Genomic DNA, 57671 nt, shown 5'->3' with positions numbered 1-57671 from the left:
CCGATCTAGTCTTACAATTATCACTTCGTCACCCCTATCTTTCTATTTTGATTATATCACACAATGATAATCATCATATATTTGCATAATCTTCATTTTTAAGCTGCATAACGCATTATAACCTAAAAAAAACTAAAAAAACATGAATGTTTCTTGAATTAATAACGATAAGCGTTAAATAATATACGTTTTTACTTGTGAAGTAGTGTACTAATCATTTGTAGGCCTATTTCATCTTGGCAAGATTTCCATCTAAATGTATGATAGATATACAAGATAATCATGGATAAAAGTCCGTGATCGATACACTGCAGGAGGAAAAAAATGGAAGGATTAGAACACTTAGAAAAAATCACGATACTAAAGCGTGATAACCAGAAAATGAAATTTAATGGTGAAAAAATTGCAATCGCAATCAAAAAAGGATTTGATTCCCTTGAATCAAATAAATATTCCAATGATGATGCAAATCACGTCTACATGGAGGTTTTGAAGCAAATTGAAGAAATCGCTACACATGAAGACTATATTTCCATTGAACATATTCAGGATTTAATTGAACGTGAACTTCTCCGTCAAAATTATACCGATGTATATGAATCTTTTTCTCAGTACCGTAATCGACGCAATGAGTCACGAAAAATTTTCATCTCAAAACAACATAAATTTCTTAAAGCGATTGAGAAGTTAAATCAAAAAGAAGCTGTTGAAGAAGATTCAAAACGTGAGAATGCGAACGTTGATGGTAACAGTCCGATGGGTATGATGCTGCAGTTTGGATCAACCGTCTCTAAAGAATTCGCAAAAGCATATCAAATGAGCGAGGACTATTACGAAGCACATGATGCAGGACAAATTCATATACATGATATGGATTTTTTACCAATGGGAACTACAACATGTAATCAAATTAATCTCGAACAATTATTTGAGAATGGATTTTCTACAGGACACGGTCATTTACGTAAGCCGAAAGATATCATTTCTTACGCTGCACTTGCAGCAATCGCAATTCAGTCGAACCAAAATGATCAACACGGAGGACAAAGTATCCCTGCATTTGATTATTATATGGCTCCCGGTGTACTTGCAACATTTAAGAAACAATTTAAACAAAAATTATATGATTTTTTAGAAGTTACTGAGCACCTCGAGGAAGTGGACTTTACTAAAATTATTAAACATATTGATCAACTCCCATCAATTACCGTTGATATTCAATCATTTGAACCTTTGATGAAGAAAGATGCTACATTAATGGGCTTGCTTGATAAAGCTTATGATAAAGCACTACGAACAACCGATCGTATTACATTTCAGGCTATGGAAGCATTTATCCACAATCTAAACACAATGCATTCTCGTGCTGGTGCGCAAGTACCTTTTAGTTCAATTAACTTCGGAACCGATATAAGTCCAGAAGGAAGAATGGTAATGGAAAACTACCTTAAAGCACTTGATAAAGGGCTGGGTAAAGGCGAAACCCCTATTTTCCCTATTTCAATTTTTAAAATTAAAGAAGGCGTTAATTATTACCCCGAAGATCCTAACTACGACCTTTTTAAACTAGCGATCAAGACATCTGCTAAGCGACTCTTCCCAAACTTCTCATTTATCGATTCACCCTTCAATAAACAATATTACAAAGATGGTCGATATGAAACAGAGATTACATACATGGGATGTCGTACACGTGTCATGGGCGATGTTACAGACCCAGAACATGAAGAAGTTACTGGACGTGGTAACCTAAGTTTTACTTCTATAAACCTTGTAAGACTCGGAATCAAGCACGGTATTCTTAATCATGAAGAACCAGACTTTGATGGGTTCTATAAAGAACTTGAGCATCTCATGGATCTTGTTAAAGATCAATTGCTTGAACGATTCGAAATTCAATGCAATAAGTCGGTATCGAATTTCAAATTTTTACTCGGTCAGGGTGTTTGGAAAAATTCAAAGGATCTTAAACCAAAAGACAACTTACGCAAAGTATTGAAACACGGTTCACTTGCTTTCGGATTTATTGGACTTGCAGAGTGTCTAAAAGCACTCACAGGTTCACACCATGGTGAGAGTGAAGAATCACAACGTATTGGACTCGAAATTGTTGGATTTATGCGAGATCTAGCCGATAAGTATACTGAAGAAGAACAGTTAAACTTCTCGCTAATCGCAACTCCTGCTGAAGGTTTATCAGGTCGTTTTGTTGGCATTGACCGATCCATATTCGGATCAATTCCTGAAGTTACCGACCGAACATACTATACTAATTCATTCCATGTTCCTGTTTATTATGATATTTCAATCAAAGATAAATTGGCTATTGAGGCACCGTACCATGCCCTTACAAACGGTGGTCATATCACCTACGTAGAACTTGATGGCGATACTACTCAAAACCTTGAAGCCTTTGAGGAAGTTGTACGTATGATGCACGATAACGAAATTGGTTATGGTGCAATTAACCACCCTGTCGATCGTGATCCACTTTGTGGATTCACCGGAATTATCAATGAAGAATGCCCTAGTTGCGGGCGTTTAGAAACTGATGGTGATTATGGGTTCGAGCGTATTCGACGTATTACTGGGTACCTTGTTGGAACCTTGGATCGATTTAATGATGCGAAACGATCTGAAGAACATGATCGTGTAAAACATCGTTATGAAGATTAGACTCGCTTCCTTTATTTCTGACTCCATAGTTGATGGTGAGGGGATACGCTCTGTGGTTTTTACACAGGGCTGTCCTCACAACTGTCCTGGATGTCATAATCAACGCTCAATTCCTTTTGACGGTGGAGAGCTTATTGAGGTTGATGAAGTTATTAATCAAATTCTAGAAGCTGATTTAAAACGAGTTACATTTTCTGGTGGTGAGCCTTTTGTACAGGCTGAGCAACTCTATTTGATTGCGAAAAGGTTAAAAAAAGAAGGATATAATTTATGGTCTTATAGTGGTTACACCTTTGAGGCACTCTTACGACATCGTGATCCTTTTGTTCAAAAATATCTATCACAACTTGATATCCTCATTGATGGTCGTTTTCTAATCAAGAAAAAAAATCTTGCTGCTCTGTTTAGAGGTTCAACAAACCAACGTATAATCGATGTCCAAGCATCGATTCAAAAAGGCGAAGCGATTATTGCCGAAAAATATCGTGATGAATTTTCAGAAGAAACAGAACGCGTCAATGATATCTTTATATAAAAAAAACACCTTAGCGAACTAGGGTGCTTTTTTTATATTAAGGGGAAAGAATTCTGTATGAATATTATTGTTGTTGTTATTCATAAGGGGATATGAATATTTTGGAGAAGAGGTTCATACAGGTAAGATTTCTTCTTACACCTAGAGTATACAAAATAATTGTGTTATGGATACTCCAAAACTATGTTAGATTATGTTATCGTTCGGTATAACGATTACGCAACGCTTCAAGTTTTTCTGAATCCAAGCCATACTCTTCTTCAAAATAAGATTCATACGTTCCGTATTTTTCAATGATTGCTGATAGGGCACTCTTCAGATATCCTGGTTTAATAATGAGTCCTGGAACTTTATAAAGTAATGTTTCTACTGTACGTCCTTCTTTAAGACGGCGTACCTCATTCTCGAAAATTGCGTCATACGCTTCCATAGAAAGCATGTAATCATAAACAATCGCATCTTCATGCATACCTAGAGCTAATTGGATCAACGCTGTCGCAACGCCTGTTCTATCTTTACCTGCAGTGCAATTATGTAAATATGGTACTGCATCATCTTCTTGTAATACTTTAAACACATTTTGATAAGCTGGGTTCGAAAACGGTAATTTTTCGTAAAACTCAATCATACTCTCAGAAGATAACACTGTATAAGGAACACTTGGGTCTTCTTCAAACCCTCCGAGATGTAACGATGCGGATATATTATGAACATTCTTTGCAAGGCCTTCCTTGCGTTCATCCTTATCCAACTCAGTTGGTTCTCTAAAATCATGTAAATTTTGAATGTTTAATGTTTTAACGTAAGCTCGGTCTTCCTCAGTCAGATCACGGTAAGAACCGGAACGATAAAAAATACCTGTTTTAATTTTTCGGCCATCTTTAGTGGGATATCCACCAAAATCTCTAAAGTTTATTAATTCACTCATAGCAATTCCTCCATTTAAGCATTGTATCATAAATCACGTTTTAACGTAAAATTAACAATGCCTTCATCATATTATAACGATTATACACTATATTATTGATTAGAGCACACGCTCATAGGATATTATCGACTCCATGATAATACTCTATCCCAGCTTAGACCACTGGGCTAAGGCACGATAAGTGCCTTTTACTTTAGATATACACATGAATTATGGTATCTTTTAAACATAGGAGGTACTACAATGAGAAATCCATACACACGAGAACTACGTACAATATTTGTTGCTGGCGGGTGTTTCTGGGGTGTCCAGGAATACTATAAGCGATTAAAAGGTATTGAGAATACGGCAGTTGGTTATGCAAACAGTAATCAAGAGAACATTTCATATCAAGAAGTTTGTTCGGGAAAGACAGGTGCTGTAGAAGCTGTAATGATTCAATATAATCATGCAGTCATCTCCCTTGATGAAATCGTTGATCACTTATTTCGAATTATAGACCCCACAAGTTTCAACAAACAAGGTAATGATATTGGGACACAGTACCGTACAGGGATCTATTATGAACACGAAAGTGATCAAGAACATCTTGAATCACTGTTAAAAACATACCAAGAACACTATTCAAAACCCCTAGCAGTTGAAGTGTTACCACTCTTAAACTTTACGAGAGCTGAAGAAGAACACCAAGATTATCTTGAAGTTCATCCTGGGGGATACTGCCATATCGATTTTTCACTCGCAAAAAGTTCTGAGTTGAAGCAATAACAATGAACCTAAGGATGTGCTACTGCATACAAATTTGTGGAAGTTTAATAATAATTTCACATATTTACTCTATAAGTGTTTAACACGATACAAATAGAAGTCGATTGTGTGTGAAATCAAACTTTTGTTGATTCACATAATAAATCCTACTATATAATATTTATGTGAATTAGATTTTGATTTAATTCAGTATGATATCATCTTTGGTAGGATGATTGATTCTAATACTCAAATCGTTTAATCTCATCTAAGTTATCGATTAAACACAACTTCCTTTTTCAACAAAAGGTTTAATTAAGGCAATTGTGCCTGTCCTTAATTAAAATATTCCCTTCAGATGTAGTTCGAATGGAATCACAAATAATAAAAAACCACCAGATTTGGTGGTTTTTTATTATTTACCTAAAAGCTTAAACATATTTTTCTTATAAACTTCAACACCGGGTTGATCAAATGGATTCACATCTAACATATATACCGACATTGCGAGTGCTTTAAAGAAGAAGTACATCGCATAACCTAAGTTCTCTTCATTTGCTTCATCAATATGAATAAGAACATTGGGTACACCACCAGTTACTTCATGTGCTTCTAAAGTTCCTTCAAATGCTTTTTCATTAATCCAGTGCAAACTCTTACCAGCCAAATAATTCATTTGGTCTAAGTCATCCGCTTCCGTTGGAACAACCATATCTGCAATAGGTTTATCAACAAGTACAACTGTTTCAAATAAAACTTTATTTCCATCTTGTACAAACTGTCCCATTGAATGAAGGTCTGTTGAGAAGTTTACACTTGCAGGTAACAATCCTTTTCCATCTTTCCCTTCAGATTCTCCAAAGAGTTGTTTCCACCATTCCGCGAGAAACACAAGATGTGATTCATAACTCACAAACATTTCCACTGATTTACCTTGCTTCTCAAGCATACGACGCACGACTGCGTATACGTATGCAGGGTTAGAAGATAAATCAGAATTATTCAATTCAAATGTTGCTTTCTTGACACCAGCCATAAACTTATCAATATCTAAGCCTGCTGCTGCCATTGGTAACAATCCCACAGGAGTAATCACTGAGAAACGACCACCAATATCATCTGGAATTACAAACGATTCATATCCCTTGGCATCTGCCTGCGGTTTTAATAATCCTCGTTCTTTATCCGTCGTAGCATAAATTCGTTTAGAAGCTTCATCGCCATATTTTTCTTCCATAAACTGACGAATCATTCTAAATGCTAATGCTGTTTCGGTTGTAGTACCGGATTTGGAAATGACATTACATGCAACTTCTTTATCTTTAATATAGTCTAAAATACGAACTACAGAAGTTGATGAAAATGTATTCCCAACATAAATAATCTCTAAATCATTTTTTGGGAAAGGGCCTTGAATCATTTCAATCGCAGCACGACTTCCCAAATAAGAACCGCCAATTCCACAAACAAGTAAAACTTCAGCTTGATCTTGAATTCGTTTTGCACATTCTTTAATACGCGCAAATTCTTCAATATCATAGCGTTCTGCCCAATCAAGCCAACCCAGGTAATCATTACCTTTACCGCTTCGTGAATGAATCATATCATGAATACGACTCACTTCGTCTTGATAACTTAATACATCTTCTTCTAATAAAGCATGTTTTAAATCTACTCTAATCATTGGATTCTCCTTTTCCGATAACCACTGAGGCATCATATCCGCAAGCGTTTCAAAGCCAATGGTATCACTTGGAACTAAGGGTCTTTTGTGATCTTTTGACTGACGATCTTTACGTGAAGAGTAATTCAATGCTTTCAACGAGAGTCGTAATTGATGCGGTCCTTCGCTCACATCAATTATTTTCGCAATGATACGTTCACCTTGGCTCACAAATTGGCGAATATCACGCACAAAATCATCTGAAATCTCAGATATGTGAATTAATCCAGTTGTATTTTCATCGATTGAGACAAAGGCTCCATAAGGTTGAATTCCTGTAATGGTCCCCTCGACAATCTGTCCGTTCATATACATTCTTTTCATAAATCTCTACCTCAATAACATTGTTATTATAACACAGTATCTAATGTATGATATAATAACTTCCGAAGAGGTGACCACATGAGCGATAATTTTTACCCCATTATTTCTGCACTTGTTGCAAATATTTTAGCTCAAGTTCTAAAACCGTTTTTCCACTATTTAAAAACAGGTGAAAAGAACTTAAGTATGATTTTTGAAAGTGGTGGCTTTCCAAGTTCCCATACCGCTCTTGTTATTGGTTTAACACTTGCGCTTGGCTACCAGTCTGGATTTTCTTCGCAATATTTCTTTATTTCTCTTGTCTTTTCGTTGACAGTGATTTATGATGCTGCGAATGTACGTTACTATGCCGGACAGAATATTAAAATTACAAAACAATTAATTCAAGATATTGAAGTCTTAACTCAAACAACATTAGAGAATCCAATTTATAGACAAAAGATAAAAGAAGTCCTCGGCCATAAATGGGTTGAGGTCGTTGGTGGATTTTTACTCGGATTTATAACTGCATCATTACTATACTTTATGAGGATACCATCATGACCCTAGAAGAACGCATTATTGAATCTCTCGATAAAATACGTCCCTACATCCAACGTGATGGTGGTGACATGGAGTTTGTCAGTGTTGATGAAAACGGTGTTGTGACCGTTAAACTCCTTGGAGCTTGCATTGGATGTGGATTAATCGATTATACTTTAAAAGGTGGCGTTGAGGCTTTACTTATGGATGAAATTCCAGAAGTAACAGGTGTTATTGCCCAAGATTACTTTGAATGAGAACTCCGGTTCTCATTTTTTTTTGGATTCTGCTAATCATAGAAAAAAGACTAGGGATTTCCCTAGTCTTCTTCAGAAAACTGACTGTTATAAAGTGTTGCATAGAATCCATTTTGAGCAAGCAGCTCATCATGGCTTCCCTTTTCAACAATATCACCTTTATCCATAACAAGGATTAAATCGGCATTTTTAATTGTTGATAGACGGTGTGCAATAATAAAACTTGTGCGTCCTTCCATTAAGACATCTAATGCTTTTTGGATTAGAACTTCTGTCCGTGTATCGACGGAACTTGTCGCTTCATCAAGAATTAAAATTTTCGGATCAGCAAGAATTGCTCGAGCGATCGTTAATAATTGTTTTTGTCCTTGAGAAATATTAGTTGTTTCTTCATTAAGTACTGTTTGATAGCCTTCTGGGAGTGTTCGAACAAAGTAATCGACTTGAGCTTTCATTGCAGCCTCATGGACTTCTTCATCCGTAGCATCCAGTTTACCATAACGAATATTTTCATTAATTGTATCGCTATACAACCAAGTATCTTGAAGAACCATACCGATTAGATTACGAAGATCTTCACGCTTAATGTCTCGAATATCATGATCATCAACCTTAATTGATCCCGAAGTTACATCATAGAATCTCATTAAGAGTTTCACGATCGTTGTTTTACCAGCTCCGGTAGGACCTACAATCGCAATTTTTTGACCCGGCTTAACATCAGCACTGAAATCATTGATAATTGTCACATCTGAATCGTATCCAAAATTAACATTCTCAAAGGATACGTGACCTTCAACCTTACTTACATCAATTACTGTGTCTGCATCTTCGACTTCTTCAGGTTCTTCTAAATAGTTAAAGACACGTTCTGCGGCAGCAAGGGATTGTTGGAATGTAGAGGATAAGTTACCCAATTGCGCAATCGGGTTCATAAAACTTCTCATATATTGAATAAAGGACTGAATATCCCCTACACTAATAATTCCACCGGATGCAAAATACCCACCGAGAATACTTACTACCACATAACCAAAGTTACCAACGAAATTCATAATTGGATGAATCATACCCGAGAAAAAACTACTCTTCCAAGCTGCATCATACAGATTATTATTATGATCATCAAATTCCGCAATTGATCGTTCCTCACCATTGTAAGCTTTCACAACAACATGGCTCCCATACATTTCTTCAATATGGCCATTTAGTGATCCAAGATATTTTTGTTGGTTTCTAAAGAACACTTGTGATTTTGACATGATGAAGAAAATGAGTCCAAAGGATAGCGGCAGTACTAATATTGCTGCTAGGGTCATTTGCCAGTTAATCGAGAACATCATGTAGAGAATCCCTACGATGGTCGTGATGGAGGTAATAACTTGAGTAATACTACTTGTTAAGTTTTGATCGATTACATCGATGTCATTTGTAACAAGTGACAGAACTTCTCCTGTTGTCGTTCCATCAAAATACTTCAAGGGTAATTTTTCGATTTTTTCATGCATACGTTTACGAAGATCGTATGTTAAGTCACGTGAAATACGTGCCATAATCCATCCTTGAATATAGCTAAAGAGTAAACTAGCAACATAGATTCCAAGAAGCCATAATACGATCCCTTTGATTTTTTCAAAATCAACCGAACCAACGCCTTGTACTTTAGCCATTAATCCCTCAAATAAAACGGTCGTTGCTTGTCCCATAACTTTTGGACCAACAATTGTAAAGATGGTTGATAATAATGCAAAGATTATAACTATAATCATTTTTACTTTAAAGGGTTTAATCAGTGCAATCATTTTTTTAAGAACTGCTTTAGAATTTTCTGGTTTCGAAGGTTTTACTGAAGCGTTATTTTGATTCATAATTTAATTCCTCCTCCGATAATTGTGATGATGCGATTTCATAGTATGTAGGACAAGATTTCAATAACTCATTATGAGTCCCTTTACCTACGATTCGTCCTTCATCTAAAACGATAATTTGGTCTGCATCCATAATTGTGTTTACACGTTGCGCAACGATTAACAGTGTTGCATGGTTTAAGTTCTCATGAATTGATTTACGTAAGAGTTGATCTGTTTTAAAGTCTAAAGCAGAAAAACTATCATCAAAAATAAAGATTGAAGCATCTTTGACAAGTGCTCTTGCGATGCTTAGACGTTGTTTTTGTCCACCTGATACGTTTGTACCACCTTGGGCAATCTCATAATCAAGACCATCTTTTTTATCAAGGATGAAATTTGCTTGCGCAATTTGAAGCGCTTTTGTGACTTCTTCGTCCGTTGCATCTTCTTTACCGTAGACAAGATTTGATTTTGCTGTTCCAGTAAGGAGTACACCTTTTTGTGGTACATAACCGATTTCTTCGCGTAAATCATGGGTTGATACATCTTTAACGTCAACGCCATTTACCTTAACCGTACCTGAAGTAACATCATAAAAGCGTGGCACTAAGTTAATTAGGGTAGATTTTCCAGAACCAGTAGATCCGATAAATGCGGTCGTCTCCCCAGGTTTTGCGACAAAGTTAATATCGTGAAGAACATATTCGTCTGCGTCACCATATTTAAAGTCTACATTTTCAAATTCGACGAGACCACGGTCTGAAGCATTAAATGCTTTTGCTTCATTTGGTTCATGAATTGTATTTTTAGTATCGAGTAATTCATTAATTCGATTCAATGATACTACTGCACGTGGTACAAAAATAAACATCATCGCGATCATTAAGAATGACATAATAATTTGCATTGAATATTGCATAAACGCCATCATATCACCAATTTGAAGAATTCCTTCTGCGATTTGATGCGAACCAAACCAGATAATCGCAAGCATTGTCGCATTCATGAGGAAGTTCATCAGTGGCATCATTAATGACATCACACGGTTAATAAAGAGTGCGAGATCAGCACGCTCTGAGTTTGCTTTATCAAAACGTTTATTCTCAAAATCTTTATTACCAAATGCACGAATAACCATAACACCGCTTAGATTTTCTCTAAATACTAAATTTAATCGGTCAACGAATTTTTGCATAACCTTAAACTTAGGTACCGCAACAAAGTAAATAACAACTAAAAATGAGAGTAATGCTGCACATGTTACGACAATAATCCATGTCATCGATGTATCACGTTGAGAAATCATAATAATTCCCCCAATTGCCATGATTGGCGCATAGAAGAACATGCGAATTCCCATAGTAATCATTTGTTGAACTTGGTTTACATCGTTAACGGTTCGAACTACCATTGACGAAGATGAAAATTTATCAAATTCTTCAGCTGAAAAACTTTGAACTTTTTCGAAGATTTCTTTACGAAGATTCTTTGAAAAACCAGATCCAATTTTAGCGGATACAAATGCAACTGCAATCGTAGCGATCATTCCAACAATCGTAATTCCGATCATTCCGCCACCTTTTTTTAGAATATACTGATTTTGCATTGTTGGAATATCTTTTCCGAGTTCTTCATAGAACATTTTTGCGAAAACGACACCTGTTTGTTGTTTCAAACTATCTTCCATGCCTGCTGCTTTTGTGTATGCCGCTTCTTTAACCGCTGGATCCATGTATTTAAACATAGGCGTTAGAGCATACATTTGTTTGATATCAAAATCATCGGTGATTTTGCCACTTAATGCGGGCATTTCTGATTCGGAACCTTCACCAAGATTCATTAAGGTCCAAACACTTTCTCCTACGAGAATATCTGTTGCTTCGCGATCAATATTTTGTTTAATAACATATCGATCTCCGCTCATCTCATACGATGATGAGAATGCTTGACCTTGTTCTTGTGGCAATATCGCTACAATTAAGTCATGACCATCTTTGCTTATTTCATCGGGACTTGCATGTTCAACACCGTTTTGTTGAATACCAACATTAACAATATGAGACATGTAGTTGGGTAACTTCAAATCCGCGAAAGCTTGGACAAACAAGAACGCAATTGAAATGAGTATTGCACCTAAGAATGGTTTTAAATTTTTTAGGACTCGTTTCATATACTAACCTCTTTCTTATCTATGCATATCTTAGCACATCAAAGTTTAGGTTATTTTTTTTAACCCTCGCATTAAAGATGTTTCAAAAATATTACATATAATTGTACATTATGGATATAATGAACAATGTTCATTTATTAGTATATTCCTATTTATTTTAATGTGCAATACATTTACTTAAAAAATGTATAAATATATATACAAATGATAATTTCATAAATTCATAAAAAATAGACGGGATATCCCGTCTATTTTAAACTTCCATCGTTCTTAAATGCATACTTTTTACCATCAATAGATTTTGAACCTGTAACCATCATTCCTGATTTATCAAGGTAGTACCATTTATTTGCTATTTTCTTCCAACCCGTTGCCATTGCGCCTGAGTTTTCAAGGTAGTACCACTTGTTCGATACTTTCTTCCATCCTGTTGCCATCGCACCTGAGTTTTCAAGGTAGTACCATTTGTTTGCTACCTTTTTCCATCCTGTAGCCATTGCGCCTGAATTTTCAAGGTAGTACCACTTGTTTGATACTCTCTTCCATCCTGTTGCCATCGCACCTGAGTTTTCAAGGTAGTACCACTTGTTTGATACTTTCTTCCATCCTGTTGCCATCGCACCTGAGTTTTCAAGGTAGTACCATTTGTTTGCTACCTTCTTCCAACCCGTAACCATAGCACCCGTATTATCGAGGTAGTACCATTTGTCTCCTACCTTCTTCCATCCTGTTGCCATTCCACCTGATTTCTCAATATAGAACCACTTATTATCTTTCTTAATCCACCCTTCTTTTGAATTCGATTCGGGTTTTGATTGATCAACTGGCTTCTTTTGATCTTTAGGTTTTTCTTTATCAACTGGTTTTTCTACTTTAACGGGACTTTCAGGCTCTACTTTAGAATCACTTTCTTCATTTTGGAATGATTTGACAAGTGATTCTAAATCTGCACGAATCGTCTTAATTTCCGAAATCGATTGAGCTCTGTAAATCATAGATAAGTATGCATCTCTATTGATGAGTGTAATTTCTTTATTTCTTATTTTCTCGCCATCCACACTATATGAATCAAAAATATCTGATTCTAAATAATCTTGAAGTTTATTTTTTTCTTCATCAACTACTGATTGATATTTTCCAATAAATCGTTGGAGTACATCTGGTTTTCGAACATCTCCACTTCTTTGGATATAAATTTCAAGAAGTTCCTGTAGTTTCTTCTCTCTTTGTTTTATATCTTTAATTGTCTTTAAGGATTCAACAACCGCATTCGCACGTTCCAAGTTTGGATATACATCTCTTACAACTTGAATTTGGCGATTTCTCCGCATAGCATAAAGTTCAAGATACAATGGATGAATTTCTTTTTCCATCATATTTTCGAGCCGGTTATAGTCAATAAACTCGCTGACCCCTAGACCCAAAGCAAAGTTGATATTATTTAGTTTGTCATTATACTCGCTTGAATCTGAAACTAAGAAATCCTCATGCGCTTCAGGTAAATAATTTACTTCTGCAGCAATTTCATTCATACTACGAATTCTATTTCTTAGAGGAACTATAAATGCTTCTAATGGAGCTCTACCTTTAACTTTATCTTCATATTTTACTAAAATACGGTGTTTCACCTCGTAATTCACGAGTAAATCAACGTATGCTTCATCAAGTTCAGGAATCGTTAATCTTTCAAAATTTTCAAGATACATAGCATCCTGCATAAAACTTCTGTAGCCGATTCTAGTTGCTAGGTTTTGGATGCTTTGTTTAAACATATGGTGAATGTTTTGAAGACTCATTCCTTCATTTTTAAGTTCACTTACAATCGAGTTAATCTCTTCATTCACTGCTTCGAAACTTTGGTACCCCTTTGGTTCATTTATAAGAAACGGCTTCACTTTTTGATTAATTAGAGATACCAAATTTTCAATATAAGCATCAGTCATTTTGTTGTATTCCTGAGCATGTATCCCTGTCCCAGGTAAAACTGGGAGCAATCCAACTTGTTCACCGATTAGTGGAATCACAGAAATATCTGTCGAATCAGCAAAAGCTGTTTGTAGTGGCATTGCAGTTAAAAGTAAGCACGACATAAGACTTACTTTCGGAAATAGGTGTTTTTTCTTTTTCATAATTTATCCCCCTCTTGATTTCCACTTGAAGAATAATATATGTTGGCATAATTTGTAAACAATTTATTTAATATACTCTTTTTAGTAGTAAAGAATGAAATGTATACATTACTTTTAAAAGAAAAACCACCTTAGTAAGATGGTTTTAGAGTTATAGATTTTTAATTTGATTCATTAAATTCTGCTCAGTTTGCGTAAGGTGCAATCTCAGTTGACTCTCGCGATAAACGGTACCAAATGCACAATTGGACACCATAACAATGGGTGGCATTTGCACGCGTTTATAAACCGCAGTATTCATCGTCTTAAGTACCCACTGAATATCTTCGACAAACGCTTCCCCTTTATCTAAACCATAAGAGGCTAAGTATTTTCCTAGATTGGATTCATAAATAGATCCATCAAGGTATGAATTGAGAACAATTCCCAAACGACCATGCATTAATTCGTCAATCAATAAATCGTGATAACCCCACTTCATTGGATCAAATTGATCTTGAGCAAGTTCAGCACTTGGCGCAAATTCCCAATCAACGCGATTTTCTAATTCAACGGGAATTAAGTTCTCCGGCACAATTTCTTGACCTTCAATTCGATTTAAAGTCCGACCAATCATTCCAACTTCCATCTTTGTAAGATCACCTAAGATAGCAAGTGCACCAATTGCATCACCATAAAGTGTTGCATAACCGAGAGCAACCTCAATTTTATTTCCATTATTCATGACAACACCATTTTCGAGGCTTGAAACGGTCATTAACGTATGCCCTCTCAGTCTTGCTTGAACATTTTCAAAAGCAAGACCAGTAACATCTGAGTAAGCACCAAATTTCATGCTTTCAACGGTTGCATCAGTCATTGCAGCAATCGGGATTTCTAAAAATTTAAAACCCAGAACTTTACTTAGATGATATGCATTGTTTTTGGTAATATCGCGGTTGAATTGACTTGGCATTGTGACACCAACAACTCGGTCTTTTCCTAATGCCTTCACAAGCAAGGCGATGGATACACTGCTATCCAATCCTCCCGAAACACCAACAATCCATTTTGGTCCATAAGATAGTGCTTCTTCATCAAAATAACGAATTGCTGAAATTAGAGCATGATACATCTTATCTTCGTAGCTAGGTTTATTTGTTACTTGGACTTTTAAATCGACGATATCGAAAGTTTGTTTAAAATTAGCGTCCAAATACGTCACAGATTCAGAAGACACAACCATGCTGCCACCATCAAATAACACAACATTCTTACCATTATTTTGCATCCCTGTCGCATTCACATAAATAAATGGAATGTCTAAGTTCTGTCTTCTAATTTCCTCAAGACGCATAGATTCCTTATGTTTATGCCATGGCGAACAGGATATATTGATCATTAGGTCTGGGCTGTGTTGCATCATTAACTCTGTCGGTTTTAGATCACTTGATTTATCCCACAGGTCTTCACAGACTTGAATACTAATTCGATCACCCTTAAAGATGAATGGCTCAAAATTGTGGTCACCTGGTTCAAAATATCTTTTATCATCAAAAATACCGTAGTTCGGAAGCAAATGCTTCATATAAACACCTGCAGACTCGTGGTTCGCTCTCTCTACCCATTCACCCTTATAGGCAAAAAAAGCAGCATTGTAGAGTCTATCGTTTTTTTGATAAATATTTCCCCAGACAATCCCAATCTCATCAGACAACAATCGAATACGATCATTATAAGCCATCAGTTCATCAATATTTGATTGGTTATTCATACGATCACCAACAAGGTAGCCTCCGACTGCAAGTTCAGGAAACACAATCAGATCAGCTTTACCCTTAGATTTTTCTACGATTTCTTGAATCATTTCAAAATTTGCTTGTGGATTATTTGCTTTAACTCTTAATTGTGCAATTGCAATTTTCATTTTTTCTCCTCCAATTGACGATAACGTTCATAGGCAAACACACTGCATGCCCCAACACTACTCAAGGATACACGAGCATCGTAATCAATTCGCACGTTGACATCACTTATATCTAATACACTTTTTGAGAGTCCACGTAAAGCACCACCCAAACAAATACATACACGATCTGGCAATTTATAAGTTAACAGAGATTCACTCTCATCACCACGATGCGCAGCAGCCATTACTACTTTTTTAGCTTTGATAGCTTTTAAATCACTACTTAAATCATCACTTTGCATCCACCATAACGATTCACTTGCACCCGCACTGGCACGAATTAACTTGGCTTCATGTTCATAGAAATCATAACTTGGAGTGATGATACCATCAAATCCGAGTGAAGCCACAGTTCGACAAATTTCTCCAAGATTAAATGGATCTGTCACTCCTTCAATACACATTAAAGAAAGTGTTTGCTTTGGTAAATAATTGAGGGGATCACTAATTCGCTTACCACATGATACGAGATAACCGCCATGCGTTTTATTTGTGGCTAATGCGTCCATTTCTTCACGGGACATTCGTTTGATCTTGAGTCCTTCCGCAATGCGCTCTACATAACGTGACTCCTTGTCATTGTGCTTATCTAAAATTGCTACAAACTCAATGTCACGTTTACGTTCTTTAAGAATTGCCTTAACACTAATTTTTCCTGATACAATCATAATTTCTCCTTGATGAGTCCTTATCTTCACGATTTCGACTTCTTACTTAATTATACAACAATCTCAATTAGATATACGAATTCTTGGCTTTGTTGGATAAAAAAACAATAAAGATTGTTTCTTTATTGTTTCTTTATTGTTTTTTTATTTCTATTAAACCTGGAAAAATGCCCATCCACAATATATGAGGAGTATATCTAAAAACGTTCCGGTAATGCCGACTGCATTGAGTAAGGTTGTAAATTCAGGAATCGATAATAGATTCAATCGATATCCAAAAATACAAATAATCACAAAAGATAGGACTACTTTTCCCACCCAACGATTGTTTTTCTTTTGTAACGGTGCTAAGAAGTATCCAATTACCAACATCAACACCATCCAAACAGTAGTCGCAATTCCTACTAAAGAAGTTGGTAAAACAGAAAATAGAAATTTATAAACAATTGCACTTGCAAGAATTACCAATAAAGCTGACCATGTTCGTTTCATTCTACAACCCCTTCCTGTTTAAGACGGATATACATTCCAATAAGCAAACCAAATGATGGGACAGCTGTAGAAACAATCCACAAAATCGAAGACCAGTGAATTCGCATTAGTTTTTCAATAAAAGTCCCCATTAATGGATTCACAAAACTATAGATCATCCAAACAACGCGACTTGACTCAAAAAACGATAGAATGTATAGACCGCTAAAAGTTATAAAGAGAATCATAAATAAAACGATAAGCGCAAAATCTACACTCTTTAAAATTCGACTTTTATTTTTAATTGCTATTACGATCAAGTAACCTGGAATTGCATATGCTACAAGACCGTATAGTGAGACAATAATTATTTGAAAAATCATGGGAAGATTTACTAAAAGTTTTGAAAGTGGGTGAAGCGAGTTATAGGCAAAAAGATGTATCGTTCCTAAGAGAACGTGAACCATGATGATAATTCCTAAAAACTTATAGTCCCCCTGCTTAAAAAATAATTTAAACCGCGTAAAACTACTCTGCTTTGTATTCATTGTTTGTTCCATAAATATCTCCTACTTAATATTACGTGCCTTCAAGAACATACTGTCTCCAAATGAGAAGAATCGGTATTTTGAATCGACAGCATGTTTATAGGCATGATCAATTTCTTCTTTACCCATAAATGCACTTACCAGCATAATTAATGTTGATTTCGGTAAGTGGAAATTTGTAATAATTGCATCAACCGCTTTCCATTCATAACCCGGATAAATAAAGATTTCACTATTACCTTGGCATTCTTTGAATGTGCCATATTTAGACATAACAGTTTCTAATGTGCGAACAGAAGTAGTTCCTACCGCAATAATTCGACGTCCTTCTCTCTTAGCAGTGTTAAGAATATCTGCTGTATCCTGAGTCATTGTATACGCTTCGCTGTGCATTTTATGTTCTAAAACATTATCAACTTTAACAGGTCTAAATGTACCCAGCCCTACGTGGAGTGTAACAGGCGCAATTGTAATACCCTTGGCTTGGATTGCATCCAGTAATTCCGGTGTGAAATGAAGTCCTGCAGTTGGTGCTGCCGCACTTCCCTCTACACGAGAATATACTGTTTGGTAACGTTCCTTATCTTCCAAACGTTCATGAATATATGGAGGTAGAGGCATTTGTCCAAGTTCATCTAAGATTTCAAGAAAAATCCCGTCAAATATTAGATCAAAATTTCTAAGTCCTTCATCACCAACGTGTGTACAAATAGCTTTTAATTGTCCATCTCCAAAACTTAATTCGGTACCAAGTTTAACAACCTTCGCATTTCCTACCAAACATTCAGCAGTTTTTCCTTCAAATTTTAGAATTAATAATTCAACATGTGCGCCTGTTTCCGGTTTCTCTCCAAATAAACGCGCTGCGATAACACGGGTATCATTTAAAACTAAAACATCACCCTCATTTAAATAATCAATAATATTGTAGAAGCGTTTATCTTCTAGGTTCATTCCATCAACAACAAGTAATCGCGATTCACTTCGCTTTTCAGCAGGAGTTTGTGCAATTAGTTCCTCTGGCAAATCAAAATCAAAATCATTTACATTCATAATTTACTCCTTGGTTTATATCGTATTACATCTTCACTATTTTACCATAAAGCCAGTGCTCTGACACGATTTTGTGTAATTCACAAAATTGCAAAAAAAAACTTGGTTCATACGAACCAAGTTTAATGTTTGATTACCATCCTGGATGGTCATCTCCTGTAATGCCATAACTCTCATAAACTTCATCACGAAGTTGAAGTAAACGATCTTCTTTAATTGCCTCACGGATGTCTTCCATGAGTTTCAATAAGAATCGAAGGTTATGAATGGATAGAAGACGCATACCAAATCCTTCATTACAACGTATTAAGTGTCGTAAATAAGATTTTGTATAGTTTTGACAGCATTCGCAGTCACAATTTTCATCAAGTGGAGAAAAATCATATTCCCACTTACGGTTTTTAATATTAACACGACCTGTAGAGGTCATTGCTGTACCATGTCGAGCAATTCGAGTAGGTAATACGCAGTCAAACATATCAACACCACGTAGTACGCCTTCGAAAATTGCATCAACACTTCCTACACCCATTAAATAACGAGGTTTATCTTCAGGTAAGAAATCAATCGTATGATCGATCATTTGCCACATAACATCTTTGGGTTCACCAACGCTTGTTCCCCCGATTGAATAACCTGGGAAATCCATTGCAACTAATTCTTTAGCGCAATGCTCACGAAGGTCAGCATACTTACCACCCTGGACAATACCGAATAACGCTTGTGTCTCAGGATTTTGATGTGCAGCTTTACCACGAGCAGCCCAACGAATTGTGCGCTCTACAGAATTTTTCATATATTCATAAGTTGCAGGATAAGGAGGACATTCATCGAAACTCATCATAATGTCTGGTCCTAATGCATTTTGAACCTGAATTGCTTTTTCAGGCGTTAAGAATAGTTTCTCACCGCTAAGGTGACTTCTAAACTCAACACCCTCTTCAGAAATTGTACGAATTTTTCCAAGTGAGAACACTTGAAATCCGCCACTGTCTGTTAAAATTGGTCCATTATAATTCATAAATTTGTGGAGTCCGCCAGCTTGACGAACTACATCTTCCCCAGGTCTTAACCATAGGTGATACGTATTACTTAAAATAACTTGGGAACCTATTTTACGTAAATCTTCTGGTGACAGAAATTTTACGCTTGCTAGCGTCCCTACCGGCATAAACATCGGTGTTTCAACAGTACCATGGTGCGTTTCAATAGTTGTAAGACGCGCCTTGGATTCATTTGATTTTTTAATTAAAGTCAACTTCAATGGTTTATTGCCTAAACTCATATTATCGATCTCCTTGATTAATCAATATCTGAACGACCTGCTCGTTTACGATCAATTGCTTTTAAATAACGTTTACGTAATCTTAGGAAGTTCGGTGTTACTTCAACAAGTTCATCATCACGAATAAACTCGAGTGCATATTCAAGTGTCAATGGAATCGGTGGTGTTAGCTTCATTGCTTCATCACGTCCTGAACTACGAACAGCAGTTGCTTTTTTATTTTTTGTTGGATTAACATCCATATCGGTATCACGTGCTGCAATACCTAAAATCATTCCTTCATAAACATCTGTTTGTGCGCCAATAAAGAATTGACCACGTTCTTGAAGGTTGAAGATTGAGTATGTCATTGATTTTCCAGTTTCAGTTGAAACCATTGAACCATTTGAACGTTGTGAAATTGCACCCTTCATTGGTTCATAACCATGGAATTGACGGATCATTGTTCCTTCACCATGAGTCATATTAATGAAGTCTCCACGGAAACCAATAAGTCCACGTGTAGGAACATTCCAGTATTGTTTAACCATTCCACGATCTTCTTCCATATTTGTAAGTTCACCTTGTCGTAAACTAATTTGGCTGATCATTGTTCCTGAGTATTTTTCTGGCACTTCAACAATTACTTCTTCAATCGGTTCACATTTACGTCCATCAATCTCCTGTGTAATAACACGAGGTTTACTGATTGCAAGCTCATAGCCTTCACGACGCATATTTTCAATTAAGATTGATAAGTGAAGTTCTCCACGACCTGAAACTTTAAATGAGTCTGCAGATTCGGTTGCTTCAACACGTAATCCAACATTAACTTCAAGTTCTTTTTCAAGACGTTCTTTAATGTTACGTGATGTAACATATTTACCATCTTTTCCAGCAAATGGAGAAGCATTAACCATAAAGTTCATGGATAGTGTTGGTTCTTCAATTACGATTGGAGGAAGTGGTTCAATATGATTTACGTCACAGAGCGTATTTCCAATAGAAATATCATCAATACCTGAAACAAGTACGATATCTCCTGCATAGGCTACATCTGTTTCAATACGTTTCAATCCATCATATGTAAAGATTTTAGAAACGTTTTGGCGTTTTGTATTTCCATCATTGTCAGCAACAACGACTGCTTGTCCACGTTTAACTTGACCCTTAGTAATACGACCAATACCTAAACGTCCAACATATTCATCATAAGCAAGTGAGGAAATTTGGAATTGTAACGGATCATTGTCATAATCTGGGTAAAGTGGTGTGTGTTCCACAATCGTATCAAACAACGGTTTGATATTTGTTCCTTCTTCTTCAAGTGTTTTTTGAACAATATATTTCTTCGCAATACCATAAAGAATTGGGAATTCTAATTGTTCGTCAGTAGCATCTAGATCCATGAATAATTCATATACTTCTTCGATTACTTCTTCAACACGGCGATCGGGTTTATCAATTTTATTAATTAATAAGATTGGTTTTAGACCGGCCTCGAGTGATTTTTTAAGTACAAAGCGTGTTTGTGGCATAGGACCTTCTGCACTATCCACAAGGAGAATAACTGTATCTACGGTTTTAATTATACGCTCTACTTCACTTGAGAAGTCGGCGTGGCCTGGTGTATCAACGATATTAATTTTGATGTCACCATAATTTACACTACAGTTTTTGGAATAGATTGTGATACCACGTTCACGTTCAATATCATCGCTGTCCATAACTTGATCTAGAACAACTTGATTTTCATGGAAAACACCAGCTGATTTAAGCATTGCATCAACTAGTGTAGATTTTCCCGCATCAACGTGCGCGATAACTGCTATATTAATAATTTTTTTCATATACATCGTCTCTTTTCCTATAACTGTATCATTATACATGAATTGGACATGAAATGACAGAAAATGCACTCTTCATGCTCATTTTTTGCGTATAAGTTCACTTAAACGCTTACAAAGAAACACCATGTTAACGATTAACATGGTGTTTGGATTTTATAAATTCGACTGTGAAACAATATCTCTCAACATTTCCGCAGATTCCTGAAGTGCTTCAACCTCATTGGAACTGTAAGGAACTTCAATAACATGCTTAACTCCAGTTCTTCCCACTACTGTAGGAACTGAAATATAAACGTCTTCGATACCGTATGCACCATCTTGAAGACTTGAGACCGTTAAAATTGAATTCTCATCTCTTAAAATCGCATTCACAATACGTGTAATTGCGAGTGCAACAGCGTAGTTTGTATAACCTTTTCTGTCAATGATTTCATAAGCTGCAGTCTTTACGTCATGTGTAACTTTTTGACGCGTTTCTTCTGTAAACTCAATACCAACATTCTCACAATACTGGTCAATTGTAAGTCCAGCAACTGTAGTTAAAGACCATGTAGCGATTTCACTATCGCCATGTTCTCCAATAATATTTGCGTGAATGTTTCGAGCGTCAACTTCAAATTTATTCGCTAACATCGATTGGAAGCGTGCTGTATCCAATACCGTTCCTGAACCGATAACACGTTCTGCTGGAAATCCAGATAGTTTATAAGTAATATGTGTCAAAATATCAACTGGGTTTGACACCACAAGTAAAATAGCATCTGGGTTATATTTTACGATATTAGGAACTAACTCTTCATAAATCTTAATATTACGATTTACAAGATCAATACGTGTTTCACCAGGTTTTTGAGCTAAACCCGCTGTAATAATTACAATATCTGATCCTTGAGTCTCGGGATAGTCACCCGCAATTATCTTAACGGGAGAAACAAATACGCGACCTTGGTCCAAGTCCATTGCCTCACCTTGTGCTTTTTCTTTGTTAATATCAACGATTACGATTTCAGATGCAATATTGCTATTCATTAACGCAAAAGCTGTTGTTGAACCGACGAATCCTGCACCGATAATTGAAACTTTATTTGTTTTCATCATATCACTCCTTTTTTATTATAATACCACACCTCTCAATTCTACTTGGCATATATAATCAAATTCGGTATGATATTTATAAAAGGAGTGTTCATTATGTACAATAAATTTTATAAAAAAACGATAACAGAACGTCGTAATGTATTAAATGATCAAAAGAATTACGATTTCGATCTTGATATTCCTCTGAGCTCAGAGATTTATGAACATATGATAGAAAATGCGGTCACTACGTATGAAATCCCAATGGGTTGTGCTCCAAATTTCTTGATAAACAATCAAGACTATGTCATTCCTATGGTAACTGAGGAACCTTCTGTAATCGCTGCCGCAAGTAATGCCGCGAAAATCATGAAGCATAATGGAGGCATCCACGCTCGTATTTATAAGCGCAATATGATCGGACAAATTGCCTTTGCGAATCCTCATAATCAAATAGCAATGATTCAGTACTTAGATGATAACCGCGATTTATTATTTAAAATTGCACATGACGCATACCCTTCTATTGTTAAACGTGGTGGTGGTCTACGTCATATTCATACTGCGTTTATCAACAAGCCCCATAAAACACCTTTTTTAATTGTTTATTGTACTATTGATACCCAAGAAGCCATGGGTGCAAACATGATGAATACAATCTTAGAAGCAATTGGAAATCATCTTGAATCAGTCTTCGATGAACATCCACTCATGGCCATATTATCGAACCTCGCAACCGAATGTTTGGCAGAAGCACGTGTTATAATTGATCCCCAAACACTTCGTTTCCCTGATGATATCGCCTTACGAATCCAACAAGCAAGTCATCTTGCGGAAGTAGACCCTTACCGTGCTGCAACACATAATAAGGGAATCATGAATGGTATCGATGCCGTTGTTATCGCAACAGGAAATGATTGGCGAGCAATCGAAGCCTCTGTGCATAGTTATGCATCGCTCACAGGCAGCTATCAACCGCTAGCCACATGGTGTATAAATTCAGACAACATGATTGAAGGTACAATTAAACTTCCGCTTCCAATTGGTACTGTCGGTGGTTCCATTGCAATCCACCCTAAGGCACAGTTGAGTCGTAAAATTTTAGGATATCAGAATGCTGAAGAACTGATGATGATTCTAGCATCTGTTGGGCTCGCACAAAACTTCGCAGCTCTTTACGCACTTACAACTGTTGGAATTCAAAATGGTCATATGAAACTTCAAGCAAAATCTCTAGCCTTAGCTGTGGGATGTCCTTCTGAAGATGTTGATCGTCTTGTAGCGAAATTACTCAAAGAACCTAAGTTAAATCAAGATGTTGCTAAAAAATTACTTCAAGAATTATAAAAAGAAGCTCACAATCGAGCTTCTTTTTATTTAGGACGTTTTAATGTAAACACCGGTTTGATTTCTGCGAATTGATTTCCTGCAAGACGAGCGATAGGACCGAATTTATTTACATCGATGTAACGATTCTCCTGGATAAAAATTGAATCATCAATGTCCAAATGAAGTACTTTAAGTAGAAACATATCTGTACATACTCCATCCTCATTTTCAATTTCTTGATGGCTAAATAGTACAGTTTCAAGTTTTATCTTTACATCTTTAAGACTTGGAGTTTCGATCATCACACTTGATTGTGTTTCGAGATTGAGTTTAGATACTTCACTTTCTCCATAAGGAAGTGTCATCGAACTCGCATTCATGGCTTCAACAAACTCATGATTCGCAATATGAATCACACATTCACGAGTTTGTAAGAGATTTTTACTTGTGTCTTTTAATTTTCCTTTATTTCGGTTAATTGCAACCGAAACAATAGGGACTTCCGTAGCAACGAGACTAAAATAACTGAAAGGCGCCAGATTTATGGATTCATCTGAGTTCCGTGTTGTTATCCAAGCAATTGGACGGGGTACTACACTTCCTGTCAAAAATTTGTAGCGATCCTTAGCACTTAAATCTTGAATTTTAAATTTCATAAAAGTCACGTGCTTGTTTAATTTCTTCAGGAATTAATTGATGACCATGCTGCGTATGAAAGTGTGTTACAAAAATCTTAGATTCTCGTAATTCTTCAACCATTACTTCAATATCTTGGACATCCATATAGGGATCACCCGCACCACTTGTTATAAATACACGGGTTTGTAGATGCTTGGGAAATGGAATGCTCGGTTGTACATGCATTGGGTGAAATAAGACTACTTGTTTAAAGAAATCTACATCCATTTTTAGTAAATTCAATGTAATATTTGCACCGTTTGAATATCCTACAACAGATACTTCTTCCATAGAACGATCATATGTTTTAAGTAATGTAAGAATTTCATTTTTTAAGATTATAGACTCGTGATTCAAACTTTCTAAATCAAATGTTTTCATGTCGATACGTTTGAAATATCGGTTCATTCCGGTTTCCACGATATTACCCCGAATCCCAATATATGTAGCGTCTGGATCAATATAATGTGCAATCTGAATCATGTCTTCTTCCGTGCCACCAGTTCCATGTAAACCAATGATTGTACGTTCAGATTTCCCTGGAATCATTTTATGGATCATACTATCCTTCCTTTCCTATTTTCTTTAAAAGATTTTGAAGTGTTACTTCTTCTTCTGACGTAAGTTTATCGAATCGCTTACGCATTTCTTCGTAATGTTTGTTATAGATGATTTCTGTATCATTTAATCCTTTAGGACTGAGCATTACATAGTTTATTCTGCGATCTTTCTCGTCTTTTAATCGAACTACAAGACCCTTTTTCTCTAACTGATCTACGACATATGTCATACTGCTTCCAGGTACAAGAACTGTATCACAAAGAGCTTGTGTTGTAAGTTTTCCTTTATGATAAAGTGCTTCAAGTGCTTGAAATTCATTAACATTAATATCAAAATCTTTAATGCTTTCTTTAACTTGTTCTAGAATATTTTGATGTGTTCGAAAAAGTATAGTGAGTGTCTTGAGATTTGTCATTAAAATACTTCTTTCTTAAATTCACGGGTACTACGAACCGTATCAAAGTTCTTAATTTGCGATTCAATATAGTCGCGCTTTGGACGAAGATGTGGTGGTAATGTCAACATCTCACCAAGAACTTCATAAGTCTCTTCATCATCTATAAACCCTGGTCCATCAGTTGCAAGTTCGAAAAGAATATTAGGAAGAATTCGGATATAGAGTGAGCCAAAATAGAAACGCTCTACATAACCTGAACTTGGGATACCCATTTCAGATAACTCTCGATACCACTTCATAAGATCTTCTTTTTCATCGACTCTAAAAGCAACGTGGTGTACACCCCCAAAGCCTTGAATTGCATTTGACTGTTCTTGATTCTCGCGTACGATAACCGATCCACCATTACCACCATCGCCCATTTCATAAAGCGTTAACTTACCCTCTGTCATCGATTTTCGCATTCCAAATACGGTTGAAAGTACTTGATGTGTTAACTCAACATTCGATACATCCATAAACATCGGACCTAAGCCGGTAATCGCGTAAGCATCCGGAATAGGACCCTTGTACCATGGTTCTCCCGAGGGAACGCCTACATTATTTTCATCAGAAACTAAAGCATAACGCTGTCCATCAAAGTCCTCAAATGTGATTGCTTTTTTCCCAAAGAACATATGATCTGATTCAAATGGAATTTCAAAGTGTGTAAATCGTTTTTCCCAGTACACAATTGCTTCATCAGAAGCTACTCGAAAACTGGTTCGAGATAATTCATTCGTACCACGCTGTGACTTTGTGATATTTGGAAAATCGAAAAACGTCATATTCGTTCCGGGATTGCCACGGTCATCTGCGAAATAAAGGTGGTAAGTATGAATGTCGTCTTGATTAATATTTTTCTTAACAAGACGCATTCCTAAAATATATGTATAAAATTTGTAAATTTCTTCTGCACTGCTCGTAATCGCAGTTACATGATGTAGTCCTTTTAACTGTTTCATAAGTACCTCCTACTTGTATTACTATAATATTTCGAATTCGAAATATTATCAATAAATATGCTCAATACAAAATAAAAAGAATCCAAAGGATTCTTTAAACTTCTTTTTTTCGATATATTTCCCGCTTAACAACAATCGAACCTGGTTTATTTAATAAATTATCAAGATAATCATAATAGGCACCGGGTGTAATAACACCACTCATTTGAAATAATTTCATACCCGTAGATTGAATGACGTAATCAGCGATTAAAACACAATTTGTAGTAAAGACATTATAGGTTTTAAACTCACCCTCTTTAAACTTATAATAATCAACTGCAGCACCTGCATCAATTAAATTCGTAAGGTGATGTTCTTTTTTTGTATCCAGTTGATACGGCCACTTAAAATAATAAGCAGACTTAAACAGCTCATCCAACCGATTTTCCACAAATTCACGTTGTTCATCCGATAATTCACAAATAAAGCGAAAGACAGTTGTATCATCGTCCACCGCATACTGAACATAATCAACTTCACTTCCCACAATCATGACACCATCTCCATAGGCCATCGATTTCGCGCGATTAAACGGATCATGAGCACCATAGGAGTAAATAACCCCATTATAACCAATATCTAAATGACCCATTCTGTTATAACCATGATCTTTCGCATAGATATAGATTGAGATATAATTTCCTTCAGTCTTTACGACCTTGTCAATCACTGCATCTGGATTACTTTGAACTAATTTTCGTGTTTCTTTAACCAGAAAATATGGATTCATTGCGGCTAAAAAGACAGGCGCTGATAAACGAACGCTCGTTTGATGACGCCACAATACGCGTGCAGACGAGATTATAGATACAATCCCAAAGAAAATCACATACGAACCAATTTGAATATTCATTAAAAATCGATTCGACACCCCACGTGTTAATAGTACGATACCCATAATTAACGAAACTACAGAAGCGAAAAGTTTAAAAAGTTTGTTTTTTTGTTTCTCATGAATTGCGACATAAAATTCAAGTCCATGTACAAGTGCATTAAATAATGCCCAAATACCAAAAAACAAAGCCATGATTTCAATATAGAGTGCTTCTTTATAAATGATTAAAGCCAGAAACACACCGGATCCAAGCGCGATCAGCGCATCCGAAATACTTCGATTTTTCACAGACCGATATAAAAACAAAAGTATTGTTGCCGCTAACATCGCAACAAACATCCAATAGATTAACGACCATAAAATTTTATCTCTAAATATAAATAAAACACCAACTATCACTGTAAAAACACCTAATAGAAGTTGGAAGATTAACGTTATCTTATCTTTTTTAGAAAGCGATTTAGTATGAGTTTCCATAATTGTCCTCTTCACATTTTTTCCCACGTTTATTATAGCATTTATTCTTGATTTCCGCCCCAATTCCGTATATCATATAAGTAACAACTTGGAAAATAATGTAAGTTGTTACTGCAATTCATTGTCTCTCTTGAAATTTACTTCATGATTTCCTTCTTAACCACTTATGGAGTAAATGATAATGAAACGCACTATCTCTCTAAGAAAAGAGCACCGAGCTCTTTTCTTTTTATTTTATCGTGTATACTATCCTTATGAACTTTACAGAACGACTCATGGGCTGGTACCACGAAAACAAACGCGTGTTACCTTTTAGGTCTCAAAAAGACCCTTACAAAATATGGGTAAGCGAAATCATGGCCCAACAAACACAAATCGCTACCATGATTCCCTATTATGATCGATGGATAAAACGATATCCCGATGTTGAAACTCTCGCCAATGCAGAAATTGACGAAGTATTAAAAATGTGGGAAGGACTCGGTTACTACCGTCGTGCACGAAACCTTCATGCGGGTGCTCAATATGTTATGGAACATTACGAAGGTACGCTTCCAGCTGACAAAAAAGAACTCATGAAAATTCCAGGTATTGGTGACTACACGTCCAGTGCAATCGCTTCAATTGCTTTCAGTCTCCCTGAAATTGCGATTGATGGAAATGTAAAGCGTGTTATGGCACGCTATCTTAATTACACTGAAAATGTTAATACACGGGCTTGCCATAAATACTTCGAAACGTTTCTTAAAAAGGAGTTATTGTTGAATGGTGCCGACCCCAGTGACTTTACACAAGCTCTTATGGAGCTGGGAGCCCTTGTATGTACACCAAGTAACACAAACTGCGAAGGTTGCCCTTTTAAAGAAATGTGCGCTTGCTATCGTGGTGAGTGTATCGGAACAATACCATTTATTCCTAAAGCAAAACCGGTACCCATTTATGAAAAATCAGTTCTGATATATCAGAAAGATGGTAGAATTCTAATTTCAGATGATCACGAGGACGGTCTGATGGAGGGACTTTTAAGATTGCCACAAATTGACGGCATTTATGCAACTGATCCAATATTAACGTTAAAACATAAATTTTCCCATTTACAGTGGAACATTTCGGTATTTGAAGTTGATACCATTCAAGACTTAAATCATAATTGGTACTTTATTCCTCGAGAAGAGTTAAAGAGACTTGCCATCATTACCGCTCATAAGAAAATACTAAAAAAACTCAACTTATTATAAATAAAAAACCGCTCAATAAAGAGTGGTTTTTTATTTATAAGGATATATTGTTATGATATTAGCTCATTGCTGTGATTACAAAGTTAAGAATAAAGAGTAACGCACTTCCATAAACAATGGGATGAACTTTTGATCCACGTTTCATTGACACTTCTACAATAATATAAGCAATGAAACCACATGCGATACCATTTGAAATACTATATGTTAGAACAGTCATGATTACTGTGAAAAATGCTGGTACAGCTTTTTCAAAATTAGTCCATTCAATATCACCAAATGAAGCACTCATCAATATACCTACAACAATAAGAGCTGGTGCTGTTGCTGCTGCAGGAATTAAACTAACAACTGGTGCTAAGATAATGCTTGCTAAGAAACATGCTGCTGTAACAACAGAAGTAAGTCCAGTGCGTCCACCGGCCCCAATTCCGGCAGAACTTTCAACAAACGTCGTAACATTTGAAGTTCCAAGAACTGCTCCTGCTGTAGTCGCAATCATATCCGCAAACAATCCACGTTCTAATTTTGACTTCATTCCACTTCCAGATTCTAAAGAATCTTGATCTTCTTGAGAGAAAATTCCTGAACGACGACCCGTACCAATAAAAGTACCGATTGTATCAAAAGTATCTGTTAATGAAAATGCAAAGATAATTGGCAAAATTTTCGTTAAATTGTAATTTGTAAAGAGACTAACAAGTCCTTCTTGACCTAGTGCTTTACCGAAAATTTCCCCAAATTCCTTAAAAATAACTGAGAATCCAACTGTTGATTGTGCTGCTCCTCCAAGTTGAACAACACCCATTGGAATTCCAATAACTGTAGTTGCTAGAATACCAATCAAAATTGCACCCTTAACTTTTTTAAGCATTAATACAATTGTAATGATAAGACCAATCACTGCTAAGACAATACTTGGATCTTTAAAGTTTGTAATTGAAGGTACAGCTCCAAACTCGATAAATTTAATATTTAACAGTCCTATATAAGCAATAAACAATCCGATACCTGCACTGATTGCTAATTGTAATGTTTCCGGTATTGCTTTAATTAGATGTTTACGAATATTTGTAACAGTCATAAACATATTCAACAATCCACAAATAAATACCATAGCAAGTGCTTCGTAAGGTGTAAACCCCCCTACTAAAACAACAGTATAAGTAAAAAATGCGTTCAATCCCATTCCTGGAGCTTGCGCATAAGGGATATTCGCAAATAACCCCATAATTAAAGTACCAATTACAGATGCAAGAATTGTTGCTATATAAACCCCATTATATGGCAACCCTGATTCAGATAATATTTGTGGATTAACAAACAGTATATATGCCATCGCAAAAAATGTTGTTACTCCTGCCAATACCTCCGTACCAACTGTTGTATTATTTTCCTTGAGCTTAAAGAATTTTTCCATTCTATCTCCTCTCCTTAGCTTTCTTCTGATTAAAAAACCAAATAAAAAAAGATCGGGAGAAAACGATCTTGCGAGTTTTCACCACGATAGTCGATGTGTTTACGGTACATCGGTAGATACTACCCAACCATATTATGGGTATTATATTTGGTTATTAATACATTGATAGTATAGGTTAGTTAAAGTGTGAATGTCAACCACGTTTGGAATCTTCTCTAAAATAAATTAGAGTATTTATAGAAAACCGATATTTAATATCACGACATCGATCTCCATAAGTGAATATATTAAAAAAGGAGAGAAATTATTCTATCTCTTCCTTTGCTTCAGTATCTTCGAGTCCACGACGTGCTTCCTTTATCGACTCTGCAGACCGCTCTGCTAATTTATCCATATTAGGAACATATTTCCCTTTGGATTTCTTGCCCTGTTCATCTGCGGAACGATAGAGTCCATACAAACTTACAATAATACCAAACCATAATAATATCTCATTATTGCCTAATCCGATTCCTAACAATAAAATTGAAATACCTGATACTTGTAATCTTAAACCATGATCTGCCATAATGCCCTCTTTTCTAGAACTTATTATACATTTTTTAGTTAATAATACAAACGTCCGCAATGTCCGTGGTACAATATTTATCATGAGGTGAAACAATGTACGAAATCATACAACTTAATGACCGTACATTAAAAGAACTTACCGATGTGGTAAACCATTCTTTTGATGACTATGCGGTTAAAATTAAACTAACTGAAAAACAACTAAAAGACAAGCTTGAAAGTGTAAATACCAACTTAACGTATTCCTTTGGTGCGCTCTATGAAGGAAGATTAGTAGGTTTCATTATCAATGCTACTGATGGAAATTTAGCTTATAATGTGATGACTGGTGTACTCCCTAAACATCGAGGAAAAGGTGTTTATTCACAAATGTTTGATGCCACATTAACTTTTTTTAGTTTATACGGTATTGATACATACCAACTTGAAGTGCTACAAACTAATGAAGAAGCCATCAGACTTTATACCCGAATGGGTTTTGAAAAAACAGCATCATATGTTTGCTTTCAAGGTTCAGCATCTAAACCAAGCCATGATGAATCAATCCATTTCCATCAAGGTTCGCTAATTGATCAACTCAATCATTTATGGCATACTGAACCGTCCTTCTCGAACAAACATTTTAATGAATTTGAGCACAAAACCTATACACTTGAAACGGATGATATAGATGCTTTCATAACCTTATCAACAGGTGGCGGTGTCCGCCATTTTGGTTACACCGCAATTTCAGATTTTGAAAGACTTATTTCTCATGTTAGTACGCATCATGATATGCTTATTATCAACAATGTCGATGCCCGTAACATAGAAATTATAGAATCCTTAATGCACCTCGGATTCGATTTATATATAAAACAATTCCAGATGGAATTATCAATCTAATAAAAAACACATAGCCTCAGGGAACTTGGTCCTCCCCGAAACTATGTGTTTTTTTATAGTAAATTTCTTCTTCGTTTTCCTTTAACGATTAGATATGCTCCTACCGAAATCAGACTTACTGAAATTTCAAGTGTATAATTTTGCTTCGATACACCTGTAGCTGGTAACTCTGGCTCTTTTGGAATTGTTGGCAACTCTGGAATCACTGGCTTGTTAGGCTCTTCTGGAATTTCAGGTATCGTTTTTAACTGATTTTTAAATCTCACCGTTCCATCCGGATTATGAACCCCCACAATCATTTCAATTGGTGTTTCATCCAACTCATAACCTTGTGGTGCCTTCACTTCTTTAAAATAGTAAGTCCCAAATTCAAGATTATTGATTTTGATAATCCCTTGATGTGCCGTTACAAATATTTGAGCATCATCGCTTGAAAGTGACCATGTATTCATTTCCGTAAGGTATTCAATACCCCCTTGTCCTTCGCGATATAGAATAAATTCTGCATCATTTAAATACTTACTGCTATTATTTGCATCTACTTTAATCAGTTCTAAGGAACCTTTTGGTTTAGCTAATTTTGTGTTCTCAATAACAATTTGTACTGGTTGGGGATCATTTCCTCCCTCCACAAGGACCTTATGAGGGGTCGCATCCAATGCATAGCCTTCTGGTGCGACGATTTCTTCAAAGAAATACGTTCCTAATTCCAAGTCATCTACGGAGATAACCCCTTCTACATCGGTTTTAAAACCACGAGCACGATTTCGATCCTTACTCCATTGATTATCCGTTGTTAGATACTCTGGATCGCTCGCATTCTTAAAGATAATAAATGAAGCGCCTTCCAATAAGTGACTTGGATCATCAGCATCTACTTTAATCAGTTTAATTGACCCTTTTACTGTTTCAATTTTTTTATTTGTAATTTCGATAAGAACCGGTTGATCGTCATTAACACTGACTTTATGGGGTTCTGAATCTAATTCATAACCAATTGGTGCCTCTGTTTCAATAAATAGATAGTCACCAAAATCGAGATTTTCGATTTCGAGCAAACCTGCTTCGTCCGTACTTAATGCGAGTGCTTCATTTTTATCATCCGACCATTTCCCTGATCCTGCATAATAAGATCGGGGTGATGTATCCGTAGCAAAATTAAAGGTTGCTCCTTCTAATAAAATTGTAGAATCCATTGAATCTGTCTTCTTCAACGCCACTTTTCCCTTTAAAACGGGGATTGATTGATTCGTAGCTACGACATTTGTTGTAGTGTTGATTGAGGAATCAAGCTTGGCTGAAATTGGTGTTGTATCCAATTCAAACCCCTCAGGGGCACGTGTTTCTTCAAAATAATAGGTTCCATCTTTCAAACCCTCTACTTTAATCATACCATCCTGACCTGTTCTCATAACTTGTGCTTCGTCTTTCGCCAAACTCCACTGAGTGGAATTGACTCTATATTCTTTAACCTGTTGATCATTGAAACGGTAGAAAATAAACTCCGCACCTTGAAGTACTGTTGATTGATTCTCTGCATCAACTTTCAATAGTGATACCGAACCCAATGAAGCGAGAAGTTTTTCATTTTCAAAGATTACTGTAGCCGTTGATACGCTACCATCTAAAACAAGCGAAACGTGTGTAGGATTTAAATCATACCCGTCAGGTGCTTTTGTTTCTAAAAACAGATATGTGCCTTTCGCAAGATTTTGTTCACTAATTTTACCTGTGCCATCCGTTACGTAAGTCTTCGCCTTGGCTTTATCCTGATGCCACGTATCACTTACAGTCCGATACTCGACCCCATTTTCGCCATTGCGATATAATATGAACTCCGCTCCCTCTAATGTAAGATTAGTATTATTTTTATCAACCTTCGTTAAACTGATTTCACCTAAGAAGGATGGTTGCTTGCTGTTTTCAAAGGTTACAGATGCTACTTTCGTTCCACTGGTAAAATCAAGCGATACTTCTTTTTCAATAACCGCCTTTTCATAACCCTCAGGCGCTTTTATTTCCCTAAAGGTATAAGTTCCTTCTTTTAGTCCATCCACCTCAACAACACCGTCTATATTCGTTATAAGGTGTTTTGCATCGGCTTCAGAAGATGACCAACTTCCTGCTGCAGTATAATATTGATTATCACGAATTAAATAAAATTCTGCACCTGATAAAACCTTGCTCTGATCATCAGCATCAACCTTGAGTAACTTAATCAATCCAAGTTCATCAACCTTCTTTTTATTTTCAAAGGAAACAGAAGTTCTTGGTGGATTCATAGCATCCGTAAGTTCAACCTTCAAACTCTCAGAGATAAGATCATATCCTTCCGGAGCTTTTGTTTCTTTAAAGTAATATGACCCGAGTTCAAGATTATGTACTTGAATGATTCCGTCTTGATCTGATTTAAAAAGAGCTGCATCATCAATATTATTTGACCAACGATTTGCACTTACATAGTACTCAGGATTTTTATCATTGCGATAGAGTTTAAACTCCGCTCCCTCTAATACTAACGACTTATTGTCTTTATCAACTTTTTTCAACTCAATCGAACCTGTTGGTTTTATTTTTTTATTCGAAATTAAAAATTCAAAGTCTTTAATTTTTGATGCTTCATCGATATCCAACTTGAGAGGATTTGAATTGATGTCATATCCCTCAGGTGCCTTAACCTCTTTAAGATAAAAAACACCGTATTGGGGTAGATTAATTTCTGCTATTCCGTCGCTTTGTGTCACAAAGTGTTTCGCTTCACTCTCTTGTGCACTCCACTTCATGTTTTCAGTTAGATATTCTTTAACACTGTTTTCTTGGTAGAGAATAAATTCAGCTCCAGCCAATGTTTTTGTTGTGGTGTCTTCGTCCACTTTTTTAACTATAACTTTAGGCTCTGGTAAGTTTGGTATGTCTACTTTTATCTTAACCATGTTTTCACTGTTATTTTGGGTAAGATTCGCATCGTAAATTTTCGAACTGGTAATGAAACCATCTGGAGCTTTAATTTCTTTTATTTGATAATTTCCTAATCGTAGATGGTTTACATGAACTTTTCCATCATTATCTGAAATGAGATGATCCGCTTGTGATTCCTCAAGAGTCCATGGATTATCTTTATCACTGATTCCTTTATAAAACTTAGTAACTTTACTTCCACTCTCTTCAACTGTTTTGGAAAGAATAAATTCCGCACCTTTCAGCTGGTTATTTGAAGTTGGTTTTTCATTGATTGATGCATCAAATTTATCAATCAAAATCGAACCTTCTGGCATCCCAGGAACAATCGGTTTCCATGGTTCTTCTTCGTTGTCATATGCTTTAAACAATACCTGAGGATTGGTATTAGGATCTTGTCCCAGTTTGATTTGTACAGGTTCTGGATTTAAATCAAATCCCTTAGGTGCTTTTGCTTCTAAAATATAGTATTCAGCTTCATCATCCTTGGGAATAAGGAGTCCATCTACAACCGCCTCCCCATTCGAATTTGTAATAATATGTTTGGCAAAAAGAATATTTGAAGACCAATCTGTAAATTCTCCAAATCCCGTATAATATTCGGTAATTTCTCTCCCCTCTTGAGAACCATCTGCTTTATATTTTTTATAGAGAATATACTCCGCATCACCAAGAGGGGTTTGATCTGATTTATCTCCATACTTAATCATCTTGAAACCACCATGTTCAGGTTTAACTCCCAGTTTGTGGTTATCAATATCTAATTTTAGAGGTTTTGATGTCGTATGGCTTACGGTAACATCTGCAACAATCGGTTGTGTGAGTATTTCATATCCATCCGGCGCTTTTACTTCTTCAACCCAATAACGGCTAGGAGCAAGATTATGAACACCTACTTTACCCAGTGCATCTGTTTTCAAAACACTGGCTTTATCTTTATCAGTTACCCACGATTCGAAATCATGGGTGTCTTGATTCACGACTGCATAAACTTTCTCAGATTTGATGTGCGTAAAGAGTTTAAATTCTGCATGCTCCAAGACTTTACTTTGGTCATCAGCGTCTATTTTATTTACTTCTATGGAACCCGTATCTTTTATTCTGTGTATCCAATTATTTCTAAAATTATGAACCTCTGCACCCAATCTTTGATGTAAATCATGCGAAACTAGAAATCCATTAATATTTCCTGAAGCTAAAACTACTGCTGCTTCCGGTGCAACAACACTACCAATAATCGCAGCGCCTCCTCCTTCTGATGCACTTCCATTATTGGATGATCCGGTTGCATAGTTTTTTAGATATTCTTTATTATAATTTAATGTTTCATCCTCGTTAAGTCCTGGATTATCAACAGTAATACCAGTAGGTGCTTTGATTTCATTCCAACTTACGCGGTTATAAAAGTTTGTGACTTGTTGTGCTTTAGGAAAGTAGTATAAAACCTTGTTTGCATTATTTACAGCAATATCATGCTCGGGTCCTCGTGAAATATCAAGTACTGCATTATTTCCAGAGTGATTTGTAAAATAATTTCCTTTAAATACAATTTTTTCAGCATGTCGTTTGATTCCACTTGATTCCCGATCAAATGATGTCACAACAACTTGATCAATCTTATCACTATCGATAATTTGTTTATAATCAAACCCAAGCGCTTCAAATATAACAGTACCCTCTTTATCTGGTACAACGTTTACCACAAGTATACGCTCATCAATCGTCGATTGGTAAATATCATACGAAACATAACGACCATCTACATAGTCTCCCAGAGTTTGCATTTGTTTTCCATCTTCGCTAAGAAACGGTTTAACCATACTTGTTACACCACTTAAATCTTCTTCAAGCATATCTACGCTGTCAGAAACAGATTTAAGGATACTTTGGTATTGTGATTCATTTATATCTCGTTGTTTACCTTTTGACAAGTTCATATTAAATGCTTGCTCTTTCCATGAATCAGTATCTGATGAAACAAGCCAACCTCTATTTGAACTTCCTTCCCCAATAGTTGGATACTTTAGACTTGAAGGGTCATCATTTGGGTAATAATTATTTACTTGACCACCGATTAATAGTGCAATATTTTGATCAGGATCAATAGGTTCCCCAACTCCATTATTGTCTTCTTCGAACATCACCCCGTAGCTAAATGTATCAAAATCTTTAGAAAGATTTGAGTCCTTATTAACAAACAATGGTCCTTCAACGTCTGCGGTATTAGCAGAATGATATCCACTAATTAACATATTGTAATAGGAAAAATCACCAGCTTTCTCCTCTTCTTCTGGCGATAAGCCTTGAGTTCTGTTGTAACCTGCTAGTTTTTCATCTGTTGTTATTGCTTTGATTGCAAAGGTAGACGAGGCAATCATTAGTACGCTTAATATAAGAAATGTTAATTTTTTAGTCATTTTATTCTCCTTTATATCACTTAATCAATTTTACGCTTTTATAAGTGATTTTAAAGCGATTGAATAAACTTCACTATCTTTTCAACTACTTCACATTTATTTGATATTAAAAATCAAATATAAAACTATATAATTAAATTTAGGAAAAAAATATATATAAAAAAAGACACTCTAAATAGAGTGTCAAATTACCTGGCGATGAACTATCTTCACTAGCGCGTGGCTAGATATTGTCGCCGCTAAAGTGCTTAACTTCTGTGTTCGAGATGGGAACAGGTGTGACCACTTCGCTAAAATCACCAGATCGTAGTGCATTAGAGAGATGAACTCTCAAAACTGAATAACAGAAATTTGATCTTTTTCGAATCGTTGTATCTTTTGTGATTAAAACCTCGACCTATTAGTATCAGTCAGCTCCACATATCACTATGCTTCCACCTCTGACCTATCAACCTGATCGTCTCTCAGGGGTCTTACTACTTACGTATGGGAAATCTCATCTTGGAGTTGGCTTCGTGCTTAGATGCTTTCAGCGCTTATCCAGTCCATACTTAGCTACCCAGCGATGCCCTTGGCAGAACAACTGGTACACCAGCGGTATGTCCATCCCGGTCCTCTCGTACTAGGGACAGCGCTCCTCAAATTTCCTACGCCCACAACAGATAGGGACCGAACTGTCTCACGACGTTCTGAACCCAGCTCGCGTACCGCTTTAATGGGCGGACAGCCCAACCCTTGGAACCTAATTCAGCTCCAGGATGCGATGAGCCGACATCGAGGTGCCAAACCTCGCCGTCGATGTGAACTCTTGGGCGAGATTAGCCTGTTATCCCCAGGGTAGCTTTTATCCGTTAAGCGACGGCCCTTCCACTCGGAACCGCCGGATCACTAAGCCCGACTTTCGTCCCTGCTCGACTTGTAGGTCTCGCAGTCAAGCACCCTTCTGCCTTTACGCTCGTCGATTGATTTCCAACCAATCTGAGGGTACCTTTGGGCGCCTCCGTTACTCTTTAGGAGGCGACCGCCCCAGTCAAACTGCCCACCTGACACTCTCCCGGTACCGGATCACGGTACGCGGTTAGAACTTCAAACATACAAGAGTGGTATCCCAATGGCGACTCCACATATACTAGCGTACATGCTTCATAGTCTCCCACCTATCCTGTACATGTAGGCTCAAAGTTCAATATCAAGCTACAGTAAAGCTCCATGGGGTCTTTCCGTCTAGTTGCGGGTAACCGGCATCTTTACCGGTACTAAGATTTCACCGAGTCTGCTGCCGAGACAGCGCCCAAATCGTTACACCTTTCGTGCGGGTCGGAACTTACCCGACAAGGAATTTCGCTACCTTAGGACCGTTATAGTTACGGCCGCCGTTCACTGGGGCTTCAGTTCAATGCTTCGAACGAATTCTAACATATTCCCTTAACCTTCCAGCACCGGGCAGGTGTCACCCCCTATACTTCGTCTTGCGACTTTGCAGAGAGCTGTGTTTTAGTTAAACAGTCGCTTGGGCCTCTTCACTGCGGCTCTTACGAGCACCCCTTCTCCCGAAGTTACGGGGTCATTTTGCCGAGTTCCTTGGCAACAGTTCTCTCGCTCACCTTAGGATTCTCTCCTTGCCTACCTGTGTCGGTTTTGGTACGGGCCAATACATAATTAACGCTAGAAACTTTTCTTGAGAGCTGGCATCAGTTACTTCGCTACTTCCTCACGGGTTCACTCCTCGTAACGCCTTTGCTTTGCATGGCGGATTTGCCTACCATACAGCTCCTTCGCTTAAACCAGCACTTCCAGTCGCTGGCATAACCTAGCCTTCTCTGTCATTCCTTCACTTATGTATCGGGTACAGGAATATCAACCTGTTGTCCATCGACTACGCTTTTCAGCCTCATCTTAGGTCCCGACTTACCCAGGGAGGACGAGCCTTCCCCTGGAAACCTTAGGCAATCGGTGTGTCAGATTCTCACTGACATCTCGCTACTCACACCGGCATTCTCACTTCTATACACTCCACTGCTCCTTACGGTACAGCTTCAACGCAGTATAGAACGCTCCCCTACCATTTATTGAAACAATAAATCCATAGTTTCGGTATCATACTTAGCCCCGGTACATTTTCGGCGCAGGGTCACTCGACTAGTGAGCTGTTACGCACTCTTTAAAGGATGGCTGCTTCTGAGCCAACCTCCTAGTTGTCTGTGCATCCCCACATCCTTTTCCACTTAGCATGAATTTTGGGACCTTAACTGATGGTCTGGGCTGTTTCCCTTTCGACTACGGACCTTATCACCCATAGTCTGACTGCCAACTACTATCCACTGGCATTCGGAGTTTGATTATATTCAGTACCCCGAGATGGGGCCATCATACATTCAGTGCTCTACCTCCAGTGGCCTTACATTGACGCTAGCCCTAAAGCTATTTCGGGGAGAACCAGCTATATCTGAGTTCGATTGGAATTTCTCCGCTAGCCACAACTCATCCGCCAGCTTTTCAACGATGGTCGGTTCGGTCCTCCATTTGGTTTCACCCAAACTTCAACCTGGTCATGGCTAGATCACTCAGTTTCGGGTCTACCACAATGTACTATATCGCCCTATTAAGACTCGCTTTCGCTTCGGCTCCGTCTCTTCAACTTAACCTCGCACATTATGAGTAACTCGCCGGTTCATTCTACAAAAGGCACGCCATCACCCATTAACGGGCTCTGACTTCTTGTAAGCATACGGTTTCAGGATCTATTTCACTCCGCTTCCGCGGTTCTTTTCACCTTTCCCTCACGGTACTGGTTCACTATCGGTCACTAAGGAGTATTTAGCCTTACCGGGTGGTCCCGGTTGATTCCGACAAGGTTTCTCGTGCCTCGCCGTACTCAGGATACCACTAGAGTATCTTACGCTTTCGTCTACAGGGTTTGCACCTTCTTTGACTGGCCTTTCAATGCCATTCGACTAGCTTCGATATCCCACGTTGTGGTCCTACTACCCCATCACGAAGATGGTTTGGGCTTTTCCCGTTTCGCTCGCCACTACTCAGGGAATCACTTTTGTTTTCTTTTCCTCTTGCTACTAAGATGTTTCAGTTCGCAAGGTTGCCTCATCATAAACTATGTATTCATTTATGTGTAATACTGCATAACCAGTATTGGGTTTCCCCATTCGGATACCCCCGGATCGTTGTGTACGTACCACTCCCCGAGGCATTTCGCTGTTAGTCGCGTCCTTCATCAGCTCTTAGTGCCTAGGCATCCACCGTACGCCCTTACATATTTAATCACATGTAATTTCGCGCCCTAATTCTTAAAATCAGGTTTTTTTTAACGCTTATCGCTTGATAAGCTGTGTGTTTGCTTTGATTGCTTACTTAATTGCTTAAGTTACTGTTTTTGTTTAACTTGATGTAAATCTAGTTTTATACAACTATTCGAAAAGATCATGTTGATAACATTTATTTCTTTGTCTATCTCTTTTTCTTTTCTGTTATTCAGTTTTCAAAGATCATTTTTCTTGAGATTCCAACGGACTCTCAAAACTAAACAGGAAACTTTAGGTGTCAACTTCACGTCTTTCTAATTACTCCTTAGAAAGGAGGTGATCCATCCCCACCTTCCGGTAGGGATACCTTGTTACGACTTAACCCCAATCATCGATCCTACCTTCGACGGCTCCCTCCTAGTAAACTAGGTTAGGCCACCGGCTTCGGGTATTACCAACTCTCATGGTTTGACGGGCGGTGTGTACAAGGCCCGAGAACGTATTCACCGCGGCATTCTGATCCGCGATTACTAGCGATTCCGACTTCATGGAGTCGAGTTGCAGACTCCAATCCGAACTGAGACGTACTTTCTGAGATTCGCTCCGCATCGCTGCTTCGCTGCCCTCTGTATACGCCATTGTAGTACGTGTGTAGCCCAGATCATAAGGGGCATGATGATTTGACGTCATCCCCACCTTCCTCCGGTTTATCACCGGCAGTCTCTTTAGAGTCCCCAACTTAATGCTGGTAACTAAAGACAAGGGTTGCGCTCGTTGCGGGACTTAACCCAACATCTCACGACACGAGCTGACGACAACCATGCACCACCTGTATCCGCCATAACTATTACACATCTCTGTGCTTTTGCGCGGTATGTCAAGACCTGGTAAGGTTCTTCGCGTTGCTTCGAATTAAACCACATACTCCACCGCTTGTGCGGGCCCCCGTCAATTCCTTTGAGTTTTACGCTTGCGCGCATACTCCCCAGGCGGGATACTTATTGCGTTAACTACAGCACTGAATTTCTCCAACACTTAGTATCCATCGTTTACGGCGTGGACTACTAGGGTATCTAATCCTATTTGCTCCCCACGCTTTCGAGCCTCAGCGTCAGTTACAGGCCAGTTAGCCGCCTTCGCCACTGGTGTTCCTCCATATATCTACGCATTTTACCGCTACACATGGAATTCCACTAACCTCTCCTGCACTCTAGTCTACCAGTTTCTATGGCATCACGGGGTTAAGCCCCGAACTTTAACCATAAACTTGATAAACCGCCTGCGCTCCCTTTACGCCCAATAATTCCGGATAACGCTTGCCACCTACGTATTACCGCGGCTGCTGGCACGTAGTTAGCCGTGGCTTTCTGGTAAGGTACCGTCATATAAGAAGCATTCCCTCTTCCTATCGTTCTTCCCTTACAACAGAGCTTTACAACCCGAAGGCCGTCTTCACTCACGCGGCGTTGCTCGGTCAGGGTTTCCCCCATTGCCGAAAATTCCCTACTGCTGCCTCCCGTAGGAGTCTGGGCCGTGTCTCAGTCCCAGTGTGGCCGGTCACCCTCTCAGGTCGGCTACGCATCATCGTCTTGGTAAGCCGTTACCTTACCAACTAACTAATGCGCCATAAGCCCATCTCGTTGTGATGTATCCCATCTTTAATTAATCTAAGATGTCTTAGATTAACGTATCCGGTATTAGCAGAAGTTTCCCTCTGTTATCCCAGGCATCGAGGCAGGTTGCTTATGTATTACTCACCCGTTCGCCACTAAGTTCCAAGGAGCAAGCTCCTCTTCACTTCGTTCGACTTGCATGTATTAGGCACGCCGCCAGCGTTCATCCTGAGCCAGGATCAAACTCTCCATTTGATTCTTTCTCTTTTTAACTCTGACGAGTTTTGTTTATTAATTTATCCGTATTTCTTTTTTGAAATTGACGTTTCCTGTTTAGTTTTCAAAGACCATTTTCTGCACTCGGTTTCCCTTAGCGCTTGTATATAATACCACCCTCTTTAGCCACCGTCAACACTATTTTCACTTTATTTTGACATTTCTTCTTTTTTTAGGTCTTTTCAGTTCATTCGTGATTTTCATGGTTCATATATGCCTGTTTTACCTGTTTTTTTTGTCTTTTTTATAGGCGGTTTTTGGATAGTTTTTTGTTTCTTTTTCCCTTTTCGCTCACAAAAGTTGGCGTTTTATAAGCTTGATACCGATCCAGCTCACAATGCAGCACCTATTTAGACTTACCACTTTATTCTATGATTTTTTAGATCGACATCGTGTTTCATCATTTTATACCGTGATGGTCAGTATAAGCGCTTCTTTGAAAACATAAAAAAAGACACTCTAAATAGAGTGTCAAATTACCTGGCGATGAACTATCTTCACTAGCGCGTGGCTAGATATTGTCGCCGCTAAAGTGCTTAACTTCTGTGTTCGAGATGGGAACAGGTGTGACCACTTCGCTAAAATCACCAGATCGTAGTGCATTAGAGAGATGAACTCTCAAAACTGAATAACAGAAATTTGATCTTTTTCGAATCGTTGTATCTTTTGTGATTAAAACCTCGACCTATTAGTATCAGTCAGCTCCACATATCACTATGCTTCCACCTCTGACCTATCAACCTGATCGTCTCTCAGGGGTCTTACTACTTACGTATGGGAAATCTCATCTTGGAGTTGGCTTCGTGCTTAGATGCTTTCAGCGCTTATCCAGTCCATACTTAGCTACCCAGCGATGCCCTTGGCAGAACAACTGGTACACCAGCGGTATGTCCATCCCGGTCCTCTCGTACTAGGGACAGCGCTCCTCAAATTTCCTACGCCCACAACAGATAGGGACCGAACTGTCTCACGACGTTCTGAACCCAGCTCGCGTACCGCTTTAATGGGCGGACAGCCCAACCCTTGGAACCTAATTCAGCTCCAGGATGCGATGAGCCGACATCGAGGTGCCAAACCTCGCCGTCGATGTGAACTCTTGGGCGAGATTAGCCTGTTATCCCCAGGGTAGCTTTTATCCGTTAAGCGACGGCCCTTCCACTCGGAACCGCCGGATCACTAAGCCCGACTTTCGTCCCTGCTCGACTTGTAGGTCTCGCAGTCAAGCACCCTTCTGCCTTTACGCTCGTCGATTGATTTCCAACCAATCTGAGGGTACCTTTGGGCGCCTCCGTTACTCTTTAGGAGGCGACCGCCCCAGTCAAACTGCCCACCTGACACTCTCCCGGTACCGGATCACGGTACGCGGTTAGAACTTCAAACATACAAGAGTGGTATCCCAATGGCGACTCCACATATACTAGCGTACATGCTTCATAGTCTCCCACCTATCCTGTACATGTAGGCTCAAAGTTCAATATCAAGCTACAGTAAAGCTCCATGGGGTCTTTCCGTCTAGTTGCGGGTAACCGGCATCTTTACCGGTACTAAGATTTCACCGAGTCTGCTGCCGAGACAGCGCCCAAATCGTTACACCTTTCGTGCGGGTCGGAACTTACCCGACAAGGAATTTCGCTACCTTAGGACCGTTATAGTTACGGCCGCCGTTCACTGGGGCTTCAGTTCAATGCTTCGAACGAATTCTAACATATTCCCTTAACCTTCCAGCACCGGGCAGGTGTCACCCCCTATACTTCGTCTTGCGACTTTGCAGAGAGCTGTGTTTTAGTTAAACAGTCGCTTGGGCCTCTTCACTGCGGCTCTTACGAGCACCCCTTCTCCCGAAGTTACGGGGTCATTTTGCCGAGTTCCTTGGCAACAGTTCTCTCGCTCACCTTAGGATTCTCTCCTTGCCTACCTGTGTCGGTTTTGGTACGGGCCAATACATAATTAACGCTAGAAACTTTTCTTGAGAGCTGGCATCAGTTACTTCGCTACTTCCTCACGGGTTCACTCCTCGTAACGCCTTTGCTTTGCATGGCGGATTTGCCTACCATACAGCTCCTTCGCTTAAACCAGCACTTCCAGTCGCTGGCATAACCTAGCCTTCTCTGTCATTCCTTCACTTATGTATCGGGTACAGGAATATCAACCTGTTGTCCATCGACTACGCTTTTCAGCCTCATCTTAGGTCCCGACTTACCCAGGGAGGACGAGCCTTCCCCTGGAAACCTTAGGCAATCGGTGTGTCAGATTCTCACTGACATCTCGCTACTCACACCGGCATTCTCACTTCTATACACTCCACTGCTCCTTACGGTACAGCTTCAACGCAGTATAGAACGCTCCCCTACCATTTATTGAAACAATAAATCCATAGTTTCGGTATCATACTTAGCCCCGGTACATTTTCGGCGCAGGGTCACTCGACTAGTGAGCTGTTACGCACTCTTTAAAGGATGGCTGCTTCTGAGCCAACCTCCTAGTTGTCTGTGCATCCCCACATCCTTTTCCACTTAGCATGAATTTTGGGACCTTAACTGATGGTCTGGGCTGTTTCCCTTTCGACTACGGACCTTATCACCCATAGTCTGACTGCCAACTACTATCCACTGGCATTCGGAGTTTGATTATATTCAGTACCCCGAGATGGGGCCATCATACATTCAGTGCTCTACCTCCAGTGGCCTTACATTGACGCTAGCCCTAAAGCTATTTCGGGGAGAACCAGCTATATCTGAGTTCGATTGGAATTTCTCCGCTAGCCACAACTCATCCGCCAGCTTTTCAACGATGGTCGGTTCGGTCCTCCATTTGGTTTCACCCAAACTTCAACCTGGTCATGGCTAGATCACTCAGTTTCGGGTCTACCACAATGTACTATATCGCCCTATTAAGACTCGCTTTCGCTTCGGCTCCGTCTCTTCAACTTAACCTCGCACATTATGAGTAACTCGCCGGTTCATTCTACAAAAGGCACGCCATCACCCATTAACGGGCTCTGACTTCTTGTAAGCATACGGTTTCAGGATCTATTTCACTCCGCTTCCGCGGTTCTTTTCACCTTTCCCTCACGGTACTGGTTCACTATCGGTCACTAAGGAGTATTTAGCCTTACCGGGTGGTCCCGGTTGATTCCGACAAGGTTTCTCGTGCCTCGCCGTACTCAGGATACCACTAGAGTATCTTACGCTTTCGTCTACAGGGTTTGCACCTTCTTTGACTGGCCTTTCAATGCCATTCGACTAGCTTCGATATCCCACGTTGTGGTCCTACTACCCCATCACGAAGATGGTTTGGGCTTTTCCCGTTTCGCTCGCCACTACTCAGGGAATCACTTTTGTTTTCTTTTCCTCTTGCTACTAAGATGTTTCAGTTCGCAAGGTTGCCTCATCATAAACTATGTATTCATTTATGTGTAATACTGCATAACCAGTATTGGGTTTCCCCATTCGGATACCCCCGGATCGTTGTGTACGTACCACTCCCCGAGGCATTTCGCTGTTAGTCGCGTCCTTCATCAGCTCTTAGTGCCTAGGCATCCACCGTACGCCCTTACATATTTAATCACATGTAATTTCGCGCCCTAATTCTTAAAATCAGGTTTTTTTTAACGCTTATCGCTTGATAAGCTGTGTGTTTGCTTTGATTGCTTACTTAATTGCTTAAGTTACTGTTTTTGTTTAACTTGATGTAAATCTAGTTTTATACAACTATTCGAAAAGATCATGTTGATAACATTTATTTCTTTGTCTATCTCTTTTTCTTTTCTGTTATTCAGTTTTCAAAGATCATTTTTCTTGAGATTCCAACGGACTCTCAAAACTAAACAGGAAACTTTAGGTGTCAACTTCACGTCTTTCTAATTACTCCTTAGAAAGGAGGTGATCCATCCCCACCTTCCGGTAGGGATACCTTGTTACGACTTAACCCCAATCATCGATCCTACCTTCGACGGCTCCCTCCTAGTAAACTAGGTTAGGCCACCGGCTTCGGGTATTACCAACTCTCATGGTTTGACGGGCGGTGTGTACAAGGCCCGAGAACGTATTCACCGCGGCATTCTGATCCGCGATTACTAGCGATTCCGACTTCATGGAGTCGAGTTGCAGACTCCAATCCGAACTGAGACGTACTTTCTGAGATTCGCTCCGCATCGCTGCTTCGCTGCCCTCTGTATACGCCATTGTAGTACGTGTGTAGCCCAGATCATAAGGGGCATGATGATTTGACGTCATCCCCACCTTCCTCCGGTTTATCACCGGCAGTCTCTTTAGAGTCCCCAACTTAATGCTGGTAACTAAAGACAAGGGTTGCGCTCGTTGCGGGACTTAACCCAACATCTCACGACACGAGCTGACGACAACCATGCACCACCTGTATCCGCCATAACTATTACACATCTCTGTGCTTTTGCGCGGTATGTCAAGACCTGGTAAGGTTCTTCGCGTTGCTTCGAATTAAACCACATACTCCACCGCTTGTGCGGGCCCCCGTCAATTCCTTTGAGTTTTACGCTTGCGCGCATACTCCCCAGGCGGGATACTTATTGCGTTAACTACAGCACTGAATTTCTCCAACACTTAGTATCCATCGTTTACGGCGTGGACTACTAGGGTATCTAATCCTATTTGCTCCCCACGCTTTCGAGCCTCAGCGTCAGTTACAGGCCAGTTAGCCGCCTTCGCCACTGGTGTTCCTCCATATATCTACGCATTTTACCGCTACACATGGAATTCCACTAACCTCTCCTGCACTCTAGTCTACCAGTTTCTATGGCATCACGGGGTTAAGCCCCGAACTTTAACCATAAACTTGATAAACCGCCTGCGCTCCCTTTACGCCCAATAATTCCGGATAACGCTTGCCACCTACGTATTACCGCGGCTGCTGGCACGTAGTTAGCCGTGGCTTTCTGGTAAGGTACCGTCATATAAGAAGCATTCCCTCTTCCTATCGTTCTTCCCTTACAACAGAGCTTTACAACCCGAAGGCCGTCTTCACTCACGCGGCGTTGCTCGGTCAGGGTTTCCCCCATTGCCGAAAATTCCCTACTGCTGCCTCCCGTAGGAGTCTGGGCCGTGTCTCAGTCCCAGTGTGGCCGGTCACCCTCTCAGGTCGGCTACGCATCATCGTCTTGGTAAGCCGTTACCTTACCAACTAACTAATGCGCCATAAGCCCATCTCGTTGTGATGTATCCCATCTTTAATTAATCTAAGATGTCTTAGATTAACGTATCCGGTATTAGCAGAAGTTTCCCTCTGTTATCCCAGGCATCGAGGCAGGTTGCTTATGTATTACTCACCCGTTCGCCACTAAGTTCCAAGGAGCAAGCTCCTCTTCACTTCGTTCGACTTGCATGTATTAGGCACGCCGCCAGCGTTCATCCTGAGCCAGGATCAAACTCTCCATTTGATTCTTTCTCTTTTTAACTCTGACGAGTTTTGTTTATTAATTTATCCGTATTTCTTTTTGAAATTGACGTTTCCTGTTTAGTTTTCAAAGACCATTTTCTGCACTCGGTTTCCCTTAGCGCTTGTATATAATACCACCCTCTTTAGCCACCGTCAACACTATTTTCACTTTATTTTGACATTTCTTCTTTTTTTAGGTCTTTTCAGTTCATTCGTGATTTTCATGGTTCATATATGCCTGTTTTACCTGTTTTTTTGTCTTTTTTATAGGCGGTTTTTGGATAGTTTTTTGTTTCTTTTTCCCTTTTCGCTCACAAAAGTTGGCGTTTTATAAGCTTGATACCGATCCAGCTCACAATGCAGCACCTATTTAGACTTACCACTTTATTCTATGATTTTTTAGATCGACATCGTGTTTCATCATTTTATACCGTGATGGTCAGTATAAGCGCTTCTTTGAAAACATAAAAAAAGACACTCTAAATAGAGTGTCAAATTACCTGGCGATGAACTATCTTCACTAGCGCGTGGCTAGATATTGTCGCCGCTAAAGTGCTTAACTTCTGTGTTCGAGATGGGAACAGGTGTGACCACTTCGCTAAAATCACCAGATCGTAGTGCATTAGAGAGATGAACTCTCAAAACTGAATAACAGAAATTTGATCTTTTTCGAATCGTTGTATCTTTTGTGATTAAAACCTCGACCTATTAGTATCAGTCAGCTCCACATATCACTATGCTTCCACCTCTGACCTATCAACCTGATCGTCTCTCAGGGGTCTTACTACTTACGTATGGGAAATCTCATCTTGGAGTTGGCTTCGTGCTTAGATGCTTTCAGCGCTTATCCAGTCCATACTTAGCTACCCAGCGATGCCCTTGGCAGAACAACTGGTACACCAGCGGTATGTCCATCCCGGTCCTCTCGTACTAGGGACAGCGCTCCTCAAATTTCCTACGCCCACAACAGATAGGGACCGAACTGTCTCACGACGTTCTGAACCCAGCTCGCGTACCGCTTTAATGGGCGGACAGCCCAACCCTTGGAACCTAATTCAGCTCCAGGATGCGATGAGCCGACATCGAGGTGCCAAACCTCGCCGTCGATGTGAACTCTTGGGCGAGATTAGCCTGTTATCCCCAGGGTAGCTTTTATCCGTTAAGCGACGGCCCTTCCACTCGGAACCGCCGGATCACTAAGCCCGACTTTCGTCCCTGCTCGACTTGTAGGTCTCGCAGTCAAGCACCCTTCTGCCTTTACGCTCGTCGATTGATTTCCAACCAATCTGAGGGTACCTTTGGGCGCCTCCGTTACTCTTTAGGAGGCGACCGCCCCAGTCAAACTGCCCACCTGACACTCTCCCGGTACCGGATCACGGTACGCGGTTAGAACTTCAAACATACAAGAGTGGTATCCCAATGGCGACTCCACATATACTAGCGTACATGCTTCATAGTCTCCCACCTATCCTGTACATGTAGGCTCAAAGTTCAATATCAAGCTACAGTAAAGCTCCATGGGGTCTTTCCGTCTAGTTGCGGGTAACCGGCATCTTTACCGGTACTAAGATTTCACCGAGTCTGCTGCCGAGACAGCGCCCAAATCGTTACACCTTTCGTGCGGGTCGGAACTTACCCGACAAGGAATTTCGCTACCTTAGGACCGTTATAGTTACGGCCGCCGTTCACTGGGGCTTCAGTTCAATGCTTCGAACGAATTCTAACATATTCCCTTAACCTTCCAGCACCGGGCAGGTGTCACCCCCTATACTTCGTCTTGCGACTTTGCAGAGAGCTGTGTTTTAGTTAAACAGTCGCTTGGGCCTCTTCACTGCGGCTCTTACGAGCACCCCTTCTCCCGAAGTTACGGGGTCATTTTGCCGAGTTCCTTGGCAACAGTTCTCTCGCTCACCTTAGGATTCTCTCCTTGCCTACCTGTGTCGGTTTTGGTACGGGCCAATACATAATTAACGCTAGAAACTTTTCTTGAGAGCTGGCATCAGTTACTTCGCTACTTCCTCACGGGTTCACTCCTCGTAACGCCTTTGCTTTGCATGGCGGATTTGCCTACCATACAGCTCCTTCGCTTAAACCAGCACTTCCAGTCGCTGGCATAACCTAGCCTTCTCTGTCATTCCTTCACTTATGTATCGGGTACAGGAATATCAACCTGTTGTCCATCGACTACGCTTTTCAGCCTCATCTTAGGTCCCGACTTACCCAGGGAGGACGAGCCTTCCCCTGGAAACCTTAGGCAATCGGTGTGTCAGATTCTCACTGACATCTCGCTACTCACACCGGCATTCTCACTTCTATACACTCCACTGCTCCTTACGGTACAGCTTCAACGCAGTATAGAACGCTCCCCTACCATTTATTGAAACAATAAATCCATAGTTTCGGTATCATACTTAGCCCCGGTACATTTTCGGCGCAGGGTCACTCGACTAGTGAGCTGTTACGCACTCTTTAAAGGATGGCTGCTTCTGAGCCAACCTCCTAGTTGTCTGTGCATCCCCACATCCTTTTCCACTTAGCATGAATTTTGGGACCTTAACTGATGGTCTGGGCTGTTTCCCTTTCGACTACGGACCTTATCACCCATAGTCTGACTGCCAACTACTATCCACTGGCATTCGGAGTTTGATTATATTCAGTACCCCGAGATGGGGCCATCATACATTCAGTGCTCTACCTCCAGTGGCCTTACATTGACGCTAGCCCTAAAGCTATTTCGGGGAGAACCAGCTATATCTGAGTTCGATTGGAATTTCTCCGCTAGCCACAACTCATCCGCCAGCTTTTCAACGATGGTCGGTTCGGTCCTCCATTTGGTTTCACCCAAACTTCAACCTGGTCATGGCTAGATCACTCAGTTTCGGGTCTACCACAATGTACTATATCGCCCTATTAAGACTCGCTTTCGCTTCGGCTCCGTCTCTTCAACTTAACCTCGCACATTATGAGTAACTCGCCGGTTCATTCTACAAAAGGCACGCCATCACCCATTAACGGGCTCTGACTTCTTGTAAGCATACGGTTTCAGGATCTATTTCACTCCGCTTCCGCGGTTCTTTTCACCTTTCCCTCACGGTACTGGTTCACTATCGGTCACTAAGGAGTATTTAGCCTTACCGGGTGGTCCCGGTTGATTCCGACAAGGTTTCTCGTGCCTCGCCGTACTCAGGATACCACTAGAGTATCTTACGCTTTCGTCTACAGGGTTTGCACCTTCTTTGACTGGCCTTTCAATGCCATTCGACTAGCTTCGATATCCCACGTTGTGGTCCTACTACCCCATCACGAAGATGGTTTGGGCTTTTCCCGTTTCGCTCGCCACTACTCAGGGAATCACTTTTGTTTTCTTTTCCTCTTGCTACTAAGATGTTTCAGTTCGCAAGGTTGCCTCATCATAAACTATGTATTCATTTATGTGTAATACTGCATAACCAGTATTGGGTTTCCCCATTCGGATACCCCCGGATCGTTGTGTACGTACCACTCCCCGAGGCATTTCGCTGTTAGTCGCGTCCTTCATCAGCTCTTAGTGCCTAGGCATCCACCGTACGCCCTTACATATTTAATCACATGTAATTTCGCGCCCTAATTCTTAAAATCAGGTTTTTTTTAACGCTTATCGCTTGATAAGCTGTGTGTTTGCTTTGATTGCTTACTTAATTGCTTAAGTTACTGTTTTTGTTTAACTTGATGTAAATCTAGTTTTATACAACTATTCGAAAAGATCATGTTGATAACATTTATTTCTTTGTCTATCTCTTTTTCTTTTCTGTTATTCAGTTTTCAAAGATCATTTTTCTTGAGATTCCAACGGACTCTCAAAACTAAACAGGAAACTTTAGGTGTCAACTTCACGTCTTTCTAATTACTCCTTAGAAAGGAGGTGATCCATCCCCACCTTCCGGTAGGGATACCTTGTTACGACTTAACCCCAATCATCGATCCTACCTTCGACGGCTCCCTCCTAGTAAACTAGGTTAGGCCACCGGCTTCGGGTATTACCAACTCTCATGGTTTGACGGGCGGTGTGTACAAGGCCCGAGAACGTATTCACCGCGGCATTCTGATCCGCGATTACTAGCGATTCCGACTTCATGGAGTCGAGTTGCAGACTCCAATCCGAACTGAGACGTACTTTCTGAGATTCGCTCCGCATCGCTGCTTCGCTGCCCTCTGTATACGCCATTGTAGTACGTGTGTAGCCCAGATCATAAGGGGCATGATGATTTGACGTCATCCCCACCTTCCTCCGGTTTATCACCGGCAGTCTCTTTAGAGTCCCCAACTTAATGCTGGTAACTAAAGACAAGGGTTGCGCTCGTTGCGGGACTTAACCCAACATCTCACGACACGAGCTGACGACAACCATGCACCACCTGTATCCGCCATAACTATTACACATCTCTGTGCTTTTGCGCGGTATGTCAAGACCTGGTAAGGTTCTTCGCGTTGCTTCGAATTAAACCACATACTCCACCGCTTGTGCGGGCCCCCGTCAATTCCTTTGAGTTTTACGCTTGCGCGCATACTCCCCAGGCGGGATACTTATTGCGTTAACTACAGCACTGAATTTCTCCAACACTTAGTATCCATCGTTTACGGCGTGGACTACTAGGGTATCTAATCCTATTTGCTCCCCACGCTTTCGAGCCTCAGCGTCAGTTACAGGCCAGTTAGCCGCCTTCGCCACTGGTGTTCCTCCATATATCTACGCATTTTACCGCTACACATGGAATTCCACTAACCTCTCCTGCACTCTAGTCTACCAGTTTCTATGGCATCACGGGGTTAAGCCCCGAACTTTAACCATAAACTTGATAAACCGCCTGCGCTCCCTTTACGCCCAATAATTCCGGATAACGCTTGCCACCTACGTATTACCGCGGCTGCTGGCACGTAGTTAGCCGTGGCTTTCTGGTAAGGTACCGTCATATAAGAAGCATTCCCTCTTCCTATCGTTCTTCCCTTACAACAGAGCTTTACAACCCGAAGGCCGTCTTCACTCACGCGGCGTTGCTCGGTCAGGGTTTCCCCCATTGCCGAAAATTCCCTACTGCTGCCTCCCGTAGGAGTCTGGGCCGTGTCTCAGTCCCAGTGTGGCCGGTCACCCTCTCAGGTCGGCTACGCATCATCGTCTTGGTAAGCCGTTACCTTACCAACTAACTAATGCGCCATAAGCCCATCTCGTTGTGATGTATCCCATCTTTAATTAATCTAAGATGTCTTAGATTAACGTATCCGGTATTAGCAGAAGTTTCCCTCTGTTATCCCAGGCATCGAGGCAGGTTGCTTATGTATTACTCACCCGTTCGCCACTAAGTTCCAAGGAGCAAGCTCCTCTTCACTTCGTTCGACTTGCATGTATTAGGCACGCCGCCAGCGTTCATCCTGAGCCAGGATCAAACTCTCCATTTGATTCTTTCTCTTTTTAACTCTGACGAGTTTTGTTTATTAATTTATCCGTATTTCTTTTTGAAATTGACGTTTCCTGTTTAGTTTTCAAAGACCATTTTCTGCACTCGGTTTCCCTTAGCGCTTGTATATAATACCACCCTCTTTAGCCACCGTCAACACTATTTTCACTTTATTTTGACATTTCTTCTTTTTTTAGGTCTTTTCAGTTCATTCGTGATTTTCATGGTTCATATATGCCTGTTTTACCTGTTTTTTTTGTCTTTTTTATAGGCGGTTTTTGGATGGTTTTTTGTTTCTTTTTCCCTTTTCGCTCACAAAAGTTGGCGTTTTATAAGCTTGATACCGATCCAGCTCACAATGCAGCACCTATTTAGACTTACCACTTTATTCTATGATTTTTTAGATCGACATCGTGTTTCATCATTTTATACCGTGATGGTCAGTATAAGCGCTTCTTTGAGAACATAAAAAAAGACACTCTAAATAGAGTGTCAAATTACCTGGCGATGAACTATCTTCACTAGCGCGTGGCTAGATATTGTCGCCGCTAAAGTGCTTAACTTCTGTGTTCGAGATGGGAACAGGTGTGACCACTTCGCTAAAATCACCAGATCGTAGTGCATTAGAGAGATGAACTCTCAAAACTGAATAACAGAAATTTGATCTTTTTCGAATCGTTGTATCTTTTGTGATTAAAACCTCGACCTATTAGTATCAGTCAGCTCCACATATCACTATGCTTCCACCTCTGACCTATCAACCTGATCGTCTCTCAGGGGTCTTACTACTTACGTATGGGAAATCTCATCTTGGAGTTGGCTTCGTGCTTAGATGCTTTCAGCGCTTATCCAGTCCATACTTAGCTACCCAGCGATGCCCTTGGCAGAACAACTGGTACACCAGCGGTATGTCCATCCCGGTCCTCTCGTACTAGGGACAGCGCTCCTCAAATTTCCTACGCCCACAACAGATAGGGACCGAACTGTCTCACGACGTTCTGAACCCAGCTCGCGTACCGCTTTAATGGGCGGACAGCCCAACCCTTGGAACCTAATTCAGCTCCAGGATGCGATGAGCCGACATCGAGGTGCCAAACCTCGCCGTCGATGTGAACTCTTGGGCGAGATTAGCCTGTTATCCCCAGGGTAGCTTTTATCCGTTAAGCGACGGCCCTTCCACTCGGAACCGCCGGATCACTAAGCCCGACTTTCGTCCCTGCTCGACTTGTAGGTCTCGCAGTCAAGCACCCTTCTGCCTTTACGCTCGTCGATTGATTTCCAACCAATCTGAGGGTACCTTTGGGCGCCTCCGTTACTCTTTAGGAGGCGACCGCCCCAGTCAAACTGCCCACCTGACACTCTCCCGGTACCGGATCACGGTACGCGGTTAGAACTTCAAACATACAAGAGTGGTATCCCAATGGCGACTCCACATATACTAGCGTACATGCTTCATAGTCTCCCACCTATCCTGTACATGTAGGCTCAAAGTTCAATATCAAGCTACAGTAAAGCTCCATGGGGTCTTTCCGTCTAGTTGCGGGTAACCGGCATCTTTACCGGTACTAAGATTTCACCGAGTCTGCTGCCGAGACAGCGCCCAAATCGTTACACCTTTCGTGCGGGTCGGAACTTACCCGACAAGGAATTTCGCTACCTTAGGACCGTTATAGTTACGGCCGCCGTTCACTGGGGCTTCAGTTCAATGCTTCGAACGAATTCTAACATATTCCCTTAACCTTCCAGCACCGGGCAGGTGTCACCCCCTATACTTCGTCTTGCGACTTTGCAGAGAGCTGTGTTTTAGTTAAACAGTCGCTTGGGCCTCTTCACTGCGGCTCTTACGAGCACCCCTTCTCCCGAAGTTACGGGGTCATTTTGCCGAGTTCCTTGGCAACAGTTCTCTCGCTCACCTTAGGATTCTCTCCTTGCCTACCTGTGTCGGTTTTGGTACGGGCCAATACATAATTAACGCTAGAAACTTTTCTTGAGAGCTGGCATCAGTTACTTCGCTACTTCCTCACGGGTTCACTCCTCGTAACGCCTTTGCTTTGCATGGCGGATTTGCCTACCATACAGCTCCTTCGCTTAAACCAGCACTTCCAGTCGCTGGCATAACCTAGCCTTCTCTGTCATTCCTTCACTTATGTATCGGGTACAGGAATATCAACCTGTTGTCCATCGACTACGCTTTTCAGCCTCATCTTAGGTCCCGACTTACCCAGGGAGGACGAGCCTTCCCCTGGAAACCTTAGGCAATCGGTGTGTCAGATTCTCACTGACATCTCGCTACTCACACCGGCATTCTCACTTCTATACACTCCACTGCTCCTTACGGTACAGCTTCAACGCAGTATAGAACGCTCCCCTACCATTTATTGAAACAATAAATCCATAGTTTCGGTATCATACTTAGCCCCGGTACATTTTCGGCGCAGGGTCACTCGACTAGTGAGCTGTTACGCACTCTTTAAAGGATGGCTGCTTCTGAGCCAACCTCCTAGTTGTCTGTGCATCCCCACATCCTTTTCCACTTAGCATGAATTTTGGGACCTTAACTGATGGTCTGGGCTGTTTCCCTTTCGACTACGGACCTTATCACCCATAGTCTGACTGCCAACTACTATCCACTGGCATTCGGAGTTTGATTATATTCAGTACCCCGAGATGGGGCCATCATACATTCAGTGCTCTACCTCCAGTGGCCTTACATTGACGCTAGCCCTAAAGCTATTTCGGGGAGAACCAGCTATATCTGAGTTCGATTGGAATTTCTCCGCTAGCCACAACTCATCCGCCAGCTTTTCAACGATGGTCGGTTCGGTCCTCCATTTGGTTTCACCCAAACTTCAACCTGGTCATGGCTAGATCACTCAGTTTCGGGTCTACCACAATGTACTATATCGCCCTATTAAGACTCGCTTTCGCTTCGGCTCCGTCTCTTCAACTTAACCTCGCACATTATGAGTAACTCGCCGGTTCATTCTACAAAAGGCACGCCATCACCCATTAACGGGCTCTGACTTCTTGTAAGCATACGGTTTCAGGATCTATTTCACTCCGCTTCCGCGGTTCTTTTCACCTTTCCCTCACGGTACTGGTTCACTATCGGTCACTAAGGAGTATTTAGCCTTACCGGGTGGTCCCGGTTGATTCCGACAAGGTTTCTCGTGCCTCGCCGTACTCAGGATACCACTAGAGTATCTTACGCTTTCGTCTACAGGGTTTGCACCTTCTTTGACTGGCCTTTCAATGCCATTCGACTAGCTTCGATATCCCACGTTGTGGTCCTACTACCCCATCACGAAGATGGTTTGGGCTTTTCCCGTTTCGCTCGCCACTACTCAGGGAATCACTTTTGTTTTCTTTTCCTCTTGCTACTAAGATGTTTCAGTTCGCAAGGTTGCCTCATCATAAACTATGTATTCATTTATGTGTAATACTGCATAACCAGTATTGGGTTTCCCCATTCGGATACCCCCGGATCGTTGTGTACGTACCACTCCCCGAGGCATTTCGCTGTTAGTCGCGTCCTTCATCAGCTCTTAGTGCCTAGGCATCCACCGTACGCCCTTACATATTTAATCACATGTAATTTCGCGCCCTAATTCTTAAAATCAGGTTTTTTTTAACGCTTATCGCTTGATAAGCTGTGTGTTTGCTTTGATTGCTTACTTAATTGCTTAAGTTACTGTTTTTGTTTAACTTGATGTAAATCTAGTTTTATACAACTATTCGAAAAGATCATGTTGATAACATTTATTTCTTTGTCTATCTCTTTTTCTTTTCTGTTATTCAGTTTTCAAAGATCATTTTTCTTGAGATTCCAACGGACTCTCAAAACTAAACAGGAAACTTTAGGTGTCAACTTCACGTCTTTCTAATTACTCCTTAGAAAGGAGGTGATCCATCCCCACCTTCCGGTAGGGATACCTTGTTACGACTTAACCCCAATCATCGATCCTACCTTCGACGGCTCCCTCCTAGTAAACTAGGTTAGGCCACCGGCTTCGGGTATTACCAACTCTCATGGTTTGACGGGCGGTGTGTACAAGGCCCGAGAACGTATTCACCGCGGCATTCTGATCCGCGATTACTAGCGATTCCGACTTCATGGAGTCGAGTTGCAG

30 protein-coding genes, 12 rRNA genes, 1 pseudogene and 1 riboswitch (2 of these 44 only partly in view) are annotated in these 57671 nt (G+C 39.9%); of the genes and pseudogenes, 8 read left to right on the top strand and 35 right to left on the bottom strand.

Features of this window, described 5'->3' with window-relative positions:
- A protein-coding gene (locus EL194_RS03945; protein ID WP_013852454.1) for a helix-turn-helix domain-containing protein crosses the window boundary here: on the bottom strand, positions 1-24 show its start. It extends 183 nt beyond the left edge of the window; the window shows 24 of its 207 coding nt (coding positions 1-24); its start codon is at positions 22-24; the stop codon falls past the left edge of the window.
- 300 nt (positions 25-324) lie between these two features.
- On the opposite strand from EL194_RS03945, the gene EL194_RS03940 reads away from it, so the two are divergent.
- Together EL194_RS03940 and nrdG are read left to right on the top strand one after the other, a co-directional pair.
- Positions 325-2676: an anaerobic ribonucleoside triphosphate reductase gene (locus EL194_RS03940; protein ID WP_003775946.1), complete on the top strand. Its 2352-nt coding sequence runs from the start codon at positions 325-327 to the stop codon at positions 2674-2676.
- Positions 2666-3211, top strand: a complete 546-nt coding sequence (gene nrdG / locus EL194_RS03935) for an anaerobic ribonucleoside-triphosphate reductase activating protein (protein WP_003775947.1) — start codon at positions 2666-2668, stop codon at positions 3209-3211. Before EL194_RS03940 ends, nrdG begins: the two co-directional genes overlap by 11 nt.
- A 196-nt stretch (positions 3212-3407) precedes the next feature.
- On the opposite strand, the gene EL194_RS03930 is transcribed toward nrdG, so the two are convergent.
- The gene (locus EL194_RS03930; RefSeq protein WP_034886888.1) at positions 3408-4139 is read right to left on the bottom strand and encodes a tyrosine-protein phosphatase; all 732 of its coding nucleotides are present in this window, start codon (positions 4137-4139) and stop codon (positions 3408-3410) included.
- Between the two features lie 243 nt (positions 4140-4382).
- Between EL194_RS03930 and msrA the strand changes: the two genes are divergently transcribed.
- Entirely contained in the window at positions 4383-4907 is a 525-nt protein-coding gene (gene msrA, locus EL194_RS03925) for a peptide-methionine (S)-S-oxide reductase MsrA (protein WP_003775950.1), read from the top strand.
- A gap of 394 nt (positions 4908-5301) precedes the next feature.
- Here msrA and EL194_RS03920 read toward each other — a convergent pair whose 3' ends face one another.
- Together EL194_RS03920 and EL194_RS08640 are read right to left on the bottom strand one after the other, a co-directional pair.
- On the bottom strand, positions 5302-6570 hold the full coding sequence (locus EL194_RS03920; RefSeq protein WP_034886913.1) for a glucose-6-phosphate isomerase: 1269 nt from the start codon (positions 6568-6570) through the stop codon (positions 5302-5304).
- A 24-nt stretch (positions 6571-6594) separates the two neighbouring features.
- Positions 6595-6918 (bottom strand): annotated as a pseudogene (locus tag EL194_RS08640) (S1 RNA-binding domain-containing protein); the annotation flags it as partial.
- A gap of 93 nt (positions 6919-7011) precedes the next feature.
- Between EL194_RS08640 and EL194_RS03915 the strand changes: the two are divergent.
- Complete coding sequence (locus EL194_RS03915) at positions 7012-7476, top strand: divergent PAP2 family protein (RefSeq protein ID WP_003775955.1); 465 nt, start codon at positions 7012-7014, stop codon at positions 7474-7476.
- Entirely contained in the window at positions 7473-7712 is a 240-nt protein-coding gene (locus tag EL194_RS03910; RefSeq protein WP_003775957.1) for a NifU family protein, read from the top strand. Before EL194_RS03915 ends, EL194_RS03910 begins: the two co-directional genes overlap by 4 nt.
- A gap of 62 nt (positions 7713-7774) precedes the next feature.
- On the opposite strand, the gene EL194_RS03905 is transcribed toward EL194_RS03910, so the two are convergent.
- The 11 genes from EL194_RS03905 to EL194_RS03855 form a co-directional block, all read right to left on the bottom strand.
- Positions 7775-9580, bottom strand: a complete 1806-nt coding sequence (locus tag EL194_RS03905) for an ABC transporter ATP-binding protein (protein ID WP_003775958.1) — start codon at positions 9578-9580, stop codon at positions 7775-7777.
- The gene (locus EL194_RS03900) at positions 9567-11732 is read right to left on the bottom strand and encodes an ABC transporter ATP-binding protein (protein ID WP_003775961.1); all 2166 of its coding nucleotides are present in this window, start codon (positions 11730-11732) and stop codon (positions 9567-9569) included. Before EL194_RS03900 ends, EL194_RS03905 begins: the two co-directional genes overlap by 14 nt.
- Before the next feature lie 248 nt (positions 11733-11980).
- Positions 11981-13861: a surface protective antigen adhesin SpaA gene (spaA, locus tag EL194_RS03895; RefSeq protein WP_003775966.1), complete on the bottom strand. Its 1881-nt coding sequence runs from the start codon at positions 13859-13861 to the stop codon at positions 11981-11983.
- Positions 13862-14012: 151 nt separating this feature from the next.
- Complete coding sequence (gene nadE, locus EL194_RS03890; protein ID WP_003775968.1) at positions 14013-15767, bottom strand: NAD(+) synthase; 1755 nt, start codon at positions 15765-15767, stop codon at positions 14013-14015.
- Positions 15764-16477 carry a TrmH family RNA methyltransferase gene (locus EL194_RS03885; RefSeq protein WP_013852444.1) on the bottom strand — a complete coding sequence of 238 codons (714 nt, stop codon included), beginning with the start codon at positions 16475-16477 and terminating at the stop codon, positions 15764-15766. The genes nadE and EL194_RS03885 overlap by 4 nt, the downstream gene beginning before the upstream one ends.
- Before the next feature lie 153 nt (positions 16478-16630).
- Positions 16631-16969: a hypothetical protein gene (locus tag EL194_RS03880; RefSeq protein WP_003775971.1), complete on the bottom strand. Its 339-nt coding sequence runs from the start codon at positions 16967-16969 to the stop codon at positions 16631-16633.
- Positions 16966-17508, bottom strand: coding sequence for a hypothetical protein (locus EL194_RS03875; protein ID WP_003775972.1), 543 nt, complete (start codon positions 17506-17508; stop codon positions 16966-16968). The genes EL194_RS03880 and EL194_RS03875 overlap by 4 nt, the downstream gene beginning before the upstream one ends.
- 9 nt (positions 17509-17517) lie before the next feature.
- Complete coding sequence (gene queA, locus EL194_RS03870) at positions 17518-18549, bottom strand: tRNA preQ1(34) S-adenosylmethionine ribosyltransferase-isomerase QueA (protein WP_003775974.1); 1032 nt, start codon at positions 18547-18549, stop codon at positions 17518-17520.
- A gap of 133 nt (positions 18550-18682) precedes the next feature.
- The gene (tgt, locus tag EL194_RS03865; RefSeq protein WP_003775975.1) at positions 18683-19834 is read right to left on the bottom strand and encodes a tRNA guanosine(34) transglycosylase Tgt; all 1152 of its coding nucleotides are present in this window, start codon (positions 19832-19834) and stop codon (positions 18683-18685) included.
- A gap of 17 nt (positions 19835-19851) precedes the next feature.
- Positions 19852-21663 (bottom strand): translational GTPase TypA, encoded by a 1812-nt coding sequence (typA, locus tag EL194_RS03860; protein ID WP_013852440.1) that lies wholly within the window; start codon positions 21661-21663, stop codon positions 19852-19854.
- A 153-nt stretch (positions 21664-21816) separates the two neighbouring features.
- Complete coding sequence (locus EL194_RS03855; RefSeq protein WP_013852439.1) at positions 21817-22758, bottom strand: L-lactate dehydrogenase; 942 nt, start codon at positions 22756-22758, stop codon at positions 21817-21819.
- 96 nt (positions 22759-22854) lie between these two features.
- Here EL194_RS03855 and EL194_RS03850 point away from each other — a divergent pair, with 96 nt between their 5' ends.
- The gene (locus tag EL194_RS03850) at positions 22855-24087 is read left to right on the top strand and encodes a hydroxymethylglutaryl-CoA reductase, degradative (protein ID WP_034886891.1); all 1233 of its coding nucleotides are present in this window, start codon (positions 22855-22857) and stop codon (positions 24085-24087) included.
- A 26-nt stretch (positions 24088-24113) separates the two neighbouring features.
- On the opposite strand, the gene EL194_RS03845 is transcribed toward EL194_RS03850, so the two are convergent.
- The 5 genes from EL194_RS03845 to EL194_RS03825 all read right to left on the bottom strand — a co-directional run bounded on the left by EL194_RS03845 (position 24114) and on the right by EL194_RS03825 (position 28063).
- Positions 24114-24725, bottom strand: a complete 612-nt coding sequence (locus EL194_RS03845; protein ID WP_003775983.1) for a flavin reductase family protein — start codon at positions 24723-24725, stop codon at positions 24114-24116.
- Complete coding sequence (locus EL194_RS03840) at positions 24715-25308, bottom strand: alpha/beta hydrolase (protein WP_003775985.1); 594 nt, start codon at positions 25306-25308, stop codon at positions 24715-24717. Before EL194_RS03840 ends, EL194_RS03845 begins: the two co-directional genes overlap by 11 nt.
- A gap of 1 nt (position 25309) precedes the next feature.
- A complete protein-coding gene (locus EL194_RS03835) occupies positions 25310-25723 on the bottom strand; it encodes a MarR family winged helix-turn-helix transcriptional regulator (RefSeq protein WP_003775987.1) in 414 nt (137 codons plus the stop codon).
- Complete coding sequence (locus EL194_RS03830; protein WP_003775989.1) at positions 25723-26709, bottom strand: VOC family protein; 987 nt, start codon at positions 26707-26709, stop codon at positions 25723-25725. The genes EL194_RS03835 and EL194_RS03830 overlap by 1 nt, the downstream gene beginning before the upstream one ends.
- 94 nt (positions 26710-26803) lie before the next feature.
- Positions 26804-28063: an HdeD family acid-resistance protein gene (locus tag EL194_RS03825; protein ID WP_034886893.1), complete on the bottom strand. Its 1260-nt coding sequence runs from the start codon at positions 28061-28063 to the stop codon at positions 26804-26806.
- A 254-nt stretch (positions 28064-28317) separates the two neighbouring features.
- Here EL194_RS03825 and mutY point away from each other — a divergent pair, with 254 nt between their 5' ends.
- A complete protein-coding gene (gene mutY, locus EL194_RS03820) occupies positions 28318-29301 on the top strand; it encodes an A/G-specific adenine glycosylase (RefSeq protein WP_003775993.1) in 984 nt (327 codons plus the stop codon).
- Between the two features lie 58 nt (positions 29302-29359).
- On the opposite strand, the gene EL194_RS03815 is transcribed toward mutY, so the two are convergent.
- Complete coding sequence (locus EL194_RS03815; protein ID WP_003775995.1) at positions 29360-30721, bottom strand: NCS2 family permease; 1362 nt, start codon at positions 30719-30721, stop codon at positions 29360-29362.
- 66 nt (positions 30722-30787) lie between these two features.
- A riboswitch (purine riboswitch) is annotated at positions 30788-30890 on the bottom strand.
- A gap of 135 nt (positions 30891-31025) precedes the next feature.
- Positions 31026-31289 (bottom strand): hypothetical protein, encoded by a 264-nt coding sequence (locus tag EL194_RS03810; RefSeq protein WP_013852430.1) that lies wholly within the window; start codon positions 31287-31289, stop codon positions 31026-31028.
- A 95-nt stretch (positions 31290-31384) separates the two neighbouring features.
- On the opposite strand from EL194_RS03810, the gene EL194_RS03805 reads away from it, so the two are divergent.
- Positions 31385-32176 carry a GNAT family N-acetyltransferase gene (locus EL194_RS03805; RefSeq protein ID WP_003775998.1) on the top strand — a complete coding sequence of 264 codons (792 nt, stop codon included), beginning with the start codon at positions 31385-31387 and terminating at the stop codon, positions 32174-32176.
- A gap of 53 nt (positions 32177-32229) precedes the next feature.
- Here EL194_RS03805 and EL194_RS03800 read toward each other — a convergent pair whose 3' ends face one another.
- The 13 genes from EL194_RS03800 to EL194_RS03740 form a co-directional block, all read right to left on the bottom strand.
- A complete protein-coding gene (locus tag EL194_RS03800; protein ID WP_003776000.1) occupies positions 32230-37551 on the bottom strand; it encodes a SpaA isopeptide-forming pilin-related protein in 5322 nt (1773 codons plus the stop codon).
- A 190-nt stretch (positions 37552-37741) separates the two neighbouring features.
- A 5S ribosomal RNA gene (gene rrf, locus EL194_RS03795) occupies positions 37742-37855 on the bottom strand.
- A 76-nt stretch (positions 37856-37931) separates the two neighbouring features.
- Positions 37932-40829 (bottom strand): 23S ribosomal RNA (locus EL194_RS03790).
- Positions 40830-41137: 308 nt separating this feature from the next.
- A 16S ribosomal RNA gene (locus tag EL194_RS03785) occupies positions 41138-42676 on the bottom strand.
- Between the two features lie 499 nt (positions 42677-43175).
- Positions 43176-43289 (bottom strand): 5S ribosomal RNA (gene rrf / locus EL194_RS03780).
- Between the two features lie 76 nt (positions 43290-43365).
- Positions 43366-46263: ribosomal RNA gene (locus EL194_RS03775) — 23S ribosomal RNA — on the bottom strand.
- A gap of 308 nt (positions 46264-46571) precedes the next feature.
- Positions 46572-48110 (bottom strand): 16S ribosomal RNA (locus EL194_RS03770).
- A 497-nt stretch (positions 48111-48607) separates the two neighbouring features.
- Positions 48608-48721 (bottom strand): 5S ribosomal RNA (gene rrf / locus EL194_RS03765).
- A 76-nt stretch (positions 48722-48797) separates the two neighbouring features.
- A 23S ribosomal RNA gene (locus EL194_RS03760) occupies positions 48798-51695 on the bottom strand.
- Positions 51696-52003: 308 nt separating this feature from the next.
- Positions 52004-53542 (bottom strand): 16S ribosomal RNA (locus EL194_RS03755).
- A gap of 498 nt (positions 53543-54040) precedes the next feature.
- Positions 54041-54154: ribosomal RNA gene (gene rrf / locus EL194_RS03750) — 5S ribosomal RNA — on the bottom strand.
- Positions 54155-54230: 76 nt separating this feature from the next.
- Positions 54231-57128, bottom strand: a 23S ribosomal RNA gene (locus tag EL194_RS03745).
- 308 nt (positions 57129-57436) lie between these two features.
- Positions 57437-57671, bottom strand: a 16S ribosomal RNA gene (locus tag EL194_RS03740); it runs 1304 nt beyond the window's last position.
- The 16S, 23S and 5S rRNA genes sit together here, the layout of an rRNA operon.

It is taken from the genome of Erysipelothrix rhusiopathiae, from assembly GCF_900637845.1.
Lineage (GTDB): Bacteria > Bacillota_I > Bacilli_A > Erysipelotrichales > Erysipelotrichaceae > Erysipelothrix > Erysipelothrix rhusiopathiae.
Note: the sequence above shows the minus strand (reverse complement) of the source record. Positions and strands in the feature narration are given on the sequence as shown.

Excerpts from the sequence above, each read along its gene's own strand:
- EL194_RS03940 (WP_003775946.1), top strand. The coding sequence starts at position 325 with ATGGAAGGATTAGAACACTTAGAAAAAATCACGATACTAAAGCGTGAT.
- nrdG (WP_003775947.1), top strand. The coding sequence starts at position 2,666 with ATGAAGATTAGACTCGCTTCCTTTATTTCTGACTCCATAGTTGATGGT.
- EL194_RS03930 (WP_034886888.1), bottom strand. The coding sequence starts at position 4,139 with ATGAGTGAATTAATAAACTTTAGAGATTTTGGTGGATATCCCACTAAA.
- msrA (WP_003775950.1), top strand. The coding sequence starts at position 4,383 with ATGAGAAATCCATACACACGAGAACTACGTACAATATTTGTTGCTGGC.
- EL194_RS03920 (WP_034886913.1), bottom strand. The coding sequence starts at position 6,570 with ATGATTAGAGTAGATTTAAAACATGCTTTATTAGAAGAAGATGTATTA.
- EL194_RS03915 (WP_003775955.1), top strand. The coding sequence starts at position 7,012 with ATGAGCGATAATTTTTACCCCATTATTTCTGCACTTGTTGCAAATATT.
- EL194_RS03910 (WP_003775957.1), top strand. The coding sequence starts at position 7,473 with ATGACCCTAGAAGAACGCATTATTGAATCTCTCGATAAAATACGTCCC.
- EL194_RS03905 (WP_003775958.1), bottom strand. The coding sequence starts at position 9,580 with ATGAATCAAAATAACGCTTCAGTAAAACCTTCGAAACCAGAAAATTCT.
- EL194_RS03900 (WP_003775961.1), bottom strand. The coding sequence starts at position 11,732 with ATGAAACGAGTCCTAAAAAATTTAAAACCATTCTTAGGTGCAATACTC.
- spaA (WP_003775966.1), bottom strand. The coding sequence starts at position 13,861 with ATGAAAAAGAAAAAACACCTATTTCCGAAAGTAAGTCTTATGTCGTGC.
- nadE (WP_003775968.1), bottom strand. The coding sequence starts at position 15,767 with ATGAAAATTGCAATTGCACAATTAAGAGTTAAAGCAAATAATCCACAA.
- EL194_RS03885 (WP_013852444.1), bottom strand. The coding sequence starts at position 16,477 with ATGATTGTATCAGGAAAAATTAGTGTTAAGGCAATTCTTAAAGAACGT.
- EL194_RS03880 (WP_003775971.1), bottom strand. The coding sequence starts at position 16,969 with ATGAAACGAACATGGTCAGCTTTATTGGTAATTCTTGCAAGTGCAATT.
- EL194_RS03875 (WP_003775972.1), bottom strand. The coding sequence starts at position 17,508 with ATGGAACAAACAATGAATACAAAGCAGAGTAGTTTTACGCGGTTTAAA.
- queA (WP_003775974.1), bottom strand. The coding sequence starts at position 18,549 with ATGAATGTAAATGATTTTGATTTTGATTTGCCAGAGGAACTAATTGCA.
- tgt (WP_003775975.1), bottom strand. The coding sequence starts at position 19,834 with ATGAGTTTAGGCAATAAACCATTGAAGTTGACTTTAATTAAAAAATCA.
- typA (WP_013852440.1), bottom strand. The coding sequence starts at position 21,663 with ATGAAAAAAATTATTAATATAGCAGTTATCGCGCACGTTGATGCGGGA.
- EL194_RS03855 (WP_013852439.1), bottom strand. The coding sequence starts at position 22,758 with ATGAAAACAAATAAAGTTTCAATTATCGGTGCAGGATTCGTCGGTTCA.
- EL194_RS03850 (WP_034886891.1), top strand. The coding sequence starts at position 22,855 with ATGTACAATAAATTTTATAAAAAAACGATAACAGAACGTCGTAATGTA.
- EL194_RS03845 (WP_003775983.1), bottom strand. The coding sequence starts at position 24,725 with ATGAAATTTAAAATTCAAGATTTAAGTGCTAAGGATCGCTACAAATTT.
- EL194_RS03840 (WP_003775985.1), bottom strand. The coding sequence starts at position 25,308 with ATGATCCATAAAATGATTCCAGGGAAATCTGAACGTACAATCATTGGT.
- EL194_RS03835 (WP_003775987.1), bottom strand. The coding sequence starts at position 25,723 with ATGACAAATCTCAAGACACTCACTATACTTTTTCGAACACATCAAAAT.
- EL194_RS03830 (WP_003775989.1), bottom strand. The coding sequence starts at position 26,709 with ATGAAACAGTTAAAAGGACTACATCATGTAACTGCGATTACGAGCAGT.
- EL194_RS03825 (WP_034886893.1), bottom strand. The coding sequence starts at position 28,063 with ATGGAAACTCATACTAAATCGCTTTCTAAAAAAGATAAGATAACGTTA.
- mutY (WP_003775993.1), top strand. The coding sequence starts at position 28,318 with ATGAACTTTACAGAACGACTCATGGGCTGGTACCACGAAAACAAACGC.
- EL194_RS03815 (WP_003775995.1), bottom strand. The coding sequence starts at position 30,721 with ATGGAAAAATTCTTTAAGCTCAAGGAAAATAATACAACAGTTGGTACG.
- EL194_RS03810 (WP_013852430.1), bottom strand. The coding sequence starts at position 31,289 with ATGGCAGATCATGGTTTAAGATTACAAGTATCAGGTATTTCAATTTTA.
- EL194_RS03805 (WP_003775998.1), top strand. The coding sequence starts at position 31,385 with ATGTACGAAATCATACAACTTAATGACCGTACATTAAAAGAACTTACC.
- EL194_RS03800 (WP_003776000.1), bottom strand. The coding sequence starts at position 37,551 with ATGACTAAAAAATTAACATTTCTTATATTAAGCGTACTAATGATTGCC.